Genomic DNA, 57671 nt, shown 5'->3' on the forward strand with positions numbered 1-57671 from the left:
CATCTTCTTTACGTTTTTTAATATGGAATTCTCCCCATTTACATAAGTGCTCTAGTAATTCATTTAATGTACTACCATATTCTGATATCTCGTATTCAACTTTTGGTGGTACTTGTTGATATACAATTCGATTAATAATGCCATCTTTTTCTAACTCTCTTAATTGTTGCGTTAACATTTTCTGTGTAATATGCGGAATAGCTTTTTTAAGTTCAGATGTTCGCATTGTCCCATGCTTTAAATGACACAGTATAACTGGCTTCCATTTACCGCCAATGACATCTATCGTTGCTTCTACACCAATATTATATTCCGTAACTTCCATCATGATTCCTCCCTAAGGCACTTTTTAGTACCTATATGACTTTAAAGTGCGTACTTCCTATTTATCTTATTACGTTTTAAAATATCACATATCTTATAATAAAGGAAGGAATTTAAAAATTGAAAAACAAATTTTCGAATCAACTCGCACTTATATCACTTGCTATCTCAGCTTTTGCTATTGGTTCTACGGAATTTATTAGCGTTGGGTTACTCCCATTAATTAAAGACGCCTTTGATGTGACGATCCCATTAGCAGGACTTACTGTATCTTTATATGCAATTGGTGTTACAGTTGGCGCACCTATCTTAACGCCTTTAACAAACAATATGAAAAGAAAGACTGTTTTGATACTCATTATGGTTGTGTTTATTATTGCTAATGTATTTGCAGGACTTGCAACATCATTTAGTTTATTACTAGCTATGAGAGTCCTCAGTGCTTTCTCACATGGTGTATTCATGTCTATTGCAACAACCATTGCAGCTGACTTAGTCCCTGCGCATAAACGTTCAAGTGCCATCGCCATGATGTTTACAGGTTTAACAGTTGCAACGATTACAGGTGTCCCATTTGGAACTTGGGTCGGTCAAAACTTCGGTTACGAAATGTCATTCTATACGATTGCTTTAATAGGACTCATTAGTTTAATCGCAAATATATCATTCGTTCCAAAAAATTTAACAGAATATGAGCAAGCACCTATTATTAAACAACTTGCTGTCTTTAAGAACAAACCACTTATGTCTATTTATTTAATTACAGCGCTTGGCTACGGTGGTACATTTGTTGTTTACACATATATGACTGAAATTTTAACGAATATTTTAGGGTATGAAACAAATAGTATTGTTATTATTTTAATATTGTATGGTGTAATGGTTGCAATTGGTAATACATTAGGTGGAAAATTAACAAACCATGCGCCAACAAAATCATTAACGATTATTTTTCTATTACAAGCATTAACGTTATTACTAGTCGGATTTACGATACATTTTCATGTCGTTGGTCTTATCAGTATATTATTAATGGGACTATTCGCATTTATGAATGTACCCGGCTTACAACTTATTGTCGTACTTTTTGCTGAACGTAATAGTAAAGAAACTGTCAATTTCGCTTCAAGTTTAAACATATCTGCATTTAACATAGGTATTACACTTGGATCTGTTATTGGTGGATTTATATTAAATCATTTAACATTATCTAGTACACCTTATTTCGCATTCATCATGGTGCTTGTAGCAAGTATCTTAATGTTTGTCGTCAACAAGCATGAAACAACTGAACCTTTACAAACAACTTAGTAATAATAAAAAAGCGAGAAATGTATGAGATATCAACTGGTACCTCATGCTTTTCTCGCTTTTTAAATACTTCATATTTCTTCATTTTTTAATATTTTTCGGGCATTCTCTTTCAATCGTATGACAGTCTCAATACCTTTTGTACGTTCTAAAAATTCATAAGCTTCTTTAATATGAAAGTTTCTATTAGACGTATTATGAGCATCGCTTCCGACAATATGAATCGCATCTTGTTCTAATAAATAATCAGCTACTCTTTTAGCATCTTCACCATATTTATGAACTAAAGAGCCTGCTGTAACTTGACATAATGCGCCTCTATCAATTAAATCAAATAAAATTTGCGGATCATCTTGAATAGGAATGATACGTTCTGGATGAGCTAATATCGGACGGTATCCTGCATTAAATAACTTTTCAAATGTTTGTTCAGCGAATTCTGGTATCGAGAAAAATGGAAACTCAATTAACACATATCTTGAACCTTCAGTAATAGGTAACAATTCACCAGATTCTAATCCTTCAAGTTCCTCACCAAACATATGAATCTCTTGGCTAGGATAAACTTTAATATCAATATGATGATCATTTAATATAGATTGTACTTCTTCAGTTCTACTTTTAACGATATCGGCATTATTTCTAAATCGATGTTTTATATAATGAGGTGTTGCAACTATATCTGTTATACCTATTTTCTCAGCTTCTCTTGCAAGTTCTAGCATACTTTCCTCATCTAATGGACCATCGTCTAATCCATATAATAAATGATTATGAATATCTATCATGTGCACCTCTCCTTTTGTCACGTATCTATAATCATACAACTTTATTCCCTTATTACTTATATTGTAACAAATAACTGTTTGTAACCAGTATTAAAATGACTGATTTTTGTAAATAAGCAGAAAAGTTGTTTTTAAGACTATTTTATATGAACATAAAAATATCGACATATAAGGAGTGGGAAAAACATGGAATTAGCAAAAGCATTAGAAAGAAGACGCTCTGTTAAATCTTATGAGCCATACGATTTAGATAGAGAAACAATTTATAATTTATTAGATCAAGCTGCATTATCACCTTCAGCTTGGAACTTACAACAATGGAAAGTAATCGTTGTTGATACAGATGAAGCAAAAGAAAAATTATATACCGCGGCTAATAAACAAATTAAAATAAAAGAATCTAGCGCGACATTTATTATTTTAGGTGACTTAAATGCACATGAAACAATTGGTGATATCGCAGATGATTGGATAGACCATAAACATATACCAGCTGATAAGAAATCAGGATTAATACAAAGTGTCCACCAATTCTTTGAAAGTGATTCAAACAGAAGAGACGAAGCAATACGTGGTGCTTCATTATTTGCAATGAGTTTAATGTTAGTCAGTGAAGATGCTGGACTTGCAACTTGCCCAATGATAGGCTTTGACAAACAAGCAGTAATTGATGCATTTAATATTGAAGATAACTTAGTACCAGCAATGCTTATCTCAATTGGTAAAGGTGAAATGAATAATGACAGAGCTTCACGTATACCAGCATCAGCATTTGCAAAATTCGAATAGCGAATGTTCTAAATTTGTAAAAAACTCACCTCAATCATGCATGAAAAAGTACTATAATAAAAGTAACAAAGTGAGGTGTTTAAAATGAACAAACGGTATCAAAAAGTTCTAGTACTTTACTTAATTTCAACGTTCGTGCCATATGCATTATTCAGTAGAAAAAATGATAGCACGTTAACTAAAACTTGGTTACCAAGTTCATTAGTAGGATACGGTATCTTTGCATATGGACTCAAAGTTTTAACAAAAATGAAAAAAGCAGCTTAAACATAAGCTGCTTTCCGATTATGAGCAACCTGAACTTATGTAAGTTCAGGTTGTTTTTTGTTTGGGGTGGATGGTGGTATGAATGGTGCGAAAGCCTTGGCTTTACTTGGTACTTAAGCCATGACTTACACAATCTCTTGGCTTTATTCTGTACTTAAGCCACGACTCAAGACTTTAACCTACACCACACCACTACTTCTCACGATTTACCATTTCTGCATATTCTGCATCCGTTATGGCATAAATGACATCGTCTACTATTTTTTCTTTATGAATTCTATTTTTAGGCATGACCCCTATTTTCTTCATGCCGAGTCTTTTCATCACTTCGCCTGATTTAGGATTAATTGTACTGTGCATTGCTTTTACTTGATTAAGTCCTAATGTTTCAAATGATAGTGATAGCAATGCTAATCCCGCTTCTGTCATATAGCCATTACCTGTATATTTTAAGTTAAGGGCATAACCGAGTTCTCCGCGTTTATGTTCTTGTTCAACTCTTAAATCGATTGTACCTATTAGTTTATTTTCGGATTTTAATTCAATTCCATACTTTCCTAATGGTGCGTTCATATAATATCGAGCAATCACATTTTTAGTTTCTTCTATAGATGAGTGTGTTGGAAATACATGTGTTGTATTCTCAATATCAGATGCATATTCGAATAATGACTCAATATCATTCAAATTAATAGGTCTTAAAATAAGTCTTTCTGTTTCTAATATTTGATTTTCTGCTAATTCGACTAATACATTCATACTTAACACCTACTTATGATTGATATTCGTTCAACGCCAATGCTAAACAACCGATTATACCTTGGTCATCATTTAAACTTGGTGTAACAATATATGTTTCAACTGGTGGCACTGCAATATAATTGTTATTTAATAGTTCAAATTGCTCATGCACTTTTTTTAATAAATGTGTTTGATGCATTACACCACCACCAAAAATGATTTTTTCAGGAGATAACATTAATGCCGTATTAAGTGCTGCTTGAGCAATGTAATAAGCAACGATGTCCCAATCTTTATCATTTTCATGAATTTCTTTGGCAGAAATACCTGCTCTTTTTTCGATTGCTGGTCCTGAAGCTAAACCTTCTAAGCAATTACCGTGATATGGACAATTACCTTCAAAGTCTTGATCATCTTTATGAATTTTAATAGACATATGTCCCATTTCAGGATGACTTAATCCTTGTACAATTTTCCCTTTAACGATTGCACCGCCGCCGATACCTGTACCTACTGTATAGTAAACCGCTGAGTCAATATTTTTTGCGATTCCTTTTTGATACTCTCCATATAAAGAGGCATTTACATCTGTCGTAAATGCTACAGGTACATCGAAATGCTCTTGAACTGCACCTATAAAATCAAAATTCTGCCACGCAATTTTTGGTGTCGAAGTGATATAACCATATGTATCAGAATCTTTATTGATATCTATCGGTCCAAATGATCCTATACCTATACTACTAATTTGATATTGTTTAAAAAATTCTATAACTTTAGGTAATGTTTCTGACGGCTCAGTTGTTGGTATTGAGATGCGTTCAATTACATTTAAATCTTCATCTCCAACTGCACATACAAATTTCGTTCCACCCGCTTCAATCGCTCCTAGAAGTTTCACTTATCTCACACTCTTTCCCATTTTATTTATTTTCATAAGTTATATTCAGAATCATAACGAAATTATTCATTAGAACCATCTCTTCTTCTTGAAGACGATTAACATAATAATTGCTATAACAGCCATAATAATAAGGACAATATAATAGCCTGAATGCCATTCGAGTTCAGGCATATTTGTAAAGTTCATCCCATAAATACCTGCAATTAATGTTAATGGCATAAACACAACAGAATAAATAGTTAATATTTTCATTATATTGTTCATCTTGAATGAATTCAAAGAAATATAATTATCTCGAATATCACTTGTCATTTCACGTGATGAATCTACCATTTCCATTTGTTTCATAAGATGGTCATTAATATGCGTAATATATAGAAATTGTTGTTCATTAAGATGCAACACTTTACCTTCACGCATTCTATATACTAAATCCTTCATTGGTTGAACAGTTCTTTTAATAATTAGCAACTCTTGTCTTAAATCAAATGTGTCATCAATTAACGTCTTTGTTGTAATATCTAAATTATGACGATCTTCGAAATTAAACACCTTGTCTTCAATGTCGTAAATAAACGGAAAATAGTTGTCTACAATATCATCTAGAATATTTAATAATATATCTTTAGGTTCATTTATTTCGATCGTTTCATTAAATAGTTTTCTTTTGATCGTATCGATTTCTTCATAACGTTCTCTATGGAATGTCACGATAAAATCATCACCAATAAAGATATCCACTTCTTCAGACTCTAAAGTCTTTAAATCTAATGCATGGAATACAATAAATTGATAATCGTCATATTGTTTAAACTTCGGTCTTTGTTGAACTTGTGTTGCATCTTCTACTGATAAAGGGTGAAAATCAAAATAATCAACTAATATTTCGGACTCTTCTTTAGTTGGCTCATTTAAATCAACCCATATCCATTTTTTCTCTTCTGAAATATCTTTAGGTGAATTCGTTTCCTTTATTTCATCCTTTAAATTGACATAATAAGTTTTAATCATCTTTTTCACACCATTTTCACTTTACTTTATTTCATATTATACAACTAAAAAAGCAGTGAGCAAATATACTCACTACTAAAAAAAAGTTATGAAAATACGACTGTCTTATTACCATTTACGATAACTTTATGTTCACAATGCCATTGCACCGCTCTTGCTAATACTTGAGATTCAACATGTCTACCTGTATGCTTCATATCTTGTGCAGTATATCTATGATTAACTCTTACAACATCCTGCTCAATAATTGGTCCTGCATCTAAGTCTTCCGTAACATAATGACTTGTAGCCCCTATTAATTTAACACCTCTTGTATAGGCTTGTTTATAAGGGTTGGCACCAATAAATGACGGCAAGAATGAATGGTGAATGTTAATAATTTTCAAGTGATGTCTTTCAACAAATACTGGTGATAATATTTGCATGTATTTCGCAAGTACAAGTAAATCGACATTGTAACTTTCACAAATTCTTGTAATTTCATCTTCACTTTCACGCTTAGTTTCTTTAGTTACGCTGACATGATGAAAAGGAATGCCCATATCCTCAACAAATTTGCGATTATTCTCGTGATTACTAATGACACAACTGATTTCAATCGGAAATTCTTGTCTATTCGCACGTAACATAATTTCACTTAACGCATGGTCTTCTTTAGACACAAGTAACGCTGTTTTCACTTTTTCTTCAGCATCAAAAATTTGAAAATTAATCTTTCTATTTGTTAGTTCATTCTCTAAAAGCGATTTAACTTCATCGTTTTTATCAAATTCTATACGTAAATATAAATGGTTTTCTTCTTCTTGAATGTCTGTATAGTGATCTAAATGAAATATATTTGAATTTGTATCTTTTATAATAGTGGATATTAATGACGTAATGCCAATTTCATCTTTACAATCAGCCAATAATATATAATGCTTACTCATGTGCCTCATCCTTTGATTAATTTTGGAAATATTCTTACAATATCAACTATTATAAAATTTAATTTAAAAGAAAACAATAAATTACATCATCAGTTTTAGATGTAAACGTATTCATTTATTATTTTTCCCAATACATAAATTGGTCTAGTTGTAATGATGCTAACGTTTCACGAATTAATCTTTTGCGGTCATAGTAATTAAGTCCATGTGATTTGAGTTTTGTAATCTTTCCTTCTTGAACATATTCACCTTTATACAAATTTTTATCCTTCGATACTTTAATCGTCGACTTAGCGCCTTCTTTAGGAGATATAAATAATGGATCAAATATTTTATAAACTAAGTTCCCAAATGTTTGATTATATTTTGTTTTTCCTAAATTAGTTGAAACAGCACCTGGATGTACTGCCGTTACATGTAAGCCATCTTTTGAAAATTTTTCATGTAATTCTTGCATAAAATATAAAGTCGCAAGCTTAGATCTTCCATAAGACTTAATCGGATTAAACCTTAAAGGATATTTAAAGTTTCGTCTTCCAAGATGTGCAAATAAATATGCGCCAGATGATACGATAATAATTTGTTTGTCATGACTATTCATAATTGAACCAAATAATATATGCGTTAGCATAAAGTGTCCTAAATAGTTCGTACCAAACATTAATTCGTAACCATCTACTGTTTTTTGTCTTGTTAATGACATGACGCCTGCATTATTGATAAGACAGTCGACAAAAGGATATCGTTCTAAAACAAGTGTCGCAGCTTTCATAACATTTGCTAAATCTGATAAATTACACTTAATGACATCTACTGTTATATGTTGATGTTCCGCTTCTAAAAGCTTTTTTAAGTCATTGCCTTTATCAACATTTCTACATAACAAAATAATAATGTCATAATCGTGTGCTAATTCAATAACGGTTGATTTTCCTATTCCTGAAGTTGGTCCAGTGATTGCTAGAATTCTATTCGACATTGTTTATCTCCTTATTTTTATTGCTTTTTCACATAATGTTGATGTACATAAATCAGTTCTTTAGCCATTTCTTTAATGACTTCAGTAGAAATAAGTTGATCTTCAGCATGGGACAATAACAAATTTAAAGGAACAGGCTCACCTGAAGCTTCTGATTGAATCAGGTCCTTATGCACTTTATGTCCTTCAACTAAAAATTGATTACCTTCAGAAACTAAGTTCTCAGATGTTTCAAAATTACCTTCTTTTGCTTCTTGAATTGCTTGCATATAATTACTTTTTGCCATTCCTACATTTGTAATAATTTGAAAAGCAATTTGTTCATATTTTTCCATATTCTCACCTTATTCCATTAAGCTTTCGGCATGTTTCAATACACCTTCTCCATCCATCATGCCATATTGTTGCATATCAATAACGTCTACTGGTACTTTACCATTTGCTACTTTTTCTACTTGTGCTTTTTGAAATCTTACTTGTGGTCCTAGTAGAATAACATCTACTTCATCAACTTTTGTTTCTGCTTCTGATAAAGCTAACGCCTCAACTTCATAATCTTTACCTTCTTTATTTGCAGTATCTTGCATTTTTTTAACTAACATACTTGTAGACATACCCGCTGAGCAAACTAATAATATTTTTTTCATGTTAATCTTTCTCCTTTATATTAAATTTAAAATGTGCCCAAGGTTTTAAATAGTTGAGCAGTGGTAAATCATGTGGCTCAATTCTGCCAATCACATTGACTTTCCCAGTATTGAGCATTGGCTTTAATGCAATTTGTAATTCACCTTTATATTGACCATATTCTTCATTGTCTATTAATATGTCGCCTCGTTTAATAGCAACTGTATGATGTGCTGGAAATGGTTCACTTTTATATTTCACACGACTTTGTGTTGAACGAATCATATACTCACTGACATCACCTCTATAAAAATGTGGCTCTTCGATTGCAATTTTCTTCTCTAAGTCAGAAATTTCATCAAATAATTTTGCATCAAATGTAATCGGTTCATCTTTCAAATGACTCAAAATCTCTAATTCCGCTTCAGACGGGTAACAATTGCTGATAATGACATCATCTATCAACCCTGTAGCCCATAAATGTTGCGCTTGAGTCGTTACTGGTAAACCTCTATGATCTTCTAAAGTAGGCAAACCTTCAGTAACAGGCCATGGTCCAAAGTCACCTACTTTACTTGAAACAAATGCTGCTGTTCTTAAACCATATTTTTTGAATTTTTTACTACCTTCTAAAAAGAATGCTTCTGATATTCCTGCATATCGATGCGGATAAAAATTATGACATCCAACTAAACAAGCGCGATTCGGCTCAAAATCCATCACATTATCAATATAATGATTCATCACACTCATATTCAGTTCAATCTTAATGCCATAAGGATTATAGGTCATGTCACTTGTTTCTTTCGCTCCTACACCTTCATCAAGTCTAATACCGTCTACACCTAACTCATTGAAAAAAGATAAATCATTTGGTTCAATGCCTAGTACTATAAATGTGCGAGGTGCCACATCTATAAAAATTTCAAAGTTTAAATTTTTAGCATAACGAATTGTTTTTTCAATTATAGGTAACAATGTCGCTTTATTTTCATCAGTAAGTTGCAATAAATTTGTAAATATTCTCGTATAACCGTACTGATGAGCTTTTTCGATATATTGAATATCTTCATCTTCATTTGATTTTCCTGGATATAAAGAAATTCCTAACCGTTTCATCAAACTTCACTTCCATTCGCAATATATTTCTTTTTTTATAATTTTGAATAATTTATCTATTTAGTTTATACTATAACAAAATTTAAGCGCTTACAAATGAAGGGGGATTTTTTATGAATAACTTTGCTACATGGATAGAAGGCAAACTTTCAGGTCCAATGACAAAGCTTTCTAACCAGCGTCATTTACTCGCCATTCGTGACGGGGTCATTTCAGCACTTCCATTTATTATATTCGGCTCATTTTTCCTAATATTTGCGACACCACCGTTACCTGAATCTTGGGCAATTACTCAGTGGGCAACAGAACATGCTGAGCAAATTTTAATTCCATATAGAATGACGATGTTTATCATGAGTTTGTATATTGTGTTTGGCATAGGTTACAATCTCGCCAAATCCTATGACTTAGATCCATTGTCAGCAGCACAACTTTCCACTGCTGCATTCTTATTAACAATCGCACCAACTATGGATAAAAAATTAGGTTTCGTATTACCAATGACCAATTTAGGCGGTCATGGTCTATTTGTTGCAATGTTTGTTGCAATCTTCTCAGTAGAAATATATCGATTATGTAAAAATAAAAATATTACGATCAAGATGCCACCTCAAGTACCGCCATCAGTAAGTCGCTCATTTGAATCTTTAATCCCAGTAGTTTTTGTACTCGGTGCAATGAGTATCATTACAGTAGTGTTCCAACTTGATTTACATACACTCGTTGATAAAATCGTAGGTCCACTCGTCTTTGCAGGTGATACTCTACCTGGTGTACTTGTACCTGTATTCTTAACAACTTTCTTCTGGGCATTTGGTATTCATGGTATGTCGATTGTCGGGACAATCGAACGTCCTTTATGGGAAGTTTATTTAGCAAAAAATGCAGAAGCACATGCTGCCGGAGATTCATTACCGCATATAGCACCAGAAACATTTTTCCAATGGTTTGTTTGGATAGGTGGCGCAGGTGCTACATTAGGACTTGTCATTTGTATATTATTATTTGCAAAATCTCAGTTCTTGAAAAAATTCGGTAAAGCTGTATCAATACCATCATTATTTAATATTAATGAACCAGTAATATTTGGATTGCCAATTGTATTAAATCCAATCATGGTTATTCCATTTATTATCATTCCATTAGTATTAACCGTTATAACCTACTTAGCAACATTGTTTGGACTCGTAAATGCCACAAGCGTAATGGCACCTTGGACATTACCAGCTCCAATCGGTGCATACTTAGCAACAGGAGGCGATTGGCGAGCAATTGTACTCGTATTATTTAATATCGCTGTTTCAGTCATAATATATTTCCCATTCTTCAAAATGTACGACCGTAAAATGGTCTTAGAAGAAAGCGGCGAATCAAAAGAACAAATCGAACAAGATATGAAAGAAGGCAAATAGTAGGAAAAGAGGAACCCTCAGGGACACAGTTTCATATGTTCCTGAGGGTTTTTATTGTGATATGTGGGAAATGTCACGCCTTAATTTAGGTATTAAGACGAAATGTGCGGAATCTCTTGGCTTAAGTTGGATATTAAGCCATGACTTCGGCTATCTCTTGGCTTAAGTTAGACGTTAAGCCATGACTTGGGTGATCACTTGGCTTAATTAGGGAGTTAAGCTAAGACTTGGACGATCTCTTGGCTTAATTAGGGAGTTAAGCTAAGACTTGGACGATCTCTTGGCTTAAGTCAGTAGTTAAGCAAAGACATGGATGAGTTCTCGTGTGTTTACTTCTCCTTTAACTCACATCTTTCCACATCCATATTCAACAACACTCTGCACCATACCCAATACACCTTCGCCCCCATAGGTCCATACTCAACAAACCTCCACACACAAAAACAAACCCTTACCCCCATATTCCTCATTCCACAAAAAAGCCTGATACAGCTATTGAACTGTACCAGGCCATCCCTACTATATTAAATAATAATATCAATAAAGAACCATATGATCATGACTACCATAATCAATGCTTTTGCTATTGAGCTTGTTAAGAATCCAAGTAATGATCCTACACTTGCATTTGTTGCAGCTGCGATATCACCTTTTTGAATAATTTCTGTTACAAATACTAATACAAATGGAACGATTATGATTCCAAATGGAGGAAATACGAAACAACCGATGATGACACCGACTGCTGCCATTGTTTCTCCTAATTTAGAACCTCCAAATTTCTTAACGAAATAACTATTCATAATAATATCTGACAAGATCATAAATATTGTAAATACAATCATTACTACCCAAAATATCCAAGACAATTTGCTTGAATCAATTGCAAAGTGATAAATGAAATACCCTACCCATATAAATAATACGGATGGAATAATAGGTTTCACTAATCCTATAAATGCAATTACAAACATTAAAATAATTAATATCCAACTTATTGCTGTCATTTTTATATCTCCTAACTTACTTTAGTTTCGTTATGTGTCGTATGTTCTACTGTGAATATAAGTAATACAAATGCTACTGCTATTGATAAACTTGAAACAAAGAATACATTGCCTAGTCCAACTATATCGCTCATAATACCACCTAATAAATTTCCACCTAACTGCCCGATGACCATTGCATTGGCAAACAATGTCGATGCGTATCCAGGAAATTCTGGTAAAATATCTTGAAAATAACTAATACCTAAGCCTAGTAAAATAGCTAAGAAGAATGCTAACGCTAGTTGTCCTATTAACATTGCTACGAAACTATCAAACACCCCGATGCTAAAGTAATAACCGAATCCAAAAATAGAACCAACCATTAATAATGTTTTTGTTTTGAACTTACTTGCAATAATACCAAGTATAATCATAAACGGCACTTCTAATCCCGCACATAAACTTGCTAAATATCCGACATGTGATTCATTATCTTTAAGATATTCTGTTACATATAATGGCATATTCAGCGTATACATCCACTGACCAACATGTAACAAAATGAATGCTAAGAATGGTATTAATAATGTCGGTTCTTTCATTAAGTTTGGTGCTTTCTTTTCTGTAAAATTACCGATAGCATTTTTAATAACTTTTTTCGGTTCTTTATAAAATATAATTAATAATACTAAAACTGTTAAAAATAGTGCCACCGTTCCACCAAACAATCCATCATATCCAAAGGTACTTAACAATACTGTACCAATTAAAGGACCAAATAAAAATCCTAATGAAAATGTAGAACGTAGAACTGTATTAGCAAATATACTTCTATCTTTATAAGCTGATTCATTAATTGATTCACGTGCTGAGGCATACATTTGAGGCATTGCTGGTGCAGCTAAACCTTGGAACATTGCGTAAAGTGCAATAAACACCCAAATTGTATGTATGTAGAAATAAATGGAGAAACATAATGCACCCATAATAAGAGCGGTAATGATAAGATATTTACGATTAATTTTGCCACTATCTGAAAATCTAGCAACAATAGAGTTCACTGTAAATGAAGCTCCTGCTGCAAGCGCCATTAACAACCCATATTGTCCTTTCGTCATGCCTAAATGTTGCGTCGCATACAACACTAGGAATGGAACAGTAATCGCAACTGCCATACCAAGTAAACCCATATTTGCTGTAAAGAGTTTATAATTTTTTATTTGAAATAATTTCAAAAACATGAATTCACAACTTCCTATATTTTATTATATGCTTGTACTTTAAAGCTTATCCTCTGCTACGTCAATGCTTTATTGCTATAATTCACATTAACCGGTAAAATCATTATTAAATATTGAAAAAAGGAGTCATTCTAGTGAATTACAAAGTAGATTATATATCAGTCGGAAAAATTGCTAACATCACATTTAGCGATCAAAAATCTAAAAAAACTGCCATTTTCAAAGAACCTTTTAAAGATAAAATGTACTTAACACATACAGGCTTTGTTGAAGACGAACAGCAATACAAAGGACACGGTGGACCTGAAAAAGCACTCTGTTTTTACAGCAAAGATAACTACGCATATTGGGATGACATTATTGATTTGTTACCAAAGTATGCAATTTTCGGAGAGAATATAACCGTTTCAGGTTTAACAGAAAAAGATTTAAACATTGGTGACACGTACGAACTTGGTGAAGCAATCATTCAAGTTTCATGTCCAAGACAACCTTGCGCTACAATCGCACAACGATATGGCATTAAAGATTTAGTTAAACGCATGGCTGATAGTTATAGAACAGGCTGTTACTTTAGAGTTTTAAAAGAAGGTTACGTTGCACAGAATGACAATATGAGATTAATTGAGCAAACTGAGCCTAAACTATCCATTTATGAATTGAATGAAACACGATTTAAAGATAGTAAAAATCTACAACGTATTGACAATATTTTAAACCACGAAGCGATTAATGATGAAACTCGTGAAATATTTACGAAGTTAAGAAAGCGTCTGTCATAGAAATCAATATAACGAAAGCAGAAAAGAAATCCATACAGATTTCTTTTCTGCTTTTTATTTTTTTCCTATCTCAAGTTGATTAATATAGTTCTTTAAGACTTCTATGAATGATTTCACTTGTGGTAATTGTAATACGTTATGTTCATAACATATATATGTAGATCTTGTCAGTGGTTTACGCATGACATTTAATTTCTTGATTTCAAATTTATTTGTATCGATATCACCTATAACGAGTTCAGGTAAGACTGTTACACCTACACCATTTAATAATAATGCTTTACATGTAGCGATTTGATCGACTTTAATCAGTGCATGGTATTCTTGTTGTAAGTAATCTGTATACCATTCTTCTATTTGTTTTAAGTAAATGGGTTCTGCTTGAAACTCGATCATTGGTAAAAGGTGTAGATCTTGTTTTCTATTTTTAGGATATATAAAGTAATGCTGCTCATTAAGTAGGAGATCATTTTGAACATTCATAACTTCGTTGCCTCTTACGACCATGATGTGAAAGTCATTCTGATATTGTTTAATGTGTTCACTTGAACCAATTTGTAATTGTATATCTACATTAGGATATAAGTGCGTGTATTCTCCTAATACTTGTGGGAGAATGGTCTGTCCAATTAATGAAGATACCCCTATTGAAATGCTACCATTTACTTCGCCTATTTTAGAACTGATTTTATCTAATAATAAACGTTCTTCTTTTAACATTTTTCGAGCGTGCTCAATTACAAGTGAACCTTCATTTGTTGTAATAAGTTGCTTCTTTGTTCTTATAAAAATATCTATACCGAAAAAGTTTTCAATTGTTTTTAACCTTTGACTTACTGCCGGCTGAGATATATATAGAATGTCTGCTGCCTTCCTTAATGTCTTTACGTCTTCTAATGTTACCAGTAACTTATAATCGTCTACTTTCAATTGACACACACTCCTTACTTTCATTATATTATAACACGATTTGCATACACGACCACGCCTACAACTTTAGACCGAAATATAAATTTTTTTATTTCATAAATTGAAAGTCGATTCATAATTCGTTATAGTTGAGCATGTACATTAAATAGGAAGGATCATATCATGCTTATTATAGAAATTATTAAATATGTTTTTCTTGGGTTACTTCAAGGTATAACTGAACCGATTCCGGTTTCTTCAAGTGGACATCTTGTGATGGCACAAGAATTTTTAGGTTTACATACGGACGGTCTAACGTTTGAAATTGTTGTAAATACTGCTTCATTAATTGCCGTGCTTATCTTATTTAGAAAAGATATTATCACGCTTATTGTTGATACACTTAAATATATTAAAGGTGACCGTACCGAATCTATTAAGAAAAATTTCCAACTTGCTATGTACTTAGTCATTGCAACGATTCCTGCAGGTGTTCTAGGTATTATCTTTAAAGATATTATTGGAGATACTAAAAGTGTGATTATGGTAGGTATCATGCTTATCGTCACTGGTATCGCATTGTGGTTTATTAAGAATAAACGTGGACAAAAGCTTGAAAAAGATTTGTCACTTAAAGATGCTATTATCGTAGGTTTATTTCAAGCAGTTGCCTTAATACCTGGACTAAGTCGAAGTGGTGCAACGATTGTTGGTGCATTAGGTGTAGGTATGAACCAAAAAACAGCATTTAAATTCTCATTCTTACTATATATCCCGGTAAGTTTAGGTACAGCTTTACTTGGTATTAAAGATATTGTTGAAACACCCCCCGATACATCATTGATGATTTCATATGTATTTGCATTTATTGCATCTCTTGTAGCAAGTTATTTCTCTCTAAAATGGTTACAAGGCATTATGGAACGTGGTCAATTAGGTATCTTTAGTAAATATTGTTTCATCGTAGGTCCATTAGCAATTATACTAGCGCTAATCTTCTTATAATAAAAAAACGAGGAATTCCAACTTTAAAGGGATTCCTCGTTTTTATATAGAAATATGCCATAACATTGTGGTTAAATCACTTCGCATTCATAATTTCGTGAAAACAATATCTGATTTTCTTTTCAATTCCTTTGAAATCCGTCTCTAATTTAAACATAATTTCATGAGCTGTAACATATGCCTTATGGAATTGGGCTTTGGATATTTTCTTCTCTTTAAGCATTCTTTCTAAATCATCTTCATCAACAAGTTCATATTCACCCGACTTCGGTATCACTAAAACATCAAGACATAAATCTAATGTTCTAGCATTTCCAAGTTGTGTGATATTCCTCAAATTCACATCAAAATAGTATTGTACTGGTTTATTTTGTTTATCGTACATTACAGTAATACTATACGGCTTCTTTTCAGGTAAGATTTGCATCCACTTATATCCATTATCCGCAACTGTAATTTCCCTGCCGACCACATTTACTTGTAAGGGCTCTTTTACTTGTACCATTGTTACTAATCCTACAAGCCCTTGAAAATGATTGGTGTCCAATACAACTTCTTTATATTCGCGATTAAGGAGACGTCGCCAATGACGTTTGTCAATATACTTAACTTTCATAAGTTACCAACTCCTTTTTTACATTATATAAAAAACCATGTCTAATTCAAAGCATTCAATATAGAATTTCATAAATTAAATTACTATTCTAAAAAAACACTACAAGAAACAGTGCTGTTTCTTGTAGTGTTTAAACAATTAAACATTAATATATAATTTAAAAATACAAAATGAATTTATATTTTTATATCTAGGAGTCGTTACTATTCTTTTGATAAATAATGAGATTTACCTTTTAAGAATAAACTTAAAATTAAAGCAATCACACTGAATAAAGTTGCAATCCAGAATGCATCGTTAATACCTTGAACTGTAGCCAGTTTGTTGAAGAATGTAAATAGTGCAGTTGTACCTGCTTCTTCTCCGCCAACAGATTCTGATAAAGCTTTAATTTGTTCTTGTATCATTGGATTTGTTGAATCCATATTATCTGACATATTTGCCAAATGTGTTGTCGTATTTTGAGTCATAACTGTAACAAGAATGGCTGTACCGATTGACCCTGCTAATTGTCTTACAGTATTACTAATTGCATTACCATGCGGAATTAATCGTTGTGGTAATGAATTCATTCCTGCTGTCATAATTGGCATCATGATGAAACTCATACCAAATGAACGGACAATATAAATAACAAGTATTGTTGTATATGGTGTATCCATATTTAACTGTGTCAATTCCCAAGTAGCAAATGTCATAATTGTTAAACCAATTAAAGCGAGTGGTTTAATACCAAATGAATCTAACATTTTACCAGCTATAGGACCCATGAAGCCCATTATAAGTGAACCCGGTAATAGTAATAACCCTGAATCTAGTGGTGTGAAACCACGTAAGTTCTGTAGGTAGATTGGTAATAAAATCATACCACCGAATAAACTCATTGTTACGATAACGTTAATGATTGTAGTCAATGTAAAGCCTGAATATTTTAATGCTGACATATCAAGCATTGGATTTTTCATTCTGACTTCACGAATAACAAATAATGCTGTAAAGATTACACCGATAATCAATGATAATGAAACTGTTAAAGAAGTCCATCCATCGTTACCCGCTTCACTAAATCCATAAAGCAATAATCCAAATCCTAAAGTACTAAAGATAATACCTTGAAAGTCTGGTTTTGGATTAGATGTTTTTTGATAGATTCTAAACCAGAAGAAACTAATAAATATTGCCACTAAACCAATCGCAAACATACCATAGAACATGATGTTCCAATGATAATTTTGGACAATCCAACCTGATAATGTTGGTCCAATTGCTGGCGCTAGAATAAACGCAATACCTAAAGTACCCATTGCCGCACCACGTTTTTCTGGTGGGAATATTGTCATAAATACATTTGAACCTAATGGCATTAACACACCTGCACCAACTGCTTGGATAACACGGCCTGTCATCATCATTGGGAAGTTAAATGATAGCGCACATATAATTGATCCAATCGTAAACAGCGTCATTGCTATAAGAAATAGTCTTCTGTATGAATATTTACTTATTAGAAATGCACTGATTGGTATTAGAATACCATTCACTAACATAAATCCTGTCATTAACCACTGTCCTGTAGACGCTGAAATACTAAACTCATTGTTAATAACCGGTAAAGCAACATTTAATAATGTTTGGTTTAAAATAGCTATAAACATACCAAACATCATCGCAACTAAAATTTTGTTTCTTGAAATACCTTTGCCATATACGAAATTGACATGATGTTTTTTAATTTGTTCATTAATTGGTTCGTCTTCGTTTAATTCCATACCACGATCAGATAATTCAGTATGCTCATGTGATTCATCTGAATCTTTATCCTGACCTTCAGAAGACATATTGTTAGAAGTCGTTTCATTCATCTCTGAGTCAGATGACTTACGTTCAGCTTCCATTTTCTCAATATTTGAACGTACTATTTGATGATCAACATCATCATCTTTTGATTTCAATTGTGTTTCTTTATTCTCTGTTGTTTCATCAGTTACTTGCTTAGAAACTGATTTACTTTTTTTGCGTTTTAAAACAAATGCATTAATTCCAATCCATAATAGGATTGCTACAATTATATAAGCCACCGTAAAGGTTGATGTCATAATACACCCTCCTTAATTCTTGTGGATTCGAACTTCAACATTCATTCCTGGAACAACATTTGTTGATGGCTTAGAATCAAATGTGATTTTCACTGGAACAACTTGTGTCACCTTTGTATAGTTTCCATTACTATTTGATGAAGGCATCAATGAGAAACTTGATGCAGTTGCTAATCCAACTTGAGACACTTTACCTTTAACACTAGCTTCTTGTCCGTCGATATACACGTCAACAGCTTGTCCTTTTTCAACATCTTCTACATCTGTATCGTCAATGTTTGCTGTTACATATAAATCATCAAAGTTATATGCATATGCAATTGGTGATCCAGCTTGAACTAAACTGTTTTCTGTTGCAGAAGTTTTTACGATTGTACTTTTAGATGGTGCTTTAATGTCCATTTCTTGAGACTGTCCATCTTCACCTTTACCAGCTACTTCTCCGATTTTGTCGCCTTTGTCATAAGTTTTACCTTCTTTAGCGTCGAAGCTTGTTAAGTTACCTGATACTGGGCTAGCAATTTTGATTTGCTCACCGTCAACTTTTGCATTTTCTGTTTTTACATAATCTGTTGCTTCACTATAATAATGGAATCCTACTAGACCGATAGCCACTAAAATTACTATAGTGATAACATTTACAAGCACTATTTTTTTCATTACTTTATTTCCTCCAAATTTCAATGATTTATTCATTATACGGCTCTAGAATGATGATTTAAACCAACAAATTAAATAAGTTTGTCGGGTTAAGATGGCGGAAAAATCAGATAATTATTCATAATATCTACATATTTAAATGGTATATGAATGTATCTTTGAACGGCTTTTTGTTAAAATATTAGGTATGTATTTATTCGAGGTGACCTATGAAAAAACATGCGAGACAACTAATCATAAGTAATATGGTTTACTTATTAGAACATTATCATTTTGATGAAATCACAATAAAAATGTTATGTGCAGAATGTGGTATCAATCGTTCAACATTTTACGCACATTTTAAAGATAAATATGAAACGTATGAAGAAATTAAACAGTTTCATATGACGAACTATGAAACATTAATGGATAATATAGAGCGATCTATTCTTGAAACCCCTGATAAAAGAAGAAAGTATGTTAAACAGTACTTTACGAATGTCTTTTACTACATATCAAGACATCAGAGATTTTTCACAAGCGTCTTCGTTGTCCATCCAGAAAAAGAACTCATCATCAGTTTTATCAAACTTATTAAATTAAGATTTGAAAAATTGATTACACAAATAGGTACACTTCAAGACGTCAATTTCTTCCTAGACTATACAGTCGGTGGTCAAATCGCTACCATTTATAGTTGGCTAAAAAACGGCTGTGTAGAGAAACCAGAAAAAATGGCAGATATTATGTATCGGAACATTATTAAGATTAATAGATAATGGTTCAATCTCTCTGTCTTCGTGCGTTATACCCTTATTTTGTGTATTAGCGCACGATATCTTGCAGCCTTCGTGCGGTACACCCTTATTTTCTGCCCTAGCGCACGATATCTCCGAGTCTTCGTGCGTTATACCCTGCTCTTCCTACTTATCAAAAAAGACATTCACCTTAACGATGAATGTCTTTTTTATATACTGTTAAAAGCTTGATAAACCTGTACTTTCTTGAATTCTATATAATACTTTTTTCCAAAGTGCTTCGTCTTTGAATTCATCGTATTGTGCAGTCATATCGTGTTCACTATTATTCCAAGATTGTTTAAAGTTATTGGATAATTTTTTAAAGGCTGCATCATTTTGTTTACCTTTAATGATGATATCTGATTCTAAATTATAATCTCCAATGTTTCTTCTTGTTAAATTGGATGACCCTAATATCATTGTGGCACGATTGTTTTCATTTTGCTCAAACAACATATATTTAGAGTGATATTGTTCGCCATTTGATCGAGCCCATCGTACTTTAATGCTTCCTTTTGAGCGATTGATTAATTCACTTGCAACCGGCTTATTTGGTACGCCTGGCTTTTCTTTACCAAATGCTTCTTTATTAATATCAAGTATCAATTTGATATCTATATTTCTTTTAGAAGCTTTAATCAACTCATCAATCACATCTCTGTCTGAAAGATAAAACATACCTATTGAAATATGGTCTTTAGATTGTGCTTTTTTAATATTTTGAATGACTTGATTTTTAATTTTACCTTCAGTTGCTAATTGCACACTATACTTCGCTTTATCATTCCAGCTATTGTTTTTAATTTTGAAATCACTTGGTGAGTATCGACCACCACTCATATTCGCAACTGCAATTTCTGATTTAATAATTGCATTTTGAATTGGACCTGATACTCTAACTCCAACATTTTGATGATAACCACTTGGATCATGTGGATTACTAGATAAGATCATACCATGTTTTTCTGTAACTAAAGTCTTTCTATGATTTGCTTTCATATTTAAAATATTTAAATAACCTCTAATCGTAACGTCTGGTGCTTCAGGGCTTAATGGATTACTTAACTTACCATTTTCACTATTACCAAACCATTGGAAAAATGTTCGATACATACCTGAATAAATCGGGTTAGAATCTCTTAATTCATTAAGATTTGTATAATAGACGTCTATATTATTGGCTTTTAAATTCTTAATATTATCAGGCGTGTATGAACCGTAGAATGAATTAATCGGATCTGTGATCACAATAATTCTCATATCTGGGTTTTCTTTTTTCTTATCAATTAAAGATTGCGTAAGACGTTTAGATATTTTTGGATAAGTCTTATCTCCCGTTTGATAATGATTAAATAAGAACATATCCATAATAATAAAATCATCCGCTTCTTTAATCGTCTCATTTACTTTATCAAATATTTCTTGATTGTATTGCATCTTATTCCCGTTTTTATAAGTGACATCTGTTAATAGTTCCACATGGTCTGTCATCGTTTCTGAGCTCAATTTTGAAACGCCATGTGGTAAAGGTTTAAACACATGATAAATACTCATAGCTATCACAATTCCAATAATCAATAAAAGGAATCCATAAATATATTTCTTTTTATTTTTACGCTTTGACTTATCATTTTTCTTTTTTCTTTTTACAGACTGACTTTTCTTTTTGATATTTTTCTTTTTATTAGCCATGTGTTTAATCCCCTCCTTTTTATTTATTATATCAAAACTAAATTGACATCGATGTATTACTTTGGTATTTTTAATTAATATTGAATTTTTCAGAATTTTTAGAGTATATATACAGGAGTGAAGTAAATTGACAGAACAATTAAGACCTTTCCGTGCCGACCATGTAGGTAGTTTACTAAGAACTGAGCCTTTAAAGAAAGCTCGTCAACAATTTTCAGAAGGTACGATTACACAAGAAGATTTTACGAAAGTAGAAGATCAAGAAATTAATAAAATTATTGAAAAACAATTAGAAGTCGGATTAAAAAGTATTACAGACGGTGAATTCAGACGTTCATATTGGCATTTTGATTTCTTAGAAAATTTAACAGGCGTAGAAGATTATGAACCAGAAATTGGTTTAACATTTAACGGCGTAGAAACTAAAAAACATGACGTAAGAGTTGTAGGAAAAGTCCAATACAACCCAGATCATCCTCACTTCGCTCATTTTGATTATTTACATAAGCAAGTAAACGGAAGAGCTGTTAGTAAAGTATCTATACCAAGTCCAAATCAGTTATTCCATCCAAACATATTAAACCATGACATCTACCCAGATATTTATGATTACGCGAAAGATGTTTCAGAAGCGTATCGCCAATCAATCCTTAAATTCTATGAATTAGGTTGTCGCTATTTACAAATTGATGATGTATATTGGGCTGGATTAGCAGCAACAAAACAATTAATTAAAAATAGAGAGCGTTCTGAAGAAGAAAAAGCAGAAGCTATCAAACTAGCAGCAAAAGTTGTCAATGATGCATTAGCTGATTTACCAGAAGATTTATTGATTACAACTCATATTTGCCGTGGTAACTATCAATCATCATGGGCAATTACAGGTGGTTATGAACCAATTGCGAAAGAACTATTCACTGAAAAGCTACAAGGCTTCTTCTTAGAATATGATGACAATCGTTCAGGAGACTTTGAACCATTAAGACACTTTGATAGAAACGATGCATATATTGTATTAGGTTTATTCACATCAAAAACTGGTGAACTTGAAGACAAACAAAATATTCTTGATCGTTTAAACGAAGCAACAAAATACGTTTCGAAAGATCAATTATGCTTAAGCCCTCAATGTGGTTTCGCTTCGACAGAAGAAGGAAACATCTTATCTGAAGATGATCAATGGCGTAAATTATCTTATGTTATCGAAACTGCTAAAGAAGTATACGGAGAACTATAATTCCACAAAGAAATCCCAATCCGACACATTCGGATTGGGAATTTTTTATATTAAGCTTTAAATTGTTTCGAAAGCGTATTTTTCAATTACTTCTTGATGCTGTGGATACTGTTCAATCAATTGAGCCTGTGTAAACAGTTCGAATTTTTCAAACTGGAATCCTGGTGCGCACATACAACCTACAAGTGCATAGTCATTGTCACCTTCAACAGTTGAAGCAAATATAACGCCTTTTGGTACGAGCGCTTGTAATACATCTCCCTCTTCAATATTTGGGCCGACTTTCACTTTTTCATAATGACCATCCGGATAAATCATATGCACAGTCAATGTTTGTCCTGCATGATAATACCATACCTCATCAGATTCTATTCTATGAAAATGCGAAATATTATTTTTTTCTAATAGAAAATAAATACTTGTATATAACGCATTGCCATCATTTAAAGCATGTTCTGATTTAATCGTTTCATGATAGAAACCACCTTCAGGATGTGGTATTAAATTGAGCACGTTTATCCATTTCTCTTTATTCATCTAAACACTCCATTACAAGTCAACATTGTGGAATACTTGTTGTACGTCTTCTAAATCCTCAATTGCATCGACTAATTTTTCAAACGTTTGTAAATCTTCTTCTGATAATGTTACTTCTGATTGAGCTAACATTGAAAGTTCAGCAACATCAAAATCTTCTACGCCATTTGCTTTAAGCACATTTTGAACTTGTGCAAATTGATCTGGTTCTGCGTATACAATTGTTAAATCTTCTTCTTCGATAACATCTCTCACATCTAAATCTTCTTCTAATAATAGTTCGAAAACTTCATCAGCAGATTTCCCTTTAAATGCGAATACAGCAGTATGATTGAACATGTATGCAACTGAGCCTGATACACCCATATTACCACCATTTTTACCGAACGCTGCACGTACATCACTTGCTGTACGGTTTACGTTATTTGTTAATGCATCAACAATTAGCATTGAACCACTTGGACCGAAACCTTCATATCTTAACTCATCAAAGTTTTCTTCTGATCCGCCTTTAGCTTTTTCAATTGCTCTATCTATAATATGTTTAGGAACAGAATAAGTTTTAGCTTTTTCTAATACAAATTTAAGATTTTGGTTTGATTCTGGATCAGGTTCACCTGATTTAGCAGCTACATATATTTCTCTACCAAATTTAGCATAGATTCTACTTGTATTTTTGTCTTTTTGGGCTTTTTTATCCTTAATATTATTCCATTTACGTCCCATATTTCCATCTCTCTTTCAAGTGAGTTATTTAACATACCTATTATACAATAATGATTACATCTGGCAAAGTTTACAAATCAAAAAATGTCTGAGACACGATAATTGCCTCAGACTTGTTATGTTTAATCTTTTAAAATACTTGCGAGTCTTAAAATGTGCATGATGATGTTGAGTAAATTAATAAACAAATTAAAGCCCATCTCTCTTGGAGAGAAGTTCCCTAATTTCATACGGTTAAAATCATACACAGTATAAAGTAGAAACAGTCCAATACCTATTACAGATAATACTGTATGGAAAATAGGATTATGGATGAATATACCTAATAAACTTGCGAAGATTAATGCGATTAATGTTACAAATAAATATTTTCCTAAACCTGACGCGTCATCAATCATAAAGTAACCGAGTATACCAAAAGCAGCAAACGCGCCAATTGCTAATGCAATATTGCCATAAAAGGCTTGTGTACCTAATGCGCCTAAATAATACATAAAGGCCGTATATGAAATTACACCGATAAAGAATGCATATATATTTGAAATTAGGCCGCCAAATTTTCTAGACGATTTTACAAATAACGAAATCATAATGAGTACAAATAACCCAATTGTAATTGGTAAGTGTAATGCAGGTGGTACGAATTGACCTACATATGTGCCAACTCCAAAGATTATCCAATAATATAAGAAGTATAGCCATGTTTTTCTAATGGCGGAACCATGAGTATCTGTTTGTTGATAAGATGCATATTGGTTATCATAATTCATCTTTAATCATTCCTTTTTATAACGTAATACCAACATTTTACATGCTATTTCTCTATATATCAAACGTCATGTCTTCGATAAATTGTAACATTCATCATACATACATAAATTACCATATTCCATATAGAAGCGTTCACAACGGTTTTAGCGAACTTCAATCAATGTAAAAAAGCAAAAAATAATTATTGTGTTTTTATTACAAAGTGATTACATCTCGTACATACAATATTATTTTTGTTACCATTACGTGTATAGAAGAAAGTTCATTTTAGTATTCTGTTTTTATATATTATATATACCTAAGGAGGATAAGCCTTTGAAAAAATTTGCATTCGCAGTAACAGCTGTTTCTGGTGTTGCAGCTATAGCAGCTCATAACGACGCCGAAGCTTCAACTCAACATACTGTAAAAAATGGTGAATCTTTATGGATGATTGCAGACCAATACGGTGTATCTGTAAATCAACTGAAATCAAGTAACAATATTTCAGGAAATATGATTTTCCCAGGACAAGTCATTACTGTAAACGGTAGTAGTTCAACAGGAGGAAGCGGTTCACAAGAAACGTCAGCATCTTCAGGCTCTACTTACACAGTTAAAAGCGGTGACTCATTAGCAGTAATCGCACAACAAAACGGTGTTACAGTTGACCAATTAATGAAATCAAATAATTTACAAGGTTATATTATCTATCCTGGTCAAACTTTAAAAATTGCTGGTGGAAGCGGTAGTGACACTTCAACTGCTCCTTCAAATAACACACAACCTACTCAAACAGGTGGCAATCAATCATTCAATGACCAAAACTTATATGACTGGGGTCAATGTACATATTATGTATTTGATCGCAGAACACAAGCTGGTAGTTCAATCAGCACATACTGGGGAGATGCTAAATATTGGGCAGGCGCAGCACAAGCTGACGGTTTCCGAGTAGACGGCACACCTGAAGTAGGTTCAATTATGCAATCTACAGCAGGACAATATGGTCACGTATCATATGTAGAATCTATTAACGCAGACGGAAGTCTATTAATTTCAGAAATGAACTATAATACGCCTCCAGGAGTTAAAGATTACAGAACAATCCCAGCATCACAAGTATATAACTATTCATATATTCATTAATAAAAAAACCAGTTCAGAAGATGAACTGGTTTTTTCTATGCAGAAAACTAGATTGTGGTTGTTAGAGTTCGCTAACTATCATTATTCTGAATTGTGGTAATTAGAATCCGCTAACTTCCATTATTCGGAATTGTGGTAGTTAGATGAGCACTCATTTAGAGACATTTCTCAGAATTCTGTCTCTAACAACGCCTCTTACGGACATTTCTCGGAATTCTGTCCCTAACAATGCCTCTTACGGACATTTCTCGGAATTCTGTCCCTAACTCAGAACAACTCCCCACAAAAAATTCACCTATCAATTAATTACGCCTATCCTTCTCAGTTTTTCCATACAAAAAAACATCCAAACTTAACGAGTTGGATGTTTTGATGATTTATTATACGAATAAAGCACAAATATGATAAATAATGAAAGAAAGGATAATTGATACTGGTAAAGTTATAATCCAAGTAATAATCATTCTTTGTGCTGTTGTCCATTTAACACCTTTAACACGTTGTGACGAACCTACACCTAAAATAGATGAAGATACGACGTGTGTAGTTGATACAGGTAAGTGAATGAATGTAGCACCAAAAATAACGAATGCTGATGATAAATCAGCTGCTACACCGTTAGCTGGACGGATTTTCATAATGTTTCCACCAACTGTTTTGATAATTTTCCACCCACCTACTGCAGTTCCAAGACCCATTGCAGTAGCACAACTTATTTTAACCCATAATTCAATATCTGTTGTAGATTGCATATTAGCTGAAATAAGTGCCATTGTAATGATACCCATTGCTTTCTGAGCATCATTTGTACCGTGTGAGAATGCTTGTAAAGCTGCTGTACCAATTTGGATAAATCTAAAATTTCTATTAGTTCTTGTTAAATTATTATTTTTAAATACGACTTTGAAAATAGAATATACAATAAAACCAACTATAAACGCTAAAATTGGTGATGCAATTAAAGCTAATATAATTTTTGAAAATCCTTGGTAATGTAATATTCCAAATCCTGCAGAAGCAATAGCTGCACCTGCAATTGACCCTATTAATGCATGTGAAGATGAACTTGGAATCCCGAAATACCAAGTAATAAGGTTCCATGCTATAGCAGAAATCAATGCTGCTAAAATAACGATTGAACCATTTTCTAATTTAAACGGATCGACAATATCTTTAGCAATTGTTTGTGCTACACCAGTTGCCATTAATGCCCCAACAAAGTTCATAACCGCTGCTAAAATAATTGCATGTCGTGGTTTAAGTGCTTTTGTAGATACTGCTGTAGCGATTGCATTGGCTGTATCATGGAAACCATTAATAAAGTCAAAAAGTAACGCACACACAACAATAGCTACGGTAATAATGAGTAAACTATCCATTTTTTAAAACTCCTTAGCTATTTTTCATAATAATTTGTTCTAATTTGTTTGCTACTAATTGACATTTATCTGCTACATCTTCAAGAGATTCATAAATATCTTTAATTTTTATTAATGTTACTGGATCTGTTTCACTATTGAAAATATATTTAATAGATTGTCTTAAAATACCATCACAATTCGTTTCATATTCTTTAATATTGATAGAATGTACACGAATGTGTGAGAATTTCTTCTCAGCTACTAAAGTCACGGCTATTTCAATTTCTTTAATTGCTGCTTGTATATTTTTCACGAATTCTGCCATGTATTCATCTGAATAACTGATAGAGTACATTTCAAACATTGCTGAAGTTTCTTCCATTTCATCTAATACATCATCTAATGCATCACATAATTCTAAAATATCTTCTCTTTCAATAGGTGTAATGAAAGTTTGATTTAAATCAGTAATCATTTGGTGCATAAGATCATCACCATTAGACTCATAGGCTTTAATTTTATCTGAATAAGCTTTTAAGTCGAAATCTGAATCAAAATCCATTTCTCCAAATTCAACTGATGCGCGACTTAAATTCTCAGCTATAGCTTCTAACTGAATACCAAACTTATCCTTTTTCTTATTAAACATTAGTAATCCTCCCAAAATTTACATCATAATTTATGTAATTACTCTTTCATTGTACTCTTTCAAAATGAATTCGACCACAGTTTATTAATTTATTTTTGAAAATTTAACTTGTCTGTAAACTTTACGTAAACACAAAGTTCACATTGGTATTTTATAACACAAAAAAAGGCTAATGACAAGCACTAGCCTTTATTTTAAATATTTAATTTTTAAAGTACTCTTTGAATCACGCGTTTAGAGTGGATATATGCTAAGAAGGCAAACAGAATATAAATTAATGAATAAAGTGACATCACAATAAGCACTGGTGTATAGAACGATTGTCCCATAAAGAACCAAGCTGATTTAGCCGCGAAATATCCATGACATAATCCAATGATTAATGGTAACGCAAAGTTAAAGCCAATTTTTAGTGCGATACCTTTAGACATATCTTTAGATGTATAACCTAACTTTCTTAAGATAATATAGTTTGATGTTTCATCTTCTGTTTCGTCAATTTGTTTAATGTAAATGATACATCCTGTAGAAAGTAAGAATGCAATACCTAAGAAACCAAGAATGAATAGCATAACACCGAGGCCACTTTTAGAATCATTGTAAATCTCGTAATAAGACATTGAAGAATCCGTTTCACTTTTCACCTTACTAAAGATTTTTTCTGCTTTCTTAACATCTTTATCATTTGTTAAGTTCACACCATATTGCTGATTCAAATCATCATTTTTAGGTTCATGCTTTTTCATTTGATCAAATGTGTGATCTGATACAACATAAACAGGTGCATTATAAGTTATTATTGTAGCCAAATACGATTCTTTGCTAATAGATTTCATTTTAAGATGATGTGTTTGATTGTCCATTTTGTAAGACATTTTTCCTTCATCATTAACAGTAATGACTTTATCAAGAATATCACTGTATCCTACGATTGCTACTTCATCATCTTTCAATTTTAAATCTTTAAATTCAGATGCTTTAGCAACTGTTGAAGGTGAATCAGGAGCTTTACCAGTTGTTTCATCAGCATTCTTCAGCACTTTTCTATCATCAATGATATAACGCGTGACGCCATAATTACGCTCTTTATATTGGATATGTTCAGCATCTAAGGCTTTTTTAAATTGTTGATTAGCATCTTTATTTACAAAAATATAATCGTCTGGTGCCGAACTTCGAGCTGTTTCTTCGGCATTGTAATATTGTACGTAACTTAACGCTAGTAGACCAACTGACATAGCTGACACAATTGCGATAATTGTAAGTGATAAAGCATTTGTTTTCATTTTGTGCATAATAGATGAAGTTGAAACAACATCTGTTACGCTCAACATACCTTTTTTATATTTACGAATAGTATTAAATATCAGTGAAATTGAACATCTGAAGAGCAAGTATGCACCCACTATTGTTAAGAATAAAATTGTAAGCATCCTTATATATAATGTTGTCATCCCAGCACTACTGAGATTATCGAACATGACACTTGATAAATAGTAACCACTTATAATCATTACGATACCAATTGCACCAAAAATTAATTCATATAGTTTAATTTTTTTAATTTTAGTATCTGTAGCATTATATTCATGCATAAGTGCTAAAATTGTTTTTCTCTTAATAAATATTGCATTTTGAAAAGCGATAATGATATAAATCGCGATCATAAGTACAATAGTTTGAATGAATGCTTCTATGCTAAAATTCAAATGCGCTTCTTGTTGGATGCCGATGATTTTATATAAAATCATCAATAATATTTTAGATGAGAAAAATCCTAAAATAGATCCAATCACAGCTGTTAATGTGAATAATACAAAGTTTTCTAAAGCAAATATTTTAAAGACTTCACGCTTAGTCATACCAATTAATTGGTACAACCCAATTTCTCTAGATCTTCTCTTTATAAAGAGTTTGTTGGCATAAAGTAGAAATATAACGATGATAATTGTCAGTATTGTTACACCTACTTTAATAGCAGCGCCAACTCTTATACCAGATTGAACACTATTTAAATCTTCAGAGTATCTTAACGTAACAAATCCGAAAAAGAGCATGACACTCATTGTTATTGAAAAGACATACATACTATAATGTCGAATGTTGCGTCTTAAATTCTTAATAACAATTTGATTAAAGCTCATTTACAACACCACCTAACACACTTTGTGTTTTGATGATTTCTTTGTAAAATGTCTCTCTATCATCGTCTCCTTTATAAAGTTCAGAGTAGATTTTACCATCTTTTAAAAATATGACTCTATTTGAATAACTTGCTGCTGATGAATCATGTGTAACCATTACAATTGTTGATTGTGTTGTCTGATTCATTTGATTTAATTTGTTCAGTAAATCTGATGCAGATTTAGAATCTAATGCACCTGTAGGCTCATCAGCAAATATAATTGATGGCTGTGCTATAAATGCCCTTGCTGCTGAAGTTCTCTGCTTTTGACCACCAGAGATTTCACTAGGATATTTATTTTGTATATCTAAAATACCTAAAGCTTTACTAATTTCTTCAAATCTAATTTGAGTTTCTTTTTTAGAAACTTTTTGAATCGTTAATGGTAACATAATATTTTCTTGCACGGTAAGCGTATTAAGCAAATTATATTCTTGGAATATAAATCCGAGCTCTTTTTTTCTGAAATTAGACATTTGTCTATTATTCATGTTTTGTAGTTGATGACCATTTATTTCAATTTGCCCTGTTGTCGCATAATCAATGGAACTTAATACATTTAAAAGTGTCGTTTTTCCTGAACCAGATGGGCCCATAATACTAATGAATTCACCTTTTTCAACAGTCATATCTATTTGCTTCAACACTTCTTGTTGATTTTTTTTAGAACCATAAACTTTAACGAGTTGTTCAGTTTTTAATATACTCATATTCAAAACTCCTTTGAAATTTGTTTATGATTCCATAATATAGCCTTTTTTACGATTCTTCCTTTGATTCATCGTACATTTTTAAGTTTGATGTGACATTATTGTCACTTGCCTGTTCTATTGTTGTTAAATCATTTGGTTGAGGAAAAATAAGCAATACAGTCGTACCTTCTCCATGAGTAGATTTAACATTGACTTTAATACTTAATCCTTCAGTAATCTCTTTAACTAAATAAAGACCCATTCCTGTGGCTGTTGACTCACGTCTATTAGTCGTCGAAGTAAAGCCCCTTTCAAAAATACGTGGTAAATCTCTCGCTTTAATACCTCGCCCAAAATCTTGAATATTCAAGTATGTTTGACCATGCTGCTCATAAGTTGAAATGATAATATCTTTATTCTCAGTATATTTCAGAGCATTACTTATCAGCTGTCTAATGACAGTACGACACCATTTTTCATCTGTATATACTTTTTCATCTTCAATTTGAATGTCATACCCTATGCCTTTTGCCATGCTGATATTACGTGCATGTTGAATTTCTTTAATAACCATCTCTTTTAAATCATAATGACCAAAATAAAAATCATTACTTTTAGAGCTTAAACGTCTAATATAAAGTTGCTGATCCAGTAAGTAGTCGATTCTGCTCCACTCATATAATAAATTCTTTTTTAGAGCTTGTTCTTCGATTTGATCTAATAATAATTTCATTGCCGTGATGGGCGTTTTGACTTCATGTATCCAATCTAATAAATCATTTTTAGTCGCTTGTATTTCTTTATTTTGATTGTGAATAGTACGTCTCGTACGCTCATCATAAAGTTGAATATAATCAAAAACAATCTTTTCATATGTTGATTGATTCAATTCTTTATGTTCAATTTCTTTAATCGGCATATCATTTTTTAATGCGCTATAAAATCTTGTTTCTCGCGTGTAAATCAACCATATAAACACGATAAAAATAATCAAATTTATACCAATTAAGTATAAAGCGCTTTTAAAAGAAAAGGCTACATCTAACCAACTCGTCAACAGTATGGTAGCTTGCATAATTATAAACAGTAATATCCAAATCCATCTTTCTTTCAGAAACGACTTGATCATTTTATCCCTCCGGCTCGTGCGCTATATAGCCTTTACCTACTTTAGTTTCAATTAAATCATTGAATCCAATTTCAGTAAGTTTCTTTCTTAATCGATTAACATTAACGGTTAATGTATTGTCACTCACAAATTGTTCATCATCCCATAAAGCAGTGATAATCTTATCTCTACTCACGATTTCATTTTTATGATTCAACAGAATTTCTAAAATAAACATTTCATTTTTAGTTAACGAAATTTCAATGTTATTCTTTTCAATAATATGTTTACCGTAATCCACTCGCGCTTTATGCCATAATTTGATTCTAGGCTCATCTTTATTATATTGATAAACTCTTCTATAAATTGCTTGTAGTTTAGCAACTAACACTTCCGTGTGAAATGGTTTCTGTATAAAGTCATCAGCACCCAGTTCCATACTCATGACTTGGTCCATCGGGTGATCCCTTGAAGATAAGAATACAATCGGTATGTTAGACTGTTTTCTTATCGCACGACACCAATAGAACCCATCATATTGAGGTAACTGTATATCTATAATGACCATGTCTGGTTGCAATATTTTATATTCTTCAAACACGGCACCAAAATCATTTATGCCATGTACTGACCAATCCCATTTTTCTAGTTGTTGCTTCATAGCATTAAATAAAGTTTCATCATCTTCAATTATTAGTAATTCCATACTATCCCTCTACTTTGTATATTTTTTAACTTCTCCTGCTATACTGCGTAGTTGAAAATCTTTAATTCTACAATCAACTTCGAATCCCTTCATCGTTACATTATGAATAGGTGCTTGTGATAAATAATATATACTCCACGGTAATCTTGGTACGTAATTAAATAAATGAACTATAAATTCATTTTTTAACTTTAACTTTCTAAATTCTAACATGCCATTATCTTCATACAAATCTACAGTAAGTGAACCGCCAATAACTTTGAACTGTATAATATCTTCATCAATATTTGGATGTACTCTTTTTAATTTTAATAATGGTTTACTGCGATGTTGAAAATAAACATAATAAATATCTCCAATTAATTCTGTTCTTACTAACGTTCCACTAGTCTCTTGTAACCACTGGAAATAGTATTTCACAACATCCTCTAAATCCCATTTATATGGAATAGGCATTCTATCAACGCTTCTAACGTCATCAATTTTAGACTTCTGTAATTCTATCGATACAGCTGGTCGCTTAATAGATTGTTCTGTCACTTGAACTTCAATACCGGTTGAACTTAATATTTCCATCGTTTCTATATCAAAAGGCGAACCTTTAATGTATATAATTTTTTTAACATTATTTACTTTACATGCTTTCGCCATATTATGACTCGCAATGATGTTTAAATTACGGGCAGTACTTTGTGTTAACTTTGCTGATTTCTTGTTTGGATCTAAATAATAAATTGCAATATCTATATTTTTCAATGCTTCAATCATATCTTTAAGTACAAAAATATCACATTTTCTCCAAGTAACTTCATCATCTATCATCATATCTGATTCATACTTTGTAATCGTATAAAGATTTCCGATATCTTTTAACGTACTGATTAAATGCTTGCCTATATACCCTGATCCACCTGAGATGAGTACATTCGCTTTCATTTTAAGCACTCCTTTATATTCGGACTTTACATATGTGTTATACTGTTTATAACTTATTGTTTAATTAACATAAATATACCACTGTTTGTAATTTATAAATAGAAATAGGAGACATTTTATGAAAGAAATCATACGCGAAATTCGAATAAATGATGTTGAAGACTTTAATAAATTGTTAGATAGCGTGATTAACCAATCCGAATATTTACTATTTAATCCAGGTGAGCATCAAATATCTATACAGAACCAAACTTTATTTCTAGAAGAAATGATTACGACAAGTAACTCTACAATCATTGTTGCGGAATTAAATGACACATTAATTGGTTATGTAACTATTCAAGGTGGCAAAACGAATCGAAATCGTCATGCTGCTAAAATTGCAATGGGTCTACTCCCGACATTTAGAAATAAAGGAATTGGATATAAACTATTACAAGAAACTGAAGCTTGGGCAGTGAGAAGACAACTGCATAGACTAGAATTAACAGTCGTTACGGAGAATGAACCTGCATACCGATTATATGAAAAATTTGGTTTTAAAGTAGAAGGAAAGAAAGAACAAACATTGTATTTTAATGATAAATATTACGATGAATTTATGATGGCAAAACTATTATAAAAAAGGCAAACTCATCACGTATTTCGCGTAGTTTGCCTTTTTTATTATTCATCTTTTTTAATCACTGTTTCAGAATCTTGGTTTGCATTATTTTCATATGGTGACTGTTTCGTATTAGCCCCTAGAAACATCATGACATTATTGTAATTCTTCTTAGATTCCTTCAAGTTCATATGGAATTGGTATTGATGACGTAAACCGTGTGTACCATCAAAGAATGTTGTAGTCGTTTGAACACCTTGCTTTTTAAGGACTTCATCAAATTCTCTATTTTGTGGATCAAATGGGTCAGCATCTCCAACCGTTAAAAATGTAGGTGGATAATCTTTTGTTACTTGATCAACGGTAGATAGTTGATTAATTCTCGCAAAGTTCTGTTCCCATTCCTTAGTACCCGTATAACTCGTCATAAATAAATCAATTCTAGGAAATTCTGTAGCTCTCACCGTTTGCATATTATATAACCCACCAAAAAGAATGGCAGCTTTTAAATAGTCTTTTTTAATACTTGGCTTCATACGCATTTGTTGTTGCAATTTATCATTTGTTTGTAAAGCCACATATTGACTGGCAATTTGAGCACCTGCAGAATCTCCGCCATATACGATTTGTCTGTAATCGATATTAAATTTATTTCTATGTTTTAATGTATATTTAGTAGCTTGATCTAATTGCTGTATTGGTGTCGGATATTGGTAATCAGGTGCTAAAGCATAATTAACATTTACGATGATATATCCTTTTTCAGCAATTTGTGCTAAGTATGGATTCTTATGTCTTTTGTCTCCCGCAATAAAACCACCACCATGCGTCCAAAAAATAACTGGCAATTTCTCACCTTTTTTCATTTTTGAAGGCATAATAATATCCATTTGACTATTTGGTGCACTGTGTCCATAAGATACATCACGTATCAATTTTACTTTCTTATTGTTTAGTAATAATTGATTGGCTCTTTGAGCTTGTAATTGTGCTTCCCTTTGTTTATGTTCCTGATATTTGTTATAACCGTAAAATCCACTTACAACAACGATAATCGCTACAATCAAAATAAACAATCGTCGTTTTTTCCTTTTCATATGTTCACTTCCTCATGTAAGAAGATAGTTTAACATATTCAATTATTTTATGCGATATGTTCTTTGTTATCTCTTTTACGACTAATATATTTAACAACAATTGCAGCACAAATCACTAAACCTATAACACCCATAGCTGGATATAATTTATCAATAAGTGATGAAAAACCTACAAAGCTTAAGCCATAAGCGAGAACCATAGATATCGTCAATAATACAACGTATTTTTTAGAAAACGGTACAGTAAATCTTGCCGTAAATGAGTACATAAGTCCTAAAATCGTGTTGTACATAACCATAAGCATAATCACTGATAATGCAAACCCAATAATAGGTGAAATTGTTCTAGCGAGTTCTAACGTTGGTATCTCAATATCTTTAATATTAGGATATTCAACTAATAATCCAGCATTGATAAGTGCTAATAATATTAAATATATAATACCACCAATGATGCCACCTAAGCCTGAAATACGTCGCTTATCAGCATCTCCACCAATGGCAATTAATGTACTAAATCCTACTGAGAACGCTAAACCACCATAAATAAATCCTTGAACAATTCCCCAGAAAAGACTTGGTGATTCAACCGTATCGTTAATTTCAGAAATGCCTACTTGGCCATTCACAAAAAAGTAACCTGCTATTATTAATATCACAATGATTAAAAATGGTGTGACGACACCTAGTGCTTTTACAATTTTATCGAAGTCTAATAAAAGCGTGATATATATAACAATACACATAATTAAAGCGCCTAACCAAGTTGGCACCCCAAAGCTTTCATTAAATGCTGATCCTGCGCCAGCTATCATCGTTACTGATATACCAAATAAGAAAAATATTAATACATAATCTATAACGATACCTGCTTTACCAAATAAATAGTTAATTGTTGAGCTATGATCATCTGCATCGAGTGCCGTACCAATCTTGGCTACTTGTCTACCAAAAAACGCCAACATTATACCAGATATAATAACTCCTATATACCCGTATAAACCATAGTGGGTAAAGAATTTCATTACCTCTTGCCCTGTCGAGAACCCTGCACCAACAACGACCCCAACATAAGCAAACCCTATTTTTGTTGCTTCTTTCAAATTTGACACAAACTTTCCTCCTCATAATTTTGTTCAACATAATGATGTATACCCACTATTCACAAAATTATTCCAAAAAATTAGCGGGACAGAAATCTAATTTGTACAAATTAGATTTCTGTCCCGCTTTCTCTTTAATATCTTTATGAATTATCTTTAATTGATTGACTATAATTTGCTCTTGTAACTGTAAAGCCAACAATAACTGCTAGTGCAAGTAAAATGATACCAAACCAGTATGACTGATGAATACCTTGTGTCATAGCATGATTGATTTGATCAACTGTAGGGTTCTTAATACCTTCTAATGCTGCTCTTTGTCCACCGTTCATAATACTTACAAAAATCGCAATACCTAATGCGCCACCAATTGGCTGTAACATGTTAGATACAGCCGTACCGTGTGGATACATTTCTTTTGGTAAAGCATTCAATGCATTTGTATTAGCTGGCATCAATACTGCAGAAATACTAATCATTAATATAATATATACAACAACAAATATCCAAACCGAAATACCTGGATGAATTGTTGAATAAAATATTGATACACATAACAATATGATTAAACCTGGTACAATAAGTTTTCTAGGACCAATTTTATCAAATATGGCACCCATAAAAGGTGACAAGAAACCATTTAATAAAGCACCTGGTAATAAGATCAGTCCAGCAACTTTAGCACTGAAACCCATAGGACCTTGCAAATACATTGGCATTACAATTTCAGAAGCAAACATTGTCATAATAACGACTACGAAAATGATAACGCCTTTAGTATAATTGTGATATTTAAACACTTTTAAATCTAATAAAGGTTCTTCTAATTTAAGTTGTCTAAAGACAAATAGTATCATTGTAATGATACCGATGATGAGTGTGATATATATTGAAGGACTTGAGAATCCGCCTTCTGTACTACTCACAGAAGAAACACTATATATAATTGTTGCAATACCAATTGTTGATAAAATGATTGAAAAGACATCAATTTTTGGTCTTGTAACTTCTCCAACATTTTGTAAATATCTATATGCGAATATAAACGTAAATAGCATGAATGGGATAACGATTAAAAATAACCATCTCCACCCTAAATAATCAACAATAACACCTGATAATGTTGGACCTAATGCAGGTGCAAACATAATGACTAATCCGAATTGCCCCATAATTTTCCCGCGTTCATTTTCATTATAAAGCATGAGCATTGCATTCATGACAGTTGGAATCATAAGCCCCGTTCCAGCTGCTTGAATCATTCTTCCTACTAATAACATTGGGAAATTAATAGCTAACCCCGCAGTTAAAGTCCCGATAGAAAATATTGTTACTAACCCTAAAAATAACCGTCTCGTTGTAAACCATTGATTTACGACTGCAGACAATGGTGTTAGTACACCCATTACTAACATGAAACCAGTTGCCATCCATTGGACAGTTGGTGCATCAACATCAAATACTGACATTAATTCTTTTAATGCAATATTTAAGAGTGTTTCATTTAAAATCATGAAAAATGTACCAACTAAAAAGACAATCATAATTATTTTTCTTTTAAACTGATTCTCCATTTTTTTCTCCTAAATTTTATTTTGTAACTTGTCTATGATGACATAAAAAAGAAACCTAGTCAAAAGACTAGGTTTATGCATTTTGAGATTTGGATAGTTGTGAAAAATCTACCACTACTTGGTCCATTCTCTTCGCTGTTTCTTTCATAATATTTCTAGCAACTTTATTTTCTGGGTCTATCTTAAGTATTTGCTTACTTATATCAAAAGCTTGTTTGTCAGAAAGTAAAGGTTCCGGTATAGCATGTAAAAGAAGCATTTGTAATAAACTCTTAACTTCTTTATGATCTGTTAAAATCATCGATCTTTCAGCATGATAATAAGCTGAATGAAATGCGCCATCATGTTCACTATATGGATAAACGTGTAACAAGAACGCTAAGTCATGAAGTTCACTTGTTTCTTCCTTCTTAATACAGTCTAATATAAATGTATAAAACATCGTACTTTCTTCTTCGTGAGCTGCTGAAATAAAGTGTTCTTCAAATTCTAAGAAATCCACTTCGGACATCAATCTATATGCAGTATCAAATTCGCCACTTAATATATGACCTTTAATCAAATCCTTCATTCAATGTCCTCCTTTTCTCTCTATGCAACATTCACATTCTTTTCAATGTTAAAATTTTAAAGTCAAAAATATTATAACATGTTTTGTAATAAATTACCTTTAAAAAAGAAAACCAACTTAAATTTTAAAATATAAATGGTGATGATACTTGCATCGGTGATTAAATCGAGCATCACAATTTGGGCATACTTCTTTTAACATATAATCATTGATAGAAATTGTTTCTTTACAAACCCCACAAAGTATCGCATGTTCATTAAATTCAGATTGATCCCATCTTTTAATGTCATGCTTTTCACATTCATTATGGCACTTGTAACAAGGATAGAATTTATCACAACATTTAAATTTAATAGCGATGATATCAAGTGGCGTATGATAATGTTCACATCTAGATTCATTATCTACAGTTAAGCCATGTATTTTCACCATAGTATCCTCCAAAAAATTTACTTTAAGTGAACATCTCATAATTATAGCTATTTTGTCAATTTATAATGATTTGACATAAACGATAAATTTTAATAAAATTAACATATGAACATATATTCATATGTTAGGAGAATAATATGACTACAAATACTATTTTAGATGACGAAACATTATTACTTGTATCACAAACTTTTAAAGCATTAAGCGATCCGACTCGCGTAAAGATATTACATTTATTATGTACCGGTCGACATTCTGTAGGTTGTATAGCTGAAACACTTTCGCTAAGTCAATCTTCCGTGTCGCACCAATTAAGATTTTTAAAGAATCTTAGGCTTGTTAAATTTGAACGTGAAGGTAAAAGTATTTACTACTCAATAGATGATGATCACGTTATCTTATTATTAAAACAAGCCATCGAGCATGCCAAACATTAACAAAATAGGAGGTGTTTTCATGGGACATGAACATCATGGACATGACCACAATCATGTTCATACAAATAATAAAAAAATACTGCTCATTTCATTTATTATCATTTCTGTATTTATGATAGTTGAAGTGATTGGTGGATATATTACAAATAGTTTAGCTTTACTATCTGATGCTGGTCATATGCTAAGCGACGCCATTTCACTCTTTATTGCATTAATGGCATTTAAATTTGGCGAACGTGTTGCAAATAAGAATAAGACATATGGTTATAAGAGATTTGAAATTTTAGCTGCTTTAATTAACGGTGTCTTGTTAATTGTCATTAGTATATATATCTTTTATGAAGCCATTTCAAGATTCATTGATCCACCAGAAGTCGCTTCAACTGGAATGTTAATTATAAGTACAATCGGTTTACTTGTGAATATATTCATTGCTTGGTTAATGTTTAAAGGATCTGATACGAAAGACAACTTAAACATGCGTGGTGCATTCATTCATGTACTCGGAGATTTATTAGGATCAGTTGGCGCAATCGTAGCAGCACTCATTATGATTACATTCGGTTGGAAATTAGCTGACCCGATAGCAAGTGTTATTGTGGCACTTTTAATTATTAGAAGCGGCTATGGAGTTACGAAATCTGCATTAAATGTACTGATGGAAGGAACACCATCAAATATCGATGTTCATGAAATATCTGAAACAATCACTTCACACCCAGATATTATTGAAGTACATGATTTGCATATATGGTCCATTACAAGTGACTTAACAGCATTAAGTTGTCACGCAGTCGTAGATAAAGATAAGACTGTACAGGAATGCGACAATATAATAGAAGAAATCAATCATAAACTTATTCATAAATCTATACATCACGCAACAATCCAATTAGAAACACCAGATCATCAACATGACAGTTCCCTACTCTGTTGCATGGAACAAACAGAACATGTACATTAGAAAAGCTAGAACATTTAGGTAAATATACCTAATTTGTTCTAGTTTTTTTACTTTATATAATTTGGTATAGGAATCTCTCTCAGTCTTCGTGCGATACACCCTTATTTTGTACCTTAGCGCACGATATCTCACGGTCTTCGTGCGCCATACCTGGATTCAGTACCCCAACACACTATTCAAACTCAAATTTATGATATGCATTAACTTACTTATAATATACTTTAGTATTTCCTTGTGTAATCATTTTAAAATGTCCTTTCATAATATATGAAAGTGTATTTCTATGTACACCATTACACCACTTCCTGGCTTCTTTCATATTGAATGGTGCTCCTTTCAAATACATTAATTCGTCTAAAGTATTTAAAATAAGTTCTTTTCTAGGTATCTCATTAAAACAGTTAGTGCAAGTAATTATTTTCTTTTTATTTTTCAGTGGTGTATCTATTATATTGTTACATTGTGTACATCTTATACCAGGTTTTAATTTGTTAAATTCATAATTCGGATATTGATGATAATCATCTTCAAAAGGTGTATGGAGATTTTGTAATGTGGTTTTTATTATAGAATTATTTGGAGAGTTATTATTGTTAAGGAGATGTCTTACTTTATTTAACTGGTTTGGTAAAATAATTGTTTCTTCATCTATTTTGCCTTTCATACTAAAATTTCCGTTAATAAATATTATATAGCTTTTTATTGTTCTTTCTATAACTAATTTATCAAGTACTTTATTTAGGATATAGTCATTTCTATCTAATTGAGCTAACGGATATTTAATTACAAACCCGTTATCACAAATCAAATTACCATTATTAAATTCATATTTACCAAAATAATTTTTGATTTCGAATTGATATATAACCTTATCAGTGATAACTATAAAATCAAATTGATAATTTTGAGTACTTTGAAGTTGTAAATCATATATAAACTCTAATTGATCAATAGAGTTTAATATTTCCAAAAACTTCCTTTCACCTTCTTTTCCTTTTTTATATGTTTCATACTTTTGAATATCTTGAGGACTTATGTATGTTCTATCTATAAGAGATCCAATCACTGAATAATAGTTCTTTTTCAATGGTTCACCTTCTTTATAAGTTTATTCATTTCCATTTTAATCCATCTCAGTAAAAAAATCAGCCACAACATCAATGTAGTGGCTGATTTCTTCTATATAAATGATTCAAATATTAATTGTTTACCTGGCACTTTCTTATCATCGAATCCTTCTAAGAATGGTTGATTATCATAAGGTACTTTGACTCTTTCTACGTTTATAGCACCACCTTTAACTTCTACTATGCCATACACTGCGTATGCACCGTTATTTAATCCTACTGATCCTGGATTAAAATATATTGTTTCTATATCATCAAAGTGATGTAACACGTGATTATGTCCGAATGTGACAAAATCTGCATCTATGCCATTAAATAATCCGTGTACATGTTCTAACGAAGGATCTACAATTGGTTCAAATGGATCTTCACTAATATGCTTATCCATATTTTCTTCGAGTATTCGATAATGTGTGAAATAAAATTTTAAACCGTCTATTTCTTTTGTAACTTCACGTTTAAGTTCATTTAAAAAGGTATAATATTTGCTGTCTAAATGTTCTACTATCCATTGATGATGTTCATAAAACTTACTTTTCAAACTTTCAGGATATGGCTCGTTGTTAACGACTGACATAATCGCTTCGTCGTGATTACCAGCAATGTATGTCATATCTTTTCTACTTGTTACGGTTTCAAGAACTTCGTTAGTACAATGGCCAACACCAATATTATCACCTAAGTTATAAATGTGATCTATATCCGTTCGATTATCGATATCTGAAAGTACCGCGTTTAATGCATCTATATTTCCGTGTATATCTGTTAAAATTGCGAATTTAACCATCATAATACTCCTTTATGATTATTGATTAAATTGATCAACTGCTTCTTTAATTTCAACATCTCCTGAAACGACTTGGAATTCTTGACCAATTTTCTCATCATTGTTTAATACTTCAACCAAGACAGTCGCTACATCTTTACGAGGTATTTTTCCACGTTCTACTTCTTCTGCTAAAGTAACTGTTCCAATAGCATCATCATTTGTTAGCGCACCAGGATGAACGATTGTATATGGTATATTAGCGTTTCTTAAATGTTCATCTGCATAGTGTTTAGCTATTGTATAAGGTTTTAAATCTCCTTCAAAAGCTGATCTTCTCGTATCAAATGAAGATACGAGTACAAAATGTTTCGTACCTGCTATTTTACTTGCTTCAATTGATTTAACTGCTCCGTCTAAATCAATAATAATTGTTTGGTCTGCACCAGTATGTCCACCTGAACCTGCTGTAAACACAACTTTATCTGAATCTTTTATTTTTTCAGAAATGTCATTGATATCGTCATATTCAAGATCTAGTGGTGCTGTTGTTGCTCCTAAGTCTTCAAAGAAACTTGCTTGACTGTTTTTTCTAATACCTGCAACAACTTCATTGCCTTCTGCTACTAAATCTTCAACTAAATGTCTTCCTATTTGTCCATTAGCGCCTATTACGAAAATCTTCATTATAAAACACTCCTCTAAATTTTTTCATGTATAAAACGATAGTTGTGTAATCTATCTGGTGTGATTAACCTTGAAGTCACTTCATATGGCTTTTTATAGTTCATATCAGAAACAACAATTGAACCATCATTTTTTACTTCTTCAACTATTGCGACGTGTCCTAGTTCACCATAATCTGTTTGTAAGATTGAGCCTTCACTAGGTTTTCCGTTCACTTTATAACCTTCTTCTTTGGCACGGTCATCCCAATGTTTAGCGTCACCCCAAGATGAACTAATTTTTTTATCAATTTTCAATCTTTCTTCAAATACATAAAATGTACATTGACCTTCTTGATAAAAATTACCAAGCGAACGGTCATCTGTTTTATCATTCTTTTTAATTTGTTCTGTGCGAATCGCTACTTCTTTTTCTTTCATCTGCTTCTTTACATCTTCAACATAATGATTAAAAAAATCGAATCCACCTTGGCTTTTAAACAGCAATACCATCGTTATGATAGCGACCCATGTTGCAAGGTAGATAATGAAGCGGAATAACTTTTTCATAGCTCACTCCTATAACTAATATACCTCAAATATATGAGTTATAACGTAGGATATCAAATAAAGTGCTTATAGCTCTTTACAAAAAATTCGCAAATGCAAGAAAGTTTTTGACAATTAAATGACATTTTCATAGTTTTTTATGGTACCCTAATGATACCAAAAGACAAGAGGTGAATCATATGTTCAAGTTCCAATTGGATTACTTTAGAAATGGACAGGGATTCCATTTAAAAACTATTTTATTTTCTATTTTAGCATCAATCGTTATGATTCTTATAATGTTAATACCGGGTGTATTATTCTTAATCGGTGGTGTCTCACTCGCTTCATCACAAGACTTTTCAGGTGAACCTTCTGGCGGAGGACTAGCGATATTCTTTGTCACTATGGTACTCGGCTTTTTATTAACACTTGGTTTATATATCTTTGTTTTAATTCCTTTAGCTTATGGCATGATTAAATACTACAAAGATACAGACTTAGGTATTGGGCCAAACTTTAGTGATTTATTTATGTTCTTACGAAAAGGAAACTATGTTAAAACATTAAAACTTACAATCATTATAGGTGTGATTAGTGTTGCAATGTATATAGCGATTTATATTGTCGTATTAGTTGTTGAACTAATATTCTTTGCGATATTTGGAACATCTATGGCTATTATTCAACCAAGCGGTTCAAGTGAAGCTTTTGGTGCAATGTCTATATCATTTGTAATCATCATGTTATTTATGATTTTAGTTCTATTCGCAGTGTTTATTCCATTATATTATTTAGTAATATTTATTATGAACACAGTACTTGTTCATATTGATCAAAGATCATTACCCACTTTAACTAAATTCTCAATTGGTTGGAACATTACAAGTAAAGGTCCTAATAATGCTTGGAAATTATTATTCAGTAACTTACTTTATGTTGTTGTTGCATATATTGTTTTAGCTATTGTTGGTATCATTGTTGCAGTTGTCGTTTCATTTATGCCAGCAGTATTACAAGTTATATTCGCGGTACTTGGATATATTGTGTACTTTATCTTTATGTTTATTGTTTCATACTTCATATACGGAAGTGTTATGAACTTCTATCATAAAAATAAAAATGCACTTTACCCTCCAAATAACAGTAATCCTAATTGATAACATATAAAGCGCTCAATCTAGATGCAATAGATTGAGCGCCTTATTTATTATATTAAATCTTTAATACTATATAAGGATTGTAATTCAAAGTCGGGTTTAACCTCTATATATTCAAAATCACTAAAATTACGATTAACCCATGCCGTTTGAAATCCAAACTTTTGTGCACCAACAATATCCCATTTATTTGATGATACAAATAGTACTTCATCTTTATTATATGGAATATTTTCTTCTAGCAATGCGTATCCATTAGAATCTGGTTTATACACGCCAAACTCTTCAAGAGACAAGATAAACTTAAAGTAACTCGTGATATTTGAATAATCTAGTACTTGTTCTATCATGTTTTTATTGCCATTACTAAATATTATTTGATCGACTTCTGATAGTTCTTTTAATGTATGTGCGACATCTGGAAATGGCGTTAATTGATTATATGCTGCCATACATTCGTTAATTTCTTTCAATGAGTAATCAAAATCATTTCTACTGAGCACATATTCAAGTGAATCACGAATCACTTTACTAAATGGTTTATATTCATCCACTAATTGTCTCACATGTGTATATTCAATTAATTTATATCGCCATGCTTTAGCAATCCTATCTCCATTTCCCGGGAATAACTTTTCACATTTTTCTCTTACACTATCTATATCAACAAGTGTTCCATATAAATCATATACAACTGTTTTAATCATTTCATCACCCCTTTAAAACATCACTCATTATATTATATCCAAATGTATATAAAACAATCACACAAAATATATTGCTGACAATATTTTTAGTTTATACAATAAAACCATGTCACCGCAAATCGGACATGGTTTCATAAATTGATTTATTTAATTAAAAACTTTTGACTTAAAAAGTCAGCGACACCATTTTCTACATTTGTACGTCTCGTAACTTCACTACCTAACGCTTTAATATGATCAGGTGCATTTTTCATAACAATTGGATTGTCTACAAACTCGAGCATTTGTCTATCGTTATCACTATCACCAATCGCAAATGTTTCAGTATCTTCTGCAATTCCTAAATAGTCTAAAGTCGATTGAATAGCTGTCGCTTTGTTAACACCTATAGGCATTGTTTCTAAATTACAAGTTGTTGAATGAGATATTGAAATATCTAATTCTTCTTTCATTGGTACGATAAGCTCTTCCCATTTTTTAATTTCTGATTCGTATTTTTTGAAGAAATAAAATTTAGAATAAGCATCTTTAGGTATATCATCAACCCAATTGATTTTTTCACTTAAAGCTTCTTGTCGTGATTTCCATTCATTACGTTCTACATCACCTAATTCATCTGTTTGGATTTCAGAAAGTAATAACGTTTTATCACGTTTTAAGGCGATACGATTTTTATAATATGGAAATAACTCATAATAAATTTGATGTTGTTCTGCTAAATCAACAAGTTTACGCACTGTTTCCATAGGCAGTTGGTGTTTAAATATTTCTTTTCCATTAATATATCCTACTGCTCCATTTGAAGATAAGATACCATCAACTTCAAAGTTCTCTGGTACTAAATATGGAATTTCATCATATGCTCTTCCTGTCGCAATAAATACTTTAATGCCTTTTTGTCTAACTTCTTGAATAACATCATTTGTATGATTCGTGACTCTGTTGTCTTCATTTAAAATTGTCCCGTCCATATCTAAAAAAACTGCTTGATTCGTCATGTTGAATCCTCCATATCATTTATCAATATCTATTATTTCATGCTCACAGCGTAAAGGCAATTTTTTTAAATACATGTTACTTTTTAGATAAAATTGGTCTATTATTTTTAAACTCAACATCTACATCAATTCCAAATAAGTTACTCATATTATCACTGTTTAATAGCGCTTGAATATTACCTGATTTGAATACTTCACCATTTTTCAATAAAAGTATGTTTTTAAAGATTGGTAAGACTTCTTCTAAATGATGTGTCACATAAATAATGGTTGGTCCATCACTATCTTGTCCGATATACTCAATTCTTTCTAACAGATCTTCACGCGCTACAAAGTCTAATCCATTTGTTGGTTCATCAAGAATGAGCAACCTCGGTTCAGACATTAATGCTCTACCTATTAATACGCGCGTTTGTTCACCTTGTGATAGCGTTTCAAACCTTCTATTTATATAATGTGTAATACCTAGTGTTTCACAAATATGTTTCGCTTTTTCTTTAATTTCTTCAGTAGGTTCTTCATAAACACCAATTGACGCATAAGCACCACTAATGACTGTTGTAAAAGCATTGTCCTGTTGTCTCATTTTCTTAAATAAAGATGACGAAACATAACCTATTTGTCTTCTAATGCCATCTGCTGAATAACCTGGTCTTCCTTGTTTCATATCTAGTATTTCAAATTCCCCAGATGATGGAGCAGTATACGCGTTAATAATATCGAGAATAGTAGATTTACCTGCACCATTTAGTCCGTATAACACCCAATGTTCTCCATCTACTATTTCCCAAGAAATATCTTTTAATATGTATTTACCTTCTCTAATCCAATTAATATGTTTCAAATCAAGAAGCATACTTACATCCCCTTTAATATAAGAATTTAGAATATTCACTTATTGTACATGAAACATCTCTTATATTAAAGGTGATTGGACAGGAAGGCTAAATTTTATCATGCTTATTCTGGATTAATATCGAATCTTAATCCATCTGGCGAAATCAATACTTCAGATGCTCTATTCGGTATTTGCATATCGATATTAGCAAGTCCGTAACTATGATCTAAATCTTCACGTTTTTTATTAGATTGCCATGTATTAATCGCAATATGGTGATGATAATCTTTCGTTGACATAAATAATGCATTAGGGAAATTACCTACAACAATTTTTAATCCTAATGTATCAGTATAGAAATCTTTGCTTTCATTGATGTTGCTTGTTTTTAAATGTAAGTGGCCAATCTTAGCACCTTCAGGCATACCATTCCAACCTTCAGTTGAAACATGTTGGACTAATGCTTCTGCGTCTACTTCAAGTGTATCCATATTAACGTTTCCATCATTCCATACCCAAGTTTCTGGATCTCTATCTCTATAAATTTCTAGACCATTTCCTTCTGGATCATTTAAATACAATGCTTCTGACACGATATGATCCCCAGCGCCAAGTCTTACATTTAATCTTGAAGCATGTAATAAAAAGTCAGCTAAATCGGCAGTTGTTGGTAATAATATTGCTAGATGGAATAATCCAGCTTCTCTCATACTTGGTTCTCTACCATCCACTAATAAATTTAATGTAATAGTATGACCTGAGTTACCAATTTCAAATACAGTTTGCTTATCATCTTTACTTTTTATATTTAAACCTAAAATACTGTCATAAAATACAGTCATTTTTTCTAAATCTTTAACATTTAATGTAATGCCTTTTACTAAATTTGCATCTTTACCATGAAACATAACTTGCACCTCTTCTTATTTATTAATAAATAATAGTATACTTTATATACTATAAAAAGTATACTAGTTTGTTTCAAAAAGCAAAAAAACCTATACGACACAATTTAAAATTGAATCCGTATAGGTCCTTTTATTACAATTCCATTTCTAATCTCACCATATCTTTGCATTGTATATCATTCTCAAAGATAGGTTCTTCGTAATACTTTACAAAATAATCAATATCTATTGATTTCATTCTAAATCCAGCTTGTTGATAAAGTTTCAACTGCCCTATACTTGAGTTACCTGTTCCTACAGTTATTGTATGACAATGTAAATTTCTCGCTTCATTAATCATATGGTCAATTAATAATTTCCCTATACCTTGATTTTGAAAATGTGGATCAACTGCTAAATTAACTAATTCATATGTATTAGGTCTCGTTAATAATCCAACTGCAATTCCGATATCTTGATGATCTTGTTGATAAACATATACTTGTCCTCTAGTAGCATAATCATTAACAGCATGTTGACTTTCATCTGCTAAAGCTAATAATTCATAATGCCTATCATTTAACTGCTCACATAAAGTTATCATTGTATCACCTCCATTGTTTAAGTTATGAAACTTTCTTCTTTCTAATAAACCAAATGATAAATACAATTATACCAATTGCAATGACTGCATACATAAAGTGAGAATAAACATCCATATAATTGACGATTTGATGCCAATTATCTCCTACTTTAGCGCCTACCAGTACTAATACTAAATTCCAAATCAATGTACCGATTGTCGTTAATACTAAAAATAACCATTGATTCATACCGCTCATACCAGCTGGAACGGATATTAAACTTCGAATAAGTGGAATAAATCTACAGAAGAATACAGTCCATGGTCCATATTTATCGAACCAAGCATCTGCTTTTCTTACATCTTCTTTCGTTAACCTAAGATATTTACCCCATTTCTCGATAATTCTTTCGATTCTTTCAACATTTAGAATACGACCAATCCAATATAATATGACAGCACCGCCTACAGAACCTATTGTAGATGCAACGACTACACCTAAGACTGTTAGATCTGACTTAGTGGTCATGAAACCTCCAAATGTTAAAATAACCTCTGATGGTATGGGTGGGAAAACATTTTCCAATAATATCAATAAGGCAATACCAAAATAGCCAAATTGTTCCATTACACTTGTAATCCAACTCTCCATTGATTTGCTCCTTTAAGTTGATATCTTTCTCTTTTTATTGCTTTGTAAATATAAACATTCGATAATAATAAATAAAACATAATGATGAAACTTAATTATATAATATATGTTGCTGAATAAGTGTAAGACTTAAGTATGAACATGACAATTTATATTTATATGCATTGTCATTACTTTTTATTTTACAATAAAATGATTCATAAAAAAATTCACACCCATTTATATATGAGTGTGAATGAGTATTTATAATTTAACTTTTTTTAATCTTAATGCATTTGTGACGACACTTACAGAGCTTAATGCCATCGCAGCACCTGCAACCCAAGGTGCTAGGATACCTACTGCAGCAATTGGTATGCCTGCCGTATTATAGCCGAATGCCCAGAATAAGTTTTGTTTAATATTTTTAATTGTTGCATGACTTATTTTAATCGCTTTAGGAATAAGTAATAATTCTCCACCAAGAATTGTTACATCTGCCGCTTCAATCGCAACTTCCGTACCAGTTCCAATTGCGATACCAATATCTGATATTGCTAACGCTGGCGCATCATTAACACCATCACCGACCATTGCAACCTTTTTACCATTACTTTGAATATCTTTAATTTTATCGGCTTTTTCATTTGGTAATACTTCAGAAATGACTTTTTGAATACCTACTTGACTTGCGATAGCCTGAGCTGTTCTTTCGTTGTCACCTGTAAGCATCACGACTTCTAATCCTTCCTCTTGAAGCATTTTAATCGCTTCTGGTGCACTGTCTTTAATCGTATCCGCAACTGCGACAATACCTTTAAATGTACGATCCACAGCAACTAACATAGCTGTTTTACCTTCTAATTCTAAATTGGACATGTCTTGTTCAAAATCTTTCGTTTCGATACTATGTCTTACCATTAATTTTCGATTACCCACTAATATTTCTTTATTCTGAATAGTAGCTTGAATACCGTATCCAGGTATTGCATCAAAGTCGTCTACATCATTTAATGCGACTTCTTGTTCTGTAGCATATGCAACAATAGCTTCAGCAAGTGGGTGTTCTGATCCTTTTTCTGCACTTGCTAAAAGACTGAGTGTTTCTAAGTCGCCAGTATAATCCGTAACTTCAGGTTTACCTTTTGTAATTGTACCAGTCTTATCTAGCACAATTGTATTTAATTGGTGTGTACGTTCTAAATGTTCGCCACCTTTAAATAATATGCCATTCTCGGCAGCTTTACCCGTACCAACCATAATGGATGTTGGCGTAGCTAATCCAAGCGCACATGGGCAAGCAATGACAATCACAGCAATTGCTGCTACTAATGCACGTTCAAACTGACCTGGATCCACTAATGTTATCCATACAATAAATGTTAAGATTGATATCCCAACAACAATCGGAACAAAATAACCAGAAATAACATCCGCTAATCTTTGTATAGGGGCTTTAGATCCTTGCGCTTCTTCTACAATTTTAACGATAGAAGCCAGTGCCGTATCTTTACCTACTTTTGTTGCTTTAATATGAATTAAACCATTCTTATTAATCGTTGAACCAATGACTTCTTCATTTATCGTTTTTTCAACAGGAATAGATTCACCTGTAATCATAGATTCATCTATTGATGTACGTCCTTTTTCGATAATACCGTCCACCGGTATCTTTTCACCTGGTTTGATGTATAAAATATCTCCGACAACGACATCATCAATAGGTATCATGAGCTCTTTATGATCACGAATAACTCTTGCTTCTTTAGCTTGTAAATTTAATAAAGATGATAAAGAATTCGTTGTTTGACTTTTAGCGCGTTTCTCTAAATATTTACCAAACAAGATTAAAGTAATTAACACTGCACTTGTTTCAAAATATAAATGCGGCATATAAGATGGATTACCAATTGTTTTGATAGCTTCATATAAACTATAAAAATATGCTGCACTTGTTCCTAATGCCACTAAAACATCCATATTAGCGCCACCATTTTTCAAGTTCTTATAAGCACCAACATAGAACTGCCAGCCAATTATAAATTGAACAGGTGTTGCTAATATAAATTGAAACCAAGGATTCATTAAGATATGAGGCATAGGCATATTAAATAAATGCACAAACATCGTTAATAAAAGTGGTAATGATAAAATAGCAGAAATAATAAGTTTAGTTTTCATTTTCTGTACTTCTTGTTCTTTATGTGTTGTTTTATTTTGAACATCACTTTTAGTAGCAGCGTTATAGCCTAAATTTTTAATTTTATTAATGATATTTTTAACATCTATTATTTCAGGATTGTATTCAACATTAGCTTGTTCAGTCGTTAAATTAACTGTTGCTTGTGTAATGCCTTCTTGTCGATTTAGTACTTTCTCGATACGATTAGAACATGCTGCACATGTCATACCATAAACATCTAATTCAGCCTTTTCAGTTAAGACACCGTATCCGAGATTTTCAATTTTATTTGTTACATCGGATAAATTTGTAGCGTCATTATTGAAAGTGATGGATGCTTTCTCAGTCGATAAATTCACTTGAGCATCAACACCATCCATTCTGTTTAACACTTTTTCAATACGATTGGAACAAGCTGCACATGTCATACCCGTTACACCAACAGTAACATGTTTAGATTCACTCATTTCGTTTACCTCCTTACTTAGAAAATTGTTTAAGTACACTCATCAATTCATCAATCATTTCTTCACCTTCACCATTTTGAATAGCATCCGTCACACAATGTTTAACATGTCTTTCCGTTACCGCAAGTCCAACATTTTTCAAAGCAGACTGTATTGCACTAATTTGTACTAATATATCCACACAATATCTATCTTCTTCAACCATACTTTGAATACCACGCACTTGACCCTCAATACGTTTAAGTCTATTGATCACTTTATCTTTTTCCTCTTTAGTTCTAGGTGTTACAGTATGTTCATGTAAATATTCACTCATACAATCACGTCCTCTCTTTAATTAATACTATACCCCCCTATAGTATATTTTTCAATATAAAAGCTCAAAAAATTTATAATGAGATGTTGAATAACGGCAGTTTATTATTATGGGCTGCCTTAGTTACACTTCCCCGGACTTTTGTTACTATAGACTGCCTTAGTTACATTTCCCCAGACTTTTGTTACTATGGGGCACCTTAATTACATTTCCGCCGACTTTTGTTACTATGGGGCACCTTAATTACAATTCCGCCGACTTTTGTTACTATAGACTGCCTTAGTTACATTTCCCCAGACTTTTGTTACTACAAGTCATCATACACGCCTATCCGTATATAATATATTCAAAATTTACATAAAAAAACACCTGAGCGAGTTGCTCAGATGTTTAATATCATTCTATTCAACTGTAACTGATTTAGCTAAGTTACGTGGTTTATCTACGTCACAACCTCTGTGTAATGCAGCGTAGTAAGAGATTAATTGTAATGTGATTACTGATACGAGTGGTGATAACATTTCATGAACGTGTGGTATTACATACGTATCATGATCGTGTTCTAAACCTTCCATAGAGATAATACATGGATTAGCACCACGTGCTACAACTTCTTTAACGTTACCACGAATCGATAAGTTAACTTTTTCTTGTGTAGCTAATGCAATGATTGGAGTACCTTCTTCAATTAATGCAATTGTACCGTGTTTTAATTCTCCTCCAGCAAAACCTTCTGCTTGGATATAAGAAATTTCTTTAAGTTTCAATGCACCTTCTAAACCTACATAGTAATCCATTGTACGTCCAATAAAGAATGCGTTACGTGTTGTTTCTAAGAAATCTTTAGCAATTTGTTCCATTTTAGGCGCATCGTCAACAATTGCAGTGATTGCAGTTGTTACTTTCGCTAATTCAGGAATAATATCTACGCCAGTATTTTTGTTATGTGCATTCGCAACTACTTGAGAAAGAATTGCTAATACTGCGATTTGTGCTGTGTATGCTTTTGTTGATGCAACAGCGATTTCAGGTCCAGCGTGTAAAATTAACGTATGATCCGCTTCACGAGATAAAGTTGATCCTGGTACATTTGTAATTGTTAATGCTTTGTGACCTAAACGTTTAGCTTCTACTAATACTGCACGGCTATCTGCTGTTTCACCTGATTGTGAAATAAAGATGAATAATGGTTTTTCAGATAATAAAGGCATGTTGTAAACGAACTCTGAAGCTACATGTACTTCGGTAGGAACGCCTGCCCATTTTTCAATGTATTCTTTACCTACTAAACCAGCATGGTAACTTGTACCACATGCAACGATATAAATTCTATCTGCTTGTGCAACATCTTCAATAATTTCTTTATCGATTTTAAGGTTACCCTCTTCATCTTGGTAGTTTTGAATAATGTTACGCATAACACCTGGTTGTTCGTGAATTTCTTTTAACATGTAGTGATCATAAGTACCTTTTTCAACGTCTGAAGCATCGATTTCAGCTTTATAGCTATCTCTTTCAATTACGTTACCTTCTTGGTCTTTAATGATCACTTCATCTCGTTTTACGATAACAATTTCGTTGTCGACTAATTCTTTATAAGTATCTGTTACAGCTAACATAGCAATTGCATCTGAAGCAATTACATTAAATCCATCACCGATACCAACTAATAATGGTGATTTATTTTTAGCTACGTAGATTGTGTCAGCATCTTGTTCATCTAATAAACCTAATGCATATGAACCATGTAATAATGATAATACTTTATTGAAAGCATCTTCTGTAGTTAATCCTTCGTTTGAGAAGTGTTCAATTAATTCAACAATAACTTCAGTATCAGTATCTGATTTAAAAGTGATACCTGATAAGAATTCATTTTTAAGTTGTTCATAGTTTTCAATGACACCATTGTGTACTAATGTGAAACGACCAGATGTTGATTGGTGAGGGTGAGCGTTCTCATAGTTTGGCACACCGTGAGTTGCCCAACGTGTATGTCCAATACCAATATTTCCATCAAAGTCATCAGAAGCTGCTTTACGTAATTCAGCAATTCTTCCTTTTTCTTTAAATACTTTAATTTCTTCTTCGTTTCTTACAGCAATACCAGCTGAATCATAACCTCTATATTCTAATTTTTCTAATCCTCTAAGTAATAATTCTTTAGCATTTGCTGTACCTATATATCCTACTATTCCACACATAATCAAAATTCCTCCAATTTTAAATAAGCGGTCAGACTTTAAAATTTTAGTCTAGTCGCTTTCAATACTCTGTTCAATTTATGGCTATTTCAATGTCTTTGGACATACAGTCACCTATATGCTTTAAACATTGAACTTCGAATGGGCCACATCCGGGATAGCATCCGCCGATAATTCGATAACTATCCTCCTCGTCAACAAAGTTCATAACACTCATTCAGCATGTATCTGATTATACGTGCCTCTTCAATCGTGTATACTCTTTGTTCAGGCGCTATAAGTTTCCTTATTTCGATAAACCTCACAATCCTCCTTAAGCAAGCTCTCTTCATTCTACAATGAAATTGTAAGTTGTGCAATTATAATACTATATTTAGTGCAATTTTCTCATAAAAATATAATAATAACAGTTGTAATAAATAAAACAAAAAATCTGAGACATACAAAAGTTGTCTCAGATTAATAATATATTTATTCAATTCCCATTTCTTGTTCTACTACTTCTGCAATACTGTTAACAAATCTTTCAGCATCTTCTTCTGTTTTAGCTTCAACCATTACACGTACAAGTGGTTCAGTACCTGATGGTCTTACTAATATGCGACCTTCGCCATTCATTTCAACTTCAACTTTAGTCATGATTTCAGAAACTTTAGCATTTTCTTCAACACCATATTTATCAGAAACTCTTACGTTTACTAATTTTTGTGGATATTTTTTCATTTTGCTTGTTAAGTCACTTAAACTTTTACCTGATCTTTTAACGATACTTGCAAGATGCGCACCAGTCAGTAAACCATCACCAGTTGTATTATAATCCATCATAACGATATGACCTGATTGCTCTCCACCTAGGCTGAAAGAACCACGTCGCATTTCTTCTACAACATATCTATCTCCAACTTTAGTTTTGTTAGATTTAATGCCTTTTTCTTCTAGTGCTTTATAGAAACCTAAATTACTCATCACTGTTGAAACGACCATGTTATCTTTTAATTCACCATTTTGTGCCATATCTTCAGCTAACACATACATGATTTGGTCACCGTCAACGATTTGTCCTTTATCATCTACAGCAATGATTCTATCCCCATCACCATCAAAAGCTAAACCAAGATCTGCACCATGTTCAATAACAGCTTTTGCTAATTCTTCAGGGTGTGTAGAACCAACATTTAAGTTAATATTATAACCATCTGGCTTACAACCAATTGTTTCGCTAGTTGCTTCTAAATCACCGAATAAATATGGCGCAAGAGAATAAGTAGCACCATGTGCACCATCTAGGACAATTTTCAATCCATCTAAATCTCCATCAACAGTTGATTTAATATAGCTTATATATTTTTGTGCACCTTCAAAGTAATCCGAAATATGATTTAATTGGTTACCTGTTGGTCTTGGTAAATTGTCTTCTGTAGAATCTAATAAGTTTTCAATTTCTAATTCTTCATCATCCGTTAATTTGAAACCATCTGGACCAAAGAATTTAATACCATTGTCAGCTACTGGATTGTGTGACGCACTGATCATAACACCTAAATCTGCATCCACTTCTCTCGTTAAATAAGCTACACCTGGTGTTGAAATAACGCCTAATCTCATGACTTCTGCACCAATTGATGAAAGACCTGCGATTAGAGCTGCTTCTAACATTTCCCCAGAAACACGTGTATCTCTACCTACTAATACTTTAGGATTTTCACTACCATGTTTCTTCGATAATACATAACCACCAAATCTACCTAATCTAAATGCGATTTCTGGTGTTAACTCTGAATTAGCTACACCTCTAACACCATCTGTACCAAAATATTTGCCCATTATAATTCTCCTTTAATTCGATTAGTTTTTAGAAGTTTCTATTTTTGCTTCAACATTTTTAAATTCTGCTTCGTCCACACCATCAGGCAAGCTAAGATTTATTTTTTTAGTTGTATCACCGTCAACATTAGAAATATCGACAGGTACATCTATTGATCCTATACCATCAAGCACGTTTCTCGAACCATATATTTTAACTTCGTTTTTATCTAAAGTAATATCATCAATATTTATATTTTTAGATGCACTACCTTTTGTAACAGGATTTAATGTCACAGTTTTACTAGATCTTGCAACTTTAATATTTACGTTAACAGTATCTGGTCTAATCTGAACGTCAAGTTTATTTAAATTGCTATCAAGCACACTGATACCCGCTTTTTCGGTCGTATCATCTGTTAATTGCTTCGTTTCATCTAAAGTAGCTTTAACATAAGCAATTTTATTAAGTTCTTCTTGTCCACCTGTAATTGTTACTTGTGATGGATTAACAGTTTCTCCTACTAGCTCATATCCAGAAGCAATTCTGTTTTGGTTAATCTCTGCTTCAATTGGATATTTTTTAGAAACTTTGTCTTGTAACGTTACATTTGCGCTTTTAGGCACAACTGTCGCTTTAAGTTCATCACTTAGTCCTTTGATTTTAAAGTTTTCTTTATATTGTCCTACTGATTTATTTTTCAAATCCAATTCTACTTTAAAATTCAATAATTTTTCAGCCTGTAATATTGTTGATTGTGGACCAGAAACTTTTACATCTACTGTTTTAGGTGCGCCAGATAAATATAATTCTTTTGTATTATAGATTGTATCTACCGGAACATCTTCTATTACATGATCTGAACTTTTCAAAGCATTTTCTGAAAACAAGCTACCGAACACATTATTCACAGATAAGAACATGAGTAGCGCTAAAATTAAAGCTACAAAACGTAAACCCCATTTAGATTCTAGCATCTACTTCACATCCTTTCTG

Annotated in this window: 61 protein-coding genes (2 of these 61 cut by a window edge); 13 read left to right on the forward strand and 48 right to left on the reverse strand. The window is 32.2% G+C overall.

Features of this window, described 5'->3' with window-relative positions; all coding sequences use genetic code 11:
* A protein-coding gene (locus LQ675_RS09300) for a winged helix-turn-helix transcriptional regulator (RefSeq protein ID WP_058591209.1) crosses the window boundary here: on the reverse strand, positions 1-325 show its 5' portion. Its footprint begins 47 nt before the window's first position; 325 of the gene's 372 nt are visible here — the first part of the coding sequence; its start codon is at positions 323-325; its stop codon lies beyond the left edge, outside the window.
* 119 nt (positions 326-444) lie between these two features.
* Between LQ675_RS09300 and LQ675_RS09305 the strand changes: the two genes are divergently transcribed.
* Complete coding sequence (locus tag LQ675_RS09305) at positions 445-1635, forward strand: MFS transporter (protein WP_048541217.1); 1191 nt, start codon at positions 445-447, stop codon at positions 1633-1635.
* Between the two features lie 71 nt (positions 1636-1706).
* Here LQ675_RS09305 and LQ675_RS09310 read toward each other — a convergent pair whose 3' ends face one another.
* The gene (locus LQ675_RS09310; protein ID WP_058591211.1) at positions 1707-2423 is read right to left on the reverse strand and encodes a tyrosine-protein phosphatase; all 717 of its coding nucleotides are present in this window, start codon (positions 2421-2423) and stop codon (positions 1707-1709) included.
* A gap of 186 nt (positions 2424-2609) precedes the next feature.
* On the opposite strand from LQ675_RS09310, the gene LQ675_RS09315 reads away from it, so the two are divergent.
* Together LQ675_RS09315 and LQ675_RS09320 are read left to right on the forward strand one after the other, a co-directional pair.
* Entirely contained in the window at positions 2610-3212 is a 603-nt protein-coding gene (locus LQ675_RS09315; protein WP_107601946.1) for a nitroreductase family protein, read from the forward strand.
* 84 nt (positions 3213-3296) lie between these two features.
* Complete coding sequence (locus LQ675_RS09320) at positions 3297-3479, forward strand: hypothetical protein (RefSeq protein WP_025906889.1); 183 nt, start codon at positions 3297-3299, stop codon at positions 3477-3479.
* A gap of 192 nt (positions 3480-3671) precedes the next feature.
* Here LQ675_RS09320 and LQ675_RS09325 read toward each other — a convergent pair whose 3' ends face one another.
* The 8 genes from LQ675_RS09325 to LQ675_RS09360 form a co-directional block, all read right to left on the reverse strand.
* The gene (locus LQ675_RS09325; RefSeq protein WP_107601947.1) at positions 3672-4238 is read right to left on the reverse strand and encodes a GNAT family N-acetyltransferase; all 567 of its coding nucleotides are present in this window, start codon (positions 4236-4238) and stop codon (positions 3672-3674) included.
* A 13-nt stretch (positions 4239-4251) separates the two neighbouring features.
* Positions 4252-5121 (reverse strand): ROK family protein, encoded by an 870-nt coding sequence (locus LQ675_RS09330; protein ID WP_048541228.1) that lies wholly within the window; start codon positions 5119-5121, stop codon positions 4252-4254.
* Positions 5122-5190: 69 nt separating this feature from the next.
* Positions 5191-6135: a magnesium/cobalt transporter CorA gene (corA, locus tag LQ675_RS09335; protein ID WP_048541229.1), complete on the reverse strand. Its 945-nt coding sequence runs from the start codon at positions 6133-6135 to the stop codon at positions 5191-5193.
* Between the two features lie 86 nt (positions 6136-6221).
* Positions 6222-7064 carry a formyltetrahydrofolate deformylase gene (purU, locus tag LQ675_RS09340; RefSeq protein WP_048541231.1) on the reverse strand — a complete coding sequence of 281 codons (843 nt, stop codon included), beginning with the start codon at positions 7062-7064 and terminating at the stop codon, positions 6222-6224.
* Between the two features lie 118 nt (positions 7065-7182).
* Positions 7183-8043: an SDR family NAD(P)-dependent oxidoreductase gene (locus LQ675_RS09345; RefSeq protein WP_048541233.1), complete on the reverse strand. Its 861-nt coding sequence runs from the start codon at positions 8041-8043 to the stop codon at positions 7183-7185.
* A gap of 17 nt (positions 8044-8060) precedes the next feature.
* Positions 8061-8378 carry a PTS sugar transporter subunit IIA gene (locus tag LQ675_RS09350; RefSeq protein WP_048541235.1) on the reverse strand — a complete coding sequence of 106 codons (318 nt, stop codon included), beginning with the start codon at positions 8376-8378 and terminating at the stop codon, positions 8061-8063.
* 9 nt (positions 8379-8387) lie between these two features.
* A complete protein-coding gene (locus LQ675_RS09355) occupies positions 8388-8690 on the reverse strand; it encodes a PTS sugar transporter subunit IIB (RefSeq protein ID WP_037589973.1) in 303 nt (100 codons plus the stop codon).
* 1 nt (position 8691) lies between these two features.
* The gene (locus LQ675_RS09360; protein WP_207593409.1) at positions 8692-9789 is read right to left on the reverse strand and encodes a DUF871 domain-containing protein; all 1098 of its coding nucleotides are present in this window, start codon (positions 9787-9789) and stop codon (positions 8692-8694) included.
* Positions 9790-9902: 113 nt separating this feature from the next.
* Between LQ675_RS09360 and LQ675_RS09365 the strand changes: the two genes are divergently transcribed.
* Complete coding sequence (locus tag LQ675_RS09365) at positions 9903-11201, forward strand: PTS sugar transporter subunit IIC (protein ID WP_207593408.1); 1299 nt, start codon at positions 9903-9905, stop codon at positions 11199-11201.
* Positions 11202-11725: 524 nt separating this feature from the next.
* Here the strand turns inward: LQ675_RS09365 and LQ675_RS09370 are convergent.
* Both LQ675_RS09370 and LQ675_RS09375 read right to left on the reverse strand, forming a co-directional pair.
* The gene (locus LQ675_RS09370; RefSeq protein ID WP_048541239.1) at positions 11726-12208 is read right to left on the reverse strand and encodes a DUF456 domain-containing protein; all 483 of its coding nucleotides are present in this window, start codon (positions 12206-12208) and stop codon (positions 11726-11728) included.
* Positions 12209-12219: 11 nt separating this feature from the next.
* Positions 12220-13431, reverse strand: coding sequence for a sugar efflux transporter (locus tag LQ675_RS09375; protein ID WP_048541241.1), 1212 nt, complete (start codon positions 13429-13431; stop codon positions 12220-12222).
* A 134-nt stretch (positions 13432-13565) separates the two neighbouring features.
* Here LQ675_RS09375 and LQ675_RS09380 point away from each other — a divergent pair, with 134 nt between their 5' ends.
* Positions 13566-14213: an MOSC domain-containing protein gene (locus LQ675_RS09380; protein ID WP_048541243.1), complete on the forward strand. Its 648-nt coding sequence runs from the start codon at positions 13566-13568 to the stop codon at positions 14211-14213.
* A gap of 54 nt (positions 14214-14267) precedes the next feature.
* On the opposite strand, the gene LQ675_RS09385 is transcribed toward LQ675_RS09380, so the two are convergent.
* Positions 14268-15143 (reverse strand): LysR family transcriptional regulator, encoded by an 876-nt coding sequence (locus LQ675_RS09385; protein WP_048541244.1) that lies wholly within the window; start codon positions 15141-15143, stop codon positions 14268-14270.
* A gap of 162 nt (positions 15144-15305) precedes the next feature.
* On the opposite strand from LQ675_RS09385, the gene LQ675_RS09390 reads away from it, so the two are divergent.
* On the forward strand, positions 15306-16127 hold the full coding sequence (locus LQ675_RS09390) for an undecaprenyl-diphosphate phosphatase (protein WP_048541246.1): 822 nt from the start codon (positions 15306-15308) through the stop codon (positions 16125-16127).
* Positions 16128-16203: 76 nt separating this feature from the next.
* Here the strand turns inward: LQ675_RS09390 and LQ675_RS09395 are convergent, their stop codons facing one another.
* The 3 genes from LQ675_RS09395 to LQ675_RS09405 all read right to left on the reverse strand — a co-directional run bounded on the left by LQ675_RS09395 (position 16204) and on the right by LQ675_RS09405 (position 19499).
* Positions 16204-16743, reverse strand: coding sequence for a ribonuclease FAU-1 family protein (locus LQ675_RS09395; protein ID WP_048541247.1), 540 nt, complete (start codon positions 16741-16743; stop codon positions 16204-16206).
* 203 nt (positions 16744-16946) lie between these two features.
* The gene (locus LQ675_RS09400; RefSeq protein ID WP_107610461.1) at positions 16947-18839 is read right to left on the reverse strand and encodes a DHA2 family efflux MFS transporter permease subunit; all 1893 of its coding nucleotides are present in this window, start codon (positions 18837-18839) and stop codon (positions 16947-16949) included.
* 12 nt (positions 18840-18851) lie between these two features.
* Positions 18852-19499 (reverse strand): HlyD family secretion protein, encoded by a 648-nt coding sequence (locus LQ675_RS09405; RefSeq protein ID WP_025907364.1) that lies wholly within the window; start codon positions 19497-19499, stop codon positions 18852-18854.
* Between the two features lie 209 nt (positions 19500-19708).
* Here LQ675_RS09405 and LQ675_RS09410 point away from each other — a divergent pair, with 209 nt between their 5' ends.
* Positions 19709-20260, forward strand: coding sequence for a TetR/AcrR family transcriptional regulator (locus LQ675_RS09410; protein ID WP_048541250.1), 552 nt, complete (start codon positions 19709-19711; stop codon positions 20258-20260).
* Positions 20261-20458: 198 nt separating this feature from the next.
* Here LQ675_RS09410 and LQ675_RS09415 read toward each other — a convergent pair whose 3' ends face one another.
* Positions 20459-21973: a phospholipase D-like domain-containing protein gene (locus LQ675_RS09415; protein ID WP_239727527.1), complete on the reverse strand. Its 1515-nt coding sequence runs from the start codon at positions 21971-21973 to the stop codon at positions 20459-20461.
* Between the two features lie 127 nt (positions 21974-22100).
* On the opposite strand from LQ675_RS09415, the gene LQ675_RS09420 reads away from it, so the two are divergent.
* Entirely contained in the window at positions 22101-23210 is a 1110-nt protein-coding gene (locus tag LQ675_RS09420; protein ID WP_048541252.1) for a 5-methyltetrahydropteroyltriglutamate--homocysteine S-methyltransferase, read from the forward strand.
* A 57-nt stretch (positions 23211-23267) separates the two neighbouring features.
* Here LQ675_RS09420 and LQ675_RS09425 read toward each other — a convergent pair whose 3' ends face one another.
* From LQ675_RS09425 to LQ675_RS09435, 3 genes are all read right to left on the reverse strand, one after another.
* Positions 23268-23747 carry a cupin domain-containing protein gene (locus tag LQ675_RS09425; protein ID WP_048541254.1) on the reverse strand — a complete coding sequence of 160 codons (480 nt, stop codon included), beginning with the start codon at positions 23745-23747 and terminating at the stop codon, positions 23268-23270.
* 12 nt (positions 23748-23759) lie between these two features.
* Complete coding sequence (locus LQ675_RS09430) at positions 23760-24473, reverse strand: YebC/PmpR family DNA-binding transcriptional regulator (protein ID WP_048541255.1); 714 nt, start codon at positions 24471-24473, stop codon at positions 23760-23762.
* 122 nt (positions 24474-24595) lie between these two features.
* The gene (locus LQ675_RS09435) at positions 24596-25243 is read right to left on the reverse strand and encodes a Bax inhibitor-1/YccA family protein (RefSeq protein ID WP_048541258.1); all 648 of its coding nucleotides are present in this window, start codon (positions 25241-25243) and stop codon (positions 24596-24598) included.
* 316 nt (positions 25244-25559) lie between these two features.
* Between LQ675_RS09435 and LQ675_RS09440 the strand changes: the two genes are divergently transcribed.
* Positions 25560-26372, forward strand: coding sequence for a LysM peptidoglycan-binding domain-containing protein (locus tag LQ675_RS09440; RefSeq protein WP_048541260.1), 813 nt, complete (start codon positions 25560-25562; stop codon positions 26370-26372).
* A 380-nt stretch (positions 26373-26752) separates the two neighbouring features.
* On the opposite strand, the gene LQ675_RS09445 is transcribed toward LQ675_RS09440, so the two are convergent.
* The 7 genes from LQ675_RS09445 to LQ675_RS09475 all read right to left on the reverse strand — a co-directional run bounded on the left by LQ675_RS09445 (position 26753) and on the right by LQ675_RS09475 (position 34009).
* Complete coding sequence (locus LQ675_RS09445; RefSeq protein ID WP_048541261.1) at positions 26753-27751, reverse strand: inorganic phosphate transporter; 999 nt, start codon at positions 27749-27751, stop codon at positions 26753-26755.
* A gap of 13 nt (positions 27752-27764) precedes the next feature.
* The gene (locus LQ675_RS09450; protein WP_037590003.1) at positions 27765-28382 is read right to left on the reverse strand and encodes a DUF47 domain-containing protein; all 618 of its coding nucleotides are present in this window, start codon (positions 28380-28382) and stop codon (positions 27765-27767) included.
* Between the two features lie 209 nt (positions 28383-28591).
* Positions 28592-30526 (reverse strand): FtsX-like permease family protein, encoded by a 1935-nt coding sequence (locus LQ675_RS09455; RefSeq protein ID WP_107601955.1) that lies wholly within the window; start codon positions 30524-30526, stop codon positions 28592-28594.
* Entirely contained in the window at positions 30516-31277 is a 762-nt protein-coding gene (locus LQ675_RS09460; protein ID WP_239727530.1) for an ABC transporter ATP-binding protein, read from the reverse strand. The genes LQ675_RS09455 and LQ675_RS09460 overlap by 11 nt, the downstream gene beginning before the upstream one ends.
* 49 nt (positions 31278-31326) lie before the next feature.
* Positions 31327-32388, reverse strand: a complete 1062-nt coding sequence (locus LQ675_RS09465) for a sensor histidine kinase (protein WP_075578180.1) — start codon at positions 32386-32388, stop codon at positions 31327-31329.
* A gap of 1 nt (position 32389) precedes the next feature.
* Complete coding sequence (locus tag LQ675_RS09470; protein ID WP_048541267.1) at positions 32390-33073, reverse strand: response regulator transcription factor; 684 nt, start codon at positions 33071-33073, stop codon at positions 32390-32392.
* A gap of 9 nt (positions 33074-33082) precedes the next feature.
* On the reverse strand, positions 33083-34009 hold the full coding sequence (locus LQ675_RS09475; protein WP_048541268.1) for an NAD-dependent epimerase/dehydratase family protein: 927 nt from the start codon (positions 34007-34009) through the stop codon (positions 33083-33085).
* A 118-nt stretch (positions 34010-34127) separates the two neighbouring features.
* On the opposite strand from LQ675_RS09475, the gene LQ675_RS09480 reads away from it, so the two are divergent.
* Positions 34128-34631: a GNAT family N-acetyltransferase gene (locus tag LQ675_RS09480; RefSeq protein ID WP_048541269.1), complete on the forward strand. Its 504-nt coding sequence runs from the start codon at positions 34128-34130 to the stop codon at positions 34629-34631.
* Between the two features lie 44 nt (positions 34632-34675).
* Here the strand turns inward: LQ675_RS09480 and LQ675_RS09485 are convergent, their stop codons facing one another.
* From LQ675_RS09485 to LQ675_RS09505, 5 genes are all read right to left on the reverse strand, one after another.
* The gene (locus LQ675_RS09485) at positions 34676-35710 is read right to left on the reverse strand and encodes an alpha/beta hydrolase (RefSeq protein ID WP_048541270.1); all 1035 of its coding nucleotides are present in this window, start codon (positions 35708-35710) and stop codon (positions 34676-34678) included.
* Positions 35711-35757: 47 nt separating this feature from the next.
* The gene (locus tag LQ675_RS09490) at positions 35758-36822 is read right to left on the reverse strand and encodes a YkvI family membrane protein (RefSeq protein ID WP_048541271.1); all 1065 of its coding nucleotides are present in this window, start codon (positions 36820-36822) and stop codon (positions 35758-35760) included.
* 134 nt (positions 36823-36956) lie between these two features.
* Positions 36957-38387 carry an MDR family MFS transporter gene (locus tag LQ675_RS09495; protein ID WP_048541273.1) on the reverse strand — a complete coding sequence of 477 codons (1431 nt, stop codon included), beginning with the start codon at positions 38385-38387 and terminating at the stop codon, positions 36957-36959.
* Positions 38388-38460: 73 nt separating this feature from the next.
* Positions 38461-38958: a hypothetical protein gene (locus tag LQ675_RS09500; protein WP_037590018.1), complete on the reverse strand. Its 498-nt coding sequence runs from the start codon at positions 38956-38958 to the stop codon at positions 38461-38463.
* A 117-nt stretch (positions 38959-39075) separates the two neighbouring features.
* Positions 39076-39390, reverse strand: a complete 315-nt coding sequence (locus tag LQ675_RS09505) for a CHY zinc finger protein (RefSeq protein WP_058592378.1) — start codon at positions 39388-39390, stop codon at positions 39076-39078.
* A 137-nt stretch (positions 39391-39527) separates the two neighbouring features.
* Here LQ675_RS09505 and LQ675_RS09510 point away from each other — a divergent pair, with 137 nt between their 5' ends.
* Together LQ675_RS09510 and LQ675_RS09515 are read left to right on the forward strand one after the other, a co-directional pair.
* A complete protein-coding gene (locus LQ675_RS09510) occupies positions 39528-39827 on the forward strand; it encodes an ArsR/SmtB family transcription factor (RefSeq protein WP_025907403.1) in 300 nt (99 codons plus the stop codon).
* 19 nt (positions 39828-39846) lie between these two features.
* Positions 39847-40791 (forward strand): cation diffusion facilitator family transporter, encoded by a 945-nt coding sequence (locus tag LQ675_RS09515; RefSeq protein ID WP_048541277.1) that lies wholly within the window; start codon positions 39847-39849, stop codon positions 40789-40791.
* 205 nt (positions 40792-40996) lie between these two features.
* Here the strand turns inward: LQ675_RS09515 and LQ675_RS09520 are convergent, their stop codons facing one another.
* The 4 genes from LQ675_RS09520 to LQ675_RS09535 all read right to left on the reverse strand — a co-directional run bounded on the left by LQ675_RS09520 (position 40997) and on the right by LQ675_RS09535 (position 43919).
* A complete protein-coding gene (locus LQ675_RS09520; RefSeq protein WP_075578182.1) occupies positions 40997-41878 on the reverse strand; it encodes a nuclease-related domain-containing protein in 882 nt (293 codons plus the stop codon).
* 92 nt (positions 41879-41970) lie between these two features.
* Positions 41971-42705, reverse strand: a complete 735-nt coding sequence (locus LQ675_RS09525) for a metallophosphoesterase family protein (RefSeq protein WP_075578183.1) — start codon at positions 42703-42705, stop codon at positions 41971-41973.
* 18 nt (positions 42706-42723) lie between these two features.
* Positions 42724-43371 carry an SDR family oxidoreductase gene (locus LQ675_RS09530; protein ID WP_048541281.1) on the reverse strand — a complete coding sequence of 216 codons (648 nt, stop codon included), beginning with the start codon at positions 43369-43371 and terminating at the stop codon, positions 42724-42726.
* A 14-nt stretch (positions 43372-43385) separates the two neighbouring features.
* Positions 43386-43919, reverse strand: a complete 534-nt coding sequence (locus tag LQ675_RS09535; protein ID WP_053076875.1) for a CHAP domain-containing protein — start codon at positions 43917-43919, stop codon at positions 43386-43388.
* Positions 43920-44098: 179 nt separating this feature from the next.
* Here LQ675_RS09535 and LQ675_RS09540 point away from each other — a divergent pair, with 179 nt between their 5' ends.
* On the forward strand, positions 44099-45058 hold the full coding sequence (locus LQ675_RS09540) for a hypothetical protein (protein ID WP_048541282.1): 960 nt from the start codon (positions 44099-44101) through the stop codon (positions 45056-45058).
* A gap of 50 nt (positions 45059-45108) precedes the next feature.
* On the opposite strand, the gene LQ675_RS09545 is transcribed toward LQ675_RS09540, so the two are convergent.
* The 12 genes from LQ675_RS09545 to cdaA all read right to left on the reverse strand — a co-directional run.
* On the reverse strand, positions 45109-45765 hold the full coding sequence (locus tag LQ675_RS09545; protein WP_048541283.1) for a haloacid dehalogenase type II: 657 nt from the start codon (positions 45763-45765) through the stop codon (positions 45109-45111).
* Between the two features lie 143 nt (positions 45766-45908).
* Positions 45909-46763 (reverse strand): Cof-type HAD-IIB family hydrolase, encoded by an 855-nt coding sequence (locus LQ675_RS09550; protein WP_048541285.1) that lies wholly within the window; start codon positions 46761-46763, stop codon positions 45909-45911.
* Positions 46764-46839: 76 nt separating this feature from the next.
* Complete coding sequence (locus LQ675_RS09555) at positions 46840-47619, reverse strand: ABC transporter ATP-binding protein (RefSeq protein WP_048541287.1); 780 nt, start codon at positions 47617-47619, stop codon at positions 46840-46842.
* Between the two features lie 104 nt (positions 47620-47723).
* Positions 47724-48509, reverse strand: coding sequence for a VOC family protein (locus tag LQ675_RS09560; RefSeq protein ID WP_084755688.1), 786 nt, complete (start codon positions 48507-48509; stop codon positions 47724-47726).
* A 133-nt stretch (positions 48510-48642) separates the two neighbouring features.
* Positions 48643-49092, reverse strand: coding sequence for a GNAT family N-acetyltransferase (locus LQ675_RS09565; RefSeq protein WP_075578187.1), 450 nt, complete (start codon positions 49090-49092; stop codon positions 48643-48645).
* Positions 49093-49114: 22 nt separating this feature from the next.
* The gene (locus LQ675_RS09570; protein ID WP_048541291.1) at positions 49115-49723 is read right to left on the reverse strand and encodes a DedA family protein; all 609 of its coding nucleotides are present in this window, start codon (positions 49721-49723) and stop codon (positions 49115-49117) included.
* Between the two features lie 243 nt (positions 49724-49966).
* On the reverse strand, positions 49967-52351 hold the full coding sequence (locus LQ675_RS09575) for a heavy metal translocating P-type ATPase (RefSeq protein WP_119649452.1): 2385 nt from the start codon (positions 52349-52351) through the stop codon (positions 49967-49969).
* Positions 52352-52364: 13 nt separating this feature from the next.
* A complete protein-coding gene (locus LQ675_RS09580; RefSeq protein WP_058592389.1) occupies positions 52365-52667 on the reverse strand; it encodes a metal-sensing transcriptional repressor in 303 nt (100 codons plus the stop codon).
* A gap of 401 nt (positions 52668-53068) precedes the next feature.
* A complete protein-coding gene (gene glmS / locus LQ675_RS09585) occupies positions 53069-54871 on the reverse strand; it encodes a glutamine--fructose-6-phosphate transaminase (isomerizing) (RefSeq protein ID WP_048541298.1) in 1803 nt (600 codons plus the stop codon).
* Positions 54872-55342: 471 nt separating this feature from the next.
* The gene (gene glmM, locus LQ675_RS09590; RefSeq protein WP_048541300.1) at positions 55343-56695 is read right to left on the reverse strand and encodes a phosphoglucosamine mutase; all 1353 of its coding nucleotides are present in this window, start codon (positions 56693-56695) and stop codon (positions 55343-55345) included.
* Positions 56696-56716: 21 nt separating this feature from the next.
* Complete coding sequence (locus tag LQ675_RS09595; protein ID WP_048541305.1) at positions 56717-57652, reverse strand: CdaR family protein; 936 nt, start codon at positions 57650-57652, stop codon at positions 56717-56719.
* A protein-coding gene (cdaA, locus tag LQ675_RS09600) for a diadenylate cyclase CdaA (protein ID WP_025907437.1) crosses the window boundary here: on the reverse strand, positions 57653-57671 show its final stretch. Its footprint extends 788 nt past the window's final position; 19 of the gene's 807 nt are visible here — the last part of the coding sequence; its start codon lies off the right edge, out of view; the stop codon is at positions 57653-57655. It abuts the gene before it with no gap.

Origin of the sequence: Mammaliicoccus sp. D-M19, assembly GCF_022386695.1 — a bacterium.
GTDB lineage: Bacteria > Bacillota > Bacilli > Staphylococcales > Staphylococcaceae > Mammaliicoccus > Mammaliicoccus sciuri.

Excerpts from the sequence above, each read along its gene's own strand:
- LQ675_RS09395 (WP_048541247.1), bottom strand. The coding sequence starts at position 16,743 with ATGAAAGTTAAGTATATTGACAAACGTCATTGGCGACGTCTCCTTAAT.
- glmS (WP_048541298.1), bottom strand. The coding sequence starts at position 54,871 with ATGTGTGGAATAGTAGGATATATAGGTACAGCAAATGCTAAAGAATTA.
- purU (WP_048541231.1), bottom strand. The coding sequence starts at position 7,064 with ATGAGTAAGCATTATATATTATTGGCTGATTGTAAAGATGAAATTGGC.
- LQ675_RS09465 (WP_075578180.1), bottom strand. The coding sequence starts at position 32,388 with ATGATCAAGTCGTTTCTGAAAGAAAGATGGATTTGGATATTACTGTTT.
- LQ675_RS09550 (WP_048541285.1), bottom strand. The coding sequence starts at position 46,763 with ATGACGAATCAAGCAGTTTTTTTAGATATGGACGGGACAATTTTAAAT.
- LQ675_RS09535 (WP_053076875.1), bottom strand. The coding sequence starts at position 43,919 with ATGAAAAAGTTATTCCGCTTCATTATCTACCTTGCAACATGGGTCGCT.
- LQ675_RS09470 (WP_048541267.1), bottom strand. The coding sequence starts at position 33,073 with ATGGAATTACTAATAATTGAAGATGATGAAACTTTATTTAATGCTATG.
- LQ675_RS09410 (WP_048541250.1), top strand. The coding sequence starts at position 19,709 with ATGAAAAAACATGCGAGACAACTAATCATAAGTAATATGGTTTACTTA.
- LQ675_RS09415 (WP_239727527.1), bottom strand. The coding sequence starts at position 21,973 with ATGGCTAATAAAAAGAAAAATATCAAAAAGAAAAGTCAGTCTGTAAAA.
- LQ675_RS09540 (WP_048541282.1), top strand. The coding sequence starts at position 44,099 with ATGTTCAAGTTCCAATTGGATTACTTTAGAAATGGACAGGGATTCCAT.
- LQ675_RS09435 (WP_048541258.1), bottom strand. The coding sequence starts at position 25,243 with ATGAATTATGATAACCAATATGCATCTTATCAACAAACAGATACTCAT.
- LQ675_RS09430 (WP_048541255.1), bottom strand. The coding sequence starts at position 24,473 with ATGGGACGTAAATGGAATAATATTAAGGATAAAAAAGCCCAAAAAGAC.
- corA (WP_048541229.1), bottom strand. The coding sequence starts at position 6,135 with ATGATTAAAACTTATTATGTCAATTTAAAGGATGAAATAAAGGAAACG.
- LQ675_RS09345 (WP_048541233.1), bottom strand. The coding sequence starts at position 8,043 with ATGTCGAATAGAATTCTAGCAATCACTGGACCAACTTCAGGAATAGGA.
- LQ675_RS09530 (WP_048541281.1), bottom strand. The coding sequence starts at position 43,371 with ATGAAGATTTTCGTAATAGGCGCTAATGGACAAATAGGAAGACATTTA.
- LQ675_RS09320 (WP_025906889.1), top strand. The coding sequence starts at position 3,297 with ATGAACAAACGGTATCAAAAAGTTCTAGTACTTTACTTAATTTCAACG.
- LQ675_RS09400 (WP_107610461.1), bottom strand. The coding sequence starts at position 18,839 with ATGACATCAACCTTTACGGTGGCTTATATAATTGTAGCAATCCTATTA.
- LQ675_RS09580 (WP_058592389.1), bottom strand. The coding sequence starts at position 52,667 with ATGAGTGAATATTTACATGAACATACTGTAACACCTAGAACTAAAGAG.
- LQ675_RS09560 (WP_084755688.1), bottom strand. The coding sequence starts at position 48,509 with ATGTTTCATGGTAAAGATGCAAATTTAGTAAAAGGCATTACATTAAAT.
- LQ675_RS09500 (WP_037590018.1), bottom strand. The coding sequence starts at position 38,958 with ATGAAGGATTTGATTAAAGGTCATATATTAAGTGGCGAATTTGATACT.
- LQ675_RS09375 (WP_048541241.1), bottom strand. The coding sequence starts at position 13,431 with ATGTTTTTGAAATTATTTCAAATAAAAAATTATAAACTCTTTACAGCA.
- LQ675_RS09425 (WP_048541254.1), bottom strand. The coding sequence starts at position 23,747 with ATGAATAAAGAGAAATGGATAAACGTGCTCAATTTAATACCACATCCT.
- LQ675_RS09545 (WP_048541283.1), bottom strand. The coding sequence starts at position 45,765 with ATGATTAAAACAGTTGTATATGATTTATATGGAACACTTGTTGATATA.
- LQ675_RS09475 (WP_048541268.1), bottom strand. The coding sequence starts at position 34,009 with ATGAAAGCGAATGTACTCATCTCAGGTGGATCAGGGTATATAGGCAAG.
- LQ675_RS09370 (WP_048541239.1), bottom strand. The coding sequence starts at position 12,208 with ATGACAGCAATAAGTTGGATATTAATTATTTTAATGTTTGTAATTGCA.
- LQ675_RS09480 (WP_048541269.1), top strand. The coding sequence starts at position 34,128 with ATGAAAGAAATCATACGCGAAATTCGAATAAATGATGTTGAAGACTTT.
- LQ675_RS09565 (WP_075578187.1), bottom strand. The coding sequence starts at position 49,092 with ATGATAACTTTATGTGAGCAGTTAAATGATAGGCATTATGAATTATTA.
- LQ675_RS09570 (WP_048541291.1), bottom strand. The coding sequence starts at position 49,723 with ATGGAGAGTTGGATTACAAGTGTAATGGAACAATTTGGCTATTTTGGT.
- glmM (WP_048541300.1), bottom strand. The coding sequence starts at position 56,695 with ATGGGCAAATATTTTGGTACAGATGGTGTTAGAGGTGTAGCTAATTCA.
- LQ675_RS09485 (WP_048541270.1), bottom strand. The coding sequence starts at position 35,710 with ATGAAAAGGAAAAAACGACGATTGTTTATTTTGATTGTAGCGATTATC.
- LQ675_RS09325 (WP_107601947.1), bottom strand. The coding sequence starts at position 4,238 with ATGAATGTATTAGTCGAATTAGCAGAAAATCAAATATTAGAAACAGAA.
- LQ675_RS09510 (WP_025907403.1), top strand. The coding sequence starts at position 39,528 with ATGACTACAAATACTATTTTAGATGACGAAACATTATTACTTGTATCA.
- LQ675_RS09595 (WP_048541305.1), bottom strand. The coding sequence starts at position 57,652 with ATGCTAGAATCTAAATGGGGTTTACGTTTTGTAGCTTTAATTTTAGCG.
- LQ675_RS09360 (WP_207593409.1), bottom strand. The coding sequence starts at position 9,789 with ATGAAACGGTTAGGAATTTCTTTATATCCAGGAAAATCAAATGAAGAT.
- LQ675_RS09495 (WP_048541273.1), bottom strand. The coding sequence starts at position 38,387 with ATGGAGAATCAGTTTAAAAGAAAAATAATTATGATTGTCTTTTTAGTT.
- LQ675_RS09405 (WP_025907364.1), bottom strand. The coding sequence starts at position 19,499 with ATGAAAAAAATAGTGCTTGTAAATGTTATCACTATAGTAATTTTAGTG.
- LQ675_RS09450 (WP_037590003.1), bottom strand. The coding sequence starts at position 28,382 with ATGTTTAATAAGAAAAAGGATAAGTTTGGTATTCAGTTAGAAGCTATA.
- LQ675_RS09505 (WP_058592378.1), bottom strand. The coding sequence starts at position 39,390 with ATGGTGAAAATACATGGCTTAACTGTAGATAATGAATCTAGATGTGAA.
- LQ675_RS09515 (WP_048541277.1), top strand. The coding sequence starts at position 39,847 with ATGGGACATGAACATCATGGACATGACCACAATCATGTTCATACAAAT.
- LQ675_RS09525 (WP_075578183.1), bottom strand. The coding sequence starts at position 42,705 with ATGGTTAAATTCGCAATTTTAACAGATATACACGGAAATATAGATGCA.
- LQ675_RS09460 (WP_239727530.1), bottom strand. The coding sequence starts at position 31,277 with ATGAGTATATTAAAAACTGAACAACTCGTTAAAGTTTATGGTTCTAAA.
- LQ675_RS09315 (WP_107601946.1), top strand. The coding sequence starts at position 2,610 with ATGGAATTAGCAAAAGCATTAGAAAGAAGACGCTCTGTTAAATCTTAT.
- LQ675_RS09355 (WP_037589973.1), bottom strand. The coding sequence starts at position 8,690 with ATGAAAAAAATATTATTAGTTTGCTCAGCGGGTATGTCTACAAGTATG.
- LQ675_RS09390 (WP_048541246.1), top strand. The coding sequence starts at position 15,306 with ATGCTTATTATAGAAATTATTAAATATGTTTTTCTTGGGTTACTTCAA.
- LQ675_RS09350 (WP_048541235.1), bottom strand. The coding sequence starts at position 8,378 with ATGGAAAAATATGAACAAATTGCTTTTCAAATTATTACAAATGTAGGA.
- LQ675_RS09310 (WP_058591211.1), bottom strand. The coding sequence starts at position 2,423 with ATGATAGATATTCATAATCATTTATTATATGGATTAGACGATGGTCCA.
- LQ675_RS09455 (WP_107601955.1), bottom strand. The coding sequence starts at position 30,526 with ATGAGCTTTAATCAAATTGTTATTAAGAATTTAAGACGCAACATTCGA.
- LQ675_RS09555 (WP_048541287.1), bottom strand. The coding sequence starts at position 47,619 with ATGCTTCTTGATTTGAAACATATTAATTGGATTAGAGAAGGTAAATAC.
- LQ675_RS09575 (WP_119649452.1), bottom strand. The coding sequence starts at position 52,351 with ATGAGTGAATCTAAACATGTTACTGTTGGTGTAACGGGTATGACATGT.
- LQ675_RS09365 (WP_207593408.1), top strand. The coding sequence starts at position 9,903 with ATGAATAACTTTGCTACATGGATAGAAGGCAAACTTTCAGGTCCAATG.
- LQ675_RS09445 (WP_048541261.1), bottom strand. The coding sequence starts at position 27,751 with ATGGATAGTTTACTCATTATTACCGTAGCTATTGTTGTGTGTGCGTTA.